At 61.4% G+C, this 53,682-nt stretch carries 64 protein-coding genes and 1 riboswitch (2 of these 65 only partly in view); of the genes, 34 read left to right on the top strand and 30 right to left on the bottom strand.

The window, feature by feature from the left end:
- Positions 1-1,560, top strand: the 3' portion of a protein-coding gene (locus tag CTR2_RS10300) for a ShlB/FhaC/HecB family hemolysin secretion/activation protein (protein WP_176391674.1). 150 nt of this gene lie to the left of the window's left edge; only the last 1,560 of its 1,710 coding nucleotides appear in the window; its start codon lies off the left edge, out of view; it ends in the stop codon at positions 1,558-1,560.
- 87 nt (positions 1,561-1,647) lie between these two features.
- Complete coding sequence (nth, locus tag CTR2_RS10295) at positions 1,648-2,304, top strand: endonuclease III (protein WP_087084168.1); 657 nt, start codon at positions 1,648-1,650, stop codon at positions 2,302-2,304.
- A gap of 55 nt (positions 2,305-2,359) precedes the next feature.
- Here the strand turns inward: nth and cobT are convergent, their stop codons facing one another.
- From cobT to CTR2_RS10220, 15 genes are all read right to left on the bottom strand, one after another.
- The gene (cobT, locus tag CTR2_RS10290) at positions 2,360-3,472 is read right to left on the bottom strand and encodes a nicotinate-nucleotide--dimethylbenzimidazole phosphoribosyltransferase (RefSeq protein WP_087084655.1); all 1,113 of its coding nucleotides are present in this window, start codon (positions 3,470-3,472) and stop codon (positions 2,360-2,362) included.
- A gap of 184 nt (positions 3,473-3,656) precedes the next feature.
- Entirely contained in the window at positions 3,657-4,085 is a 429-nt protein-coding gene (locus tag CTR2_RS10285) for a hypothetical protein (protein ID WP_087084656.1), read from the bottom strand.
- Between the two features lie 105 nt (positions 4,086-4,190).
- Entirely contained in the window at positions 4,191-5,657 is a 1,467-nt protein-coding gene (locus CTR2_RS10280; protein WP_087084169.1) for a cobyric acid synthase, read from the bottom strand.
- Between the two features lie 3 nt (positions 5,658-5,660).
- Positions 5,661-6,062, bottom strand: coding sequence for a DUF3037 domain-containing protein (locus CTR2_RS10275; RefSeq protein WP_034392377.1), 402 nt, complete (start codon positions 6,060-6,062; stop codon positions 5,661-5,663).
- The gene (locus CTR2_RS10270) at positions 6,049-6,834 is read right to left on the bottom strand and encodes a HipA family kinase (protein ID WP_087084657.1); all 786 of its coding nucleotides are present in this window, start codon (positions 6,832-6,834) and stop codon (positions 6,049-6,051) included. The genes CTR2_RS10275 and CTR2_RS10270 overlap by 14 nt, the downstream gene beginning before the upstream one ends.
- Positions 6,835-6,899: 65 nt before the next feature.
- Entirely contained in the window at positions 6,900-7,907 is a 1,008-nt protein-coding gene (locus CTR2_RS10265) for an aminotransferase class I/II-fold pyridoxal phosphate-dependent enzyme (RefSeq protein ID WP_087084170.1), read from the bottom strand.
- Positions 7,900-8,982 carry an adenosylcobinamide-phosphate synthase CbiB gene (cbiB, locus tag CTR2_RS10260; RefSeq protein WP_087084171.1) on the bottom strand — a complete coding sequence of 361 codons (1,083 nt, stop codon included), beginning with the start codon at positions 8,980-8,982 and terminating at the stop codon, positions 7,900-7,902. Before cbiB ends, CTR2_RS10265 begins: the two co-directional genes overlap by 8 nt.
- Positions 8,979-9,731: a 5,6-dimethylbenzimidazole synthase gene (bluB, locus tag CTR2_RS10255; protein WP_087084172.1), complete on the bottom strand. Its 753-nt coding sequence runs from the start codon at positions 9,729-9,731 to the stop codon at positions 8,979-8,981. Before bluB ends, cbiB begins: the two co-directional genes overlap by 4 nt.
- A gap of 36 nt (positions 9,732-9,767) precedes the next feature.
- Positions 9,768-10,337 carry a cob(I)yrinic acid a,c-diamide adenosyltransferase gene (gene cobO / locus CTR2_RS10250; RefSeq protein WP_087084173.1) on the bottom strand — a complete coding sequence of 190 codons (570 nt, stop codon included), beginning with the start codon at positions 10,335-10,337 and terminating at the stop codon, positions 9,768-9,770.
- A gap of 60 nt (positions 10,338-10,397) precedes the next feature.
- On the bottom strand, positions 10,398-11,195 hold the full coding sequence (locus CTR2_RS10245; protein ID WP_087084174.1) for an ABC transporter ATP-binding protein: 798 nt from the start codon (positions 11,193-11,195) through the stop codon (positions 10,398-10,400).
- Entirely contained in the window at positions 11,192-12,235 is a 1,044-nt protein-coding gene (locus CTR2_RS10240; protein ID WP_087084175.1) for a FecCD family ABC transporter permease, read from the bottom strand. Before CTR2_RS10240 ends, CTR2_RS10245 begins: the two co-directional genes overlap by 4 nt.
- A complete protein-coding gene (locus tag CTR2_RS10235; RefSeq protein ID WP_140401056.1) occupies positions 12,232-13,143 on the bottom strand; it encodes an ABC transporter substrate-binding protein in 912 nt (303 codons plus the stop codon). The genes CTR2_RS10240 and CTR2_RS10235 overlap by 4 nt, the downstream gene beginning before the upstream one ends.
- Complete coding sequence (locus CTR2_RS10230) at positions 13,140-13,721, bottom strand: bifunctional adenosylcobinamide kinase/adenosylcobinamide-phosphate guanylyltransferase (RefSeq protein WP_087084176.1); 582 nt, start codon at positions 13,719-13,721, stop codon at positions 13,140-13,142. The genes CTR2_RS10235 and CTR2_RS10230 overlap by 4 nt, the downstream gene beginning before the upstream one ends.
- 47 nt (positions 13,722-13,768) lie before the next feature.
- Positions 13,769-15,181, bottom strand: a complete 1,413-nt coding sequence (locus CTR2_RS10225; RefSeq protein ID WP_254913392.1) for a cobyrinic acid a,c-diamide synthase CobB — start codon at positions 15,179-15,181, stop codon at positions 13,769-13,771.
- A 6-nt stretch (positions 15,182-15,187) separates the two neighbouring features.
- Positions 15,188-17,098 (bottom strand): TonB-dependent receptor domain-containing protein, encoded by a 1,911-nt coding sequence (locus CTR2_RS10220; protein WP_087084178.1) that lies wholly within the window; start codon positions 17,096-17,098, stop codon positions 15,188-15,190.
- 68 nt (positions 17,099-17,166) lie between these two features.
- A riboswitch (cobalamin riboswitch) is annotated at positions 17,167-17,407 on the bottom strand.
- A gap of 241 nt (positions 17,408-17,648) precedes the next feature.
- Between CTR2_RS10220 and CTR2_RS10215 the strand changes: the two genes are divergently transcribed.
- The 3 genes from CTR2_RS10215 (at position 17,649) to CTR2_RS10205 (ending at position 19,176) form a co-directional block, all read left to right on the top strand.
- Complete coding sequence (locus CTR2_RS10215; RefSeq protein ID WP_003063053.1) at positions 17,649-17,858, top strand: hypothetical protein; 210 nt, start codon at positions 17,649-17,651, stop codon at positions 17,856-17,858.
- 40 nt (positions 17,859-17,898) lie between these two features.
- The gene (locus CTR2_RS10210) at positions 17,899-18,279 is read left to right on the top strand and encodes a cell division protein ZapA (RefSeq protein ID WP_087084179.1); all 381 of its coding nucleotides are present in this window, start codon (positions 17,899-17,901) and stop codon (positions 18,277-18,279) included.
- A 411-nt stretch (positions 18,280-18,690) separates the two neighbouring features.
- A complete protein-coding gene (locus CTR2_RS10205) occupies positions 18,691-19,176 on the top strand; it encodes a thermonuclease family protein (RefSeq protein WP_087084180.1) in 486 nt (161 codons plus the stop codon).
- Positions 19,177-19,424: 248 nt separating this feature from the next.
- On the opposite strand, the gene CTR2_RS10200 is transcribed toward CTR2_RS10205, so the two are convergent.
- The 15 genes from CTR2_RS10200 to CTR2_RS10130 form a co-directional block, all read right to left on the bottom strand.
- Positions 19,425-19,841, bottom strand: coding sequence for a hypothetical protein (locus CTR2_RS10200; RefSeq protein WP_087084181.1), 417 nt, complete (start codon positions 19,839-19,841; stop codon positions 19,425-19,427).
- A 225-nt stretch (positions 19,842-20,066) separates the two neighbouring features.
- The gene (locus tag CTR2_RS10195; RefSeq protein WP_254913393.1) at positions 20,067-21,416 is read right to left on the bottom strand and encodes an MFS transporter; all 1,350 of its coding nucleotides are present in this window, start codon (positions 21,414-21,416) and stop codon (positions 20,067-20,069) included.
- 46 nt (positions 21,417-21,462) lie between these two features.
- Positions 21,463-22,098: a phage virion morphogenesis protein gene (locus tag CTR2_RS10190; protein WP_087084182.1), complete on the bottom strand. Its 636-nt coding sequence runs from the start codon at positions 22,096-22,098 to the stop codon at positions 21,463-21,465.
- Positions 22,095-23,288: a phage head morphogenesis protein gene (locus CTR2_RS10185; RefSeq protein ID WP_087084183.1), complete on the bottom strand. Its 1,194-nt coding sequence runs from the start codon at positions 23,286-23,288 to the stop codon at positions 22,095-22,097. Before CTR2_RS10185 ends, CTR2_RS10190 begins: the two co-directional genes overlap by 4 nt.
- Positions 23,289-23,297: 9 nt before the next feature.
- Positions 23,298-24,827: a DUF935 domain-containing protein gene (locus CTR2_RS10180; RefSeq protein ID WP_254913394.1), complete on the bottom strand. Its 1,530-nt coding sequence runs from the start codon at positions 24,825-24,827 to the stop codon at positions 23,298-23,300.
- Positions 24,820-26,349: a hypothetical protein gene (locus CTR2_RS10175; RefSeq protein ID WP_217896244.1), complete on the bottom strand. Its 1,530-nt coding sequence runs from the start codon at positions 26,347-26,349 to the stop codon at positions 24,820-24,822. The genes CTR2_RS10180 and CTR2_RS10175 overlap by 8 nt, the downstream gene beginning before the upstream one ends.
- Positions 26,346-26,909, bottom strand: coding sequence for a DUF3486 family protein (locus tag CTR2_RS10170; RefSeq protein WP_087084184.1), 564 nt, complete (start codon positions 26,907-26,909; stop codon positions 26,346-26,348). The genes CTR2_RS10175 and CTR2_RS10170 overlap by 4 nt, the downstream gene beginning before the upstream one ends.
- A 3-nt stretch (positions 26,910-26,912) precedes the next feature.
- Entirely contained in the window at positions 26,913-27,221 is a 309-nt protein-coding gene (locus tag CTR2_RS10165; protein WP_087084185.1) for a hypothetical protein, read from the bottom strand.
- The gene (locus CTR2_RS10160; protein ID WP_087084186.1) at positions 27,211-27,561 is read right to left on the bottom strand and encodes a hypothetical protein; all 351 of its coding nucleotides are present in this window, start codon (positions 27,559-27,561) and stop codon (positions 27,211-27,213) included. The genes CTR2_RS10165 and CTR2_RS10160 overlap by 11 nt, the downstream gene beginning before the upstream one ends.
- Positions 27,551-28,123 (bottom strand): DUF2514 domain-containing protein, encoded by a 573-nt coding sequence (locus CTR2_RS10155; RefSeq protein ID WP_087084187.1) that lies wholly within the window; start codon positions 28,121-28,123, stop codon positions 27,551-27,553. Before CTR2_RS10155 ends, CTR2_RS10160 begins: the two co-directional genes overlap by 11 nt.
- Positions 28,120-28,662 (bottom strand): lysozyme, encoded by a 543-nt coding sequence (locus CTR2_RS10150; RefSeq protein WP_087084188.1) that lies wholly within the window; start codon positions 28,660-28,662, stop codon positions 28,120-28,122. Before CTR2_RS10150 ends, CTR2_RS10155 begins: the two co-directional genes overlap by 4 nt.
- A gap of 99 nt (positions 28,663-28,761) precedes the next feature.
- Entirely contained in the window at positions 28,762-29,292 is a 531-nt protein-coding gene (locus CTR2_RS10145; RefSeq protein ID WP_087084189.1) for a hypothetical protein, read from the bottom strand.
- Positions 29,293-29,330: 38 nt separating this feature from the next.
- Positions 29,331-29,717 carry a hypothetical protein gene (locus CTR2_RS10140; RefSeq protein WP_140401057.1) on the bottom strand — a complete coding sequence of 129 codons (387 nt, stop codon included), beginning with the start codon at positions 29,715-29,717 and terminating at the stop codon, positions 29,331-29,333.
- Between the two features lie 16 nt (positions 29,718-29,733).
- A complete protein-coding gene (locus tag CTR2_RS10135; RefSeq protein WP_140401058.1) occupies positions 29,734-30,213 on the bottom strand; it encodes a hypothetical protein in 480 nt (159 codons plus the stop codon).
- Positions 30,214-30,245: 32 nt separating this feature from the next.
- Positions 30,246-30,701 carry a helix-turn-helix domain-containing protein gene (locus tag CTR2_RS10130; RefSeq protein WP_140401059.1) on the bottom strand — a complete coding sequence of 152 codons (456 nt, stop codon included), beginning with the start codon at positions 30,699-30,701 and terminating at the stop codon, positions 30,246-30,248.
- 103 nt (positions 30,702-30,804) lie between these two features.
- Here CTR2_RS10130 and CTR2_RS10125 point away from each other — a divergent pair, with 103 nt between their 5' ends.
- The 29 genes from CTR2_RS10125 to CTR2_RS09985 all read left to right on the top strand — a co-directional run.
- Positions 30,805-31,008, top strand: coding sequence for a helix-turn-helix domain-containing protein (locus CTR2_RS10125; protein ID WP_087084191.1), 204 nt, complete (start codon positions 30,805-30,807; stop codon positions 31,006-31,008).
- 27 nt (positions 31,009-31,035) lie between these two features.
- Positions 31,036-31,344 carry an IclR family transcriptional regulator gene (locus CTR2_RS10120; RefSeq protein ID WP_140401060.1) on the top strand — a complete coding sequence of 103 codons (309 nt, stop codon included), beginning with the start codon at positions 31,036-31,038 and terminating at the stop codon, positions 31,342-31,344.
- Between the two features lie 26 nt (positions 31,345-31,370).
- Positions 31,371-32,360 carry a hypothetical protein gene (locus tag CTR2_RS10115; RefSeq protein WP_176391676.1) on the top strand — a complete coding sequence of 330 codons (990 nt, stop codon included), beginning with the start codon at positions 31,371-31,373 and terminating at the stop codon, positions 32,358-32,360.
- Positions 32,361-32,369: 9 nt separating this feature from the next.
- Positions 32,370-34,175: a DDE-type integrase/transposase/recombinase gene (locus CTR2_RS10110; RefSeq protein ID WP_087084192.1), complete on the top strand. Its 1,806-nt coding sequence runs from the start codon at positions 32,370-32,372 to the stop codon at positions 34,173-34,175.
- Positions 34,172-35,362: an ExeA family protein gene (locus tag CTR2_RS10105; RefSeq protein ID WP_087084193.1), complete on the top strand. Its 1,191-nt coding sequence runs from the start codon at positions 34,172-34,174 to the stop codon at positions 35,360-35,362. The genes CTR2_RS10110 and CTR2_RS10105 overlap by 4 nt, the downstream gene beginning before the upstream one ends.
- 12 nt (positions 35,363-35,374) lie before the next feature.
- Entirely contained in the window at positions 35,375-35,545 is a 171-nt protein-coding gene (locus CTR2_RS10100) for a hypothetical protein (RefSeq protein WP_176391677.1), read from the top strand.
- A complete protein-coding gene (locus tag CTR2_RS10095) occupies positions 35,545-35,712 on the top strand; it encodes a hypothetical protein (RefSeq protein WP_176391678.1) in 168 nt (55 codons plus the stop codon). The genes CTR2_RS10100 and CTR2_RS10095 overlap by 1 nt, the downstream gene beginning before the upstream one ends.
- 96 nt (positions 35,713-35,808) lie before the next feature.
- Positions 35,809-36,042 (top strand): hypothetical protein, encoded by a 234-nt coding sequence (locus CTR2_RS10090; protein ID WP_087084194.1) that lies wholly within the window; start codon positions 35,809-35,811, stop codon positions 36,040-36,042.
- Positions 36,043-36,056: 14 nt separating this feature from the next.
- On the top strand, positions 36,057-36,323 hold the full coding sequence (locus tag CTR2_RS10085) for a hypothetical protein (protein WP_087084195.1): 267 nt from the start codon (positions 36,057-36,059) through the stop codon (positions 36,321-36,323).
- A gap of 12 nt (positions 36,324-36,335) precedes the next feature.
- Positions 36,336-36,953 carry a DUF3164 family protein gene (locus CTR2_RS10080; RefSeq protein WP_087084660.1) on the top strand — a complete coding sequence of 206 codons (618 nt, stop codon included), beginning with the start codon at positions 36,336-36,338 and terminating at the stop codon, positions 36,951-36,953.
- Positions 36,950-37,384, top strand: a complete 435-nt coding sequence (locus CTR2_RS10075; protein ID WP_087084196.1) for a hypothetical protein — start codon at positions 36,950-36,952, stop codon at positions 37,382-37,384. The genes CTR2_RS10080 and CTR2_RS10075 overlap by 4 nt, the downstream gene beginning before the upstream one ends.
- Positions 37,381-37,773, top strand: coding sequence for a DUF2528 family protein (locus CTR2_RS10070; RefSeq protein WP_087084197.1), 393 nt, complete (start codon positions 37,381-37,383; stop codon positions 37,771-37,773). Before CTR2_RS10075 ends, CTR2_RS10070 begins: the two co-directional genes overlap by 4 nt.
- Positions 37,770-38,756 (top strand): recombination-associated protein RdgC, encoded by a 987-nt coding sequence (locus CTR2_RS10065; protein WP_087084198.1) that lies wholly within the window; start codon positions 37,770-37,772, stop codon positions 38,754-38,756. The genes CTR2_RS10070 and CTR2_RS10065 overlap by 4 nt, the downstream gene beginning before the upstream one ends.
- A 326-nt stretch (positions 38,757-39,082) precedes the next feature.
- Complete coding sequence (locus CTR2_RS10060) at positions 39,083-39,505, top strand: regulatory protein GemA (protein WP_087084199.1); 423 nt, start codon at positions 39,083-39,085, stop codon at positions 39,503-39,505.
- A gap of 2 nt (positions 39,506-39,507) precedes the next feature.
- Positions 39,508-39,936: a Mor transcription activator family protein gene (locus CTR2_RS10055; RefSeq protein WP_087084200.1), complete on the top strand. Its 429-nt coding sequence runs from the start codon at positions 39,508-39,510 to the stop codon at positions 39,934-39,936.
- A gap of 111 nt (positions 39,937-40,047) precedes the next feature.
- Positions 40,048-41,070 carry a hypothetical protein gene (locus CTR2_RS10050; RefSeq protein WP_087084201.1) on the top strand — a complete coding sequence of 341 codons (1,023 nt, stop codon included), beginning with the start codon at positions 40,048-40,050 and terminating at the stop codon, positions 41,068-41,070.
- Positions 41,071-41,101: 31 nt separating this feature from the next.
- On the top strand, positions 41,102-42,058 hold the full coding sequence (locus CTR2_RS10045) for a major capsid protein (protein ID WP_087084202.1): 957 nt from the start codon (positions 41,102-41,104) through the stop codon (positions 42,056-42,058).
- Between the two features lie 13 nt (positions 42,059-42,071).
- Positions 42,072-42,608: a hypothetical protein gene (locus CTR2_RS10040; protein WP_087084203.1), complete on the top strand. Its 537-nt coding sequence runs from the start codon at positions 42,072-42,074 to the stop codon at positions 42,606-42,608.
- A 99-nt stretch (positions 42,609-42,707) separates the two neighbouring features.
- Positions 42,708-43,100, top strand: coding sequence for a DUF2190 domain-containing protein (locus CTR2_RS10035; protein WP_087084204.1), 393 nt, complete (start codon positions 42,708-42,710; stop codon positions 43,098-43,100).
- Positions 43,101-43,120: 20 nt separating this feature from the next.
- The gene (locus CTR2_RS10030) at positions 43,121-43,615 is read left to right on the top strand and encodes a gp436 family protein (RefSeq protein WP_087084205.1); all 495 of its coding nucleotides are present in this window, start codon (positions 43,121-43,123) and stop codon (positions 43,613-43,615) included.
- Entirely contained in the window at positions 43,615-44,070 is a 456-nt protein-coding gene (locus CTR2_RS10025; RefSeq protein ID WP_087084206.1) for a phage tail terminator protein, read from the top strand. Before CTR2_RS10030 ends, CTR2_RS10025 begins: the two co-directional genes overlap by 1 nt.
- Positions 44,071-44,086: 16 nt before the next feature.
- A complete protein-coding gene (locus tag CTR2_RS10020) occupies positions 44,087-44,890 on the top strand; it encodes a phage tail tube protein (RefSeq protein WP_087084207.1) in 804 nt (267 codons plus the stop codon).
- Positions 44,891-44,902: 12 nt separating this feature from the next.
- Positions 44,903-45,676, top strand: a complete 774-nt coding sequence (locus tag CTR2_RS10015) for a hypothetical protein (RefSeq protein ID WP_087084208.1) — start codon at positions 44,903-44,905, stop codon at positions 45,674-45,676.
- A 10-nt stretch (positions 45,677-45,686) separates the two neighbouring features.
- Positions 45,687-48,890 carry a hypothetical protein gene (locus CTR2_RS10010; RefSeq protein WP_087084209.1) on the top strand — a complete coding sequence of 1,068 codons (3,204 nt, stop codon included), beginning with the start codon at positions 45,687-45,689 and terminating at the stop codon, positions 48,888-48,890.
- Between the two features lie 5 nt (positions 48,891-48,895).
- Entirely contained in the window at positions 48,896-49,357 is a 462-nt protein-coding gene (locus CTR2_RS10005) for a hypothetical protein (protein WP_087084210.1), read from the top strand.
- 168 nt (positions 49,358-49,525) lie between these two features.
- On the top strand, positions 49,526-52,801 hold the full coding sequence (locus tag CTR2_RS10000) for a phage tail length tape measure family protein (RefSeq protein ID WP_176391679.1): 3,276 nt from the start codon (positions 49,526-49,528) through the stop codon (positions 52,799-52,801).
- Positions 52,801-53,175, top strand: a complete 375-nt coding sequence (locus CTR2_RS09995; protein WP_087084212.1) for a hypothetical protein — start codon at positions 52,801-52,803, stop codon at positions 53,173-53,175. Before CTR2_RS10000 ends, CTR2_RS09995 begins: the two co-directional genes overlap by 1 nt.
- Positions 53,172-53,648, top strand: coding sequence for a DUF1833 family protein (locus tag CTR2_RS09990; RefSeq protein ID WP_059440638.1), 477 nt, complete (start codon positions 53,172-53,174; stop codon positions 53,646-53,648). Before CTR2_RS09995 ends, CTR2_RS09990 begins: the two co-directional genes overlap by 4 nt.
- Positions 53,648-53,682, top strand: partial view of a hypothetical protein gene (locus tag CTR2_RS09985; RefSeq protein ID WP_059440637.1) — the beginning only. The gene runs 343 nt beyond the window's last position; 35 of the gene's 378 nt are visible here — the first part of the coding sequence; the start codon lies at positions 53,648-53,650; its stop codon lies beyond the right edge, outside the window. The genes CTR2_RS09990 and CTR2_RS09985 overlap by 1 nt, the downstream gene beginning before the upstream one ends.

Raw genomic sequence — 53,682 nt, 5'->3', positions numbered from 1 at the left:
CAGCAGCCCAGGCAGGTTCCGGTGCAGATAGACAAGCCCCAGCCAAGTCTTCAGGATCTCATCAACCTCCGGGTCGCAGTACGTGGCGTCAACGTGCAGGGAAGCACGGCGATTCCTTTCGAAGAGGTCAGCGCGCTTTTCACGCCCTTCATCAACGGCACGCATACGGTGGGCGAGCTCAATGCCGCGACCCAGAAGGTCAGCGAGCTGTATCAACGCCATGGCTACGCCCTTTCTTTTGCCTACCTTCCTCCGCAGGACTTTGCCAATGGCGCGGTGCAGGTCATCGTGGTCGAAGGCTATGTGCAGAGCTTGAATCTGGAGGGAAATTTCGGTCGCTCCGAGGACCAGATACGCGAAATTGCCCAGCCGCTGCTCAATGAGAGGCCTTTGACCACCAAAACCTTTCAGCACCAGACCCAGCTGATGGCACGCCTTCCAGGAGTGCAGATCACCGCGTCGGCCAATCTGCCGACCACCACCGATGGTGCGGTGCCCCTGGTCATCAAATCCAAGCACAAGCCCATTGCCGTCACCGTCGGGGGCGAAGCGCGCAAGCCCACACCGCGCATCATTGCCTCCCTCACCCTGAACGACCCTCTGTGGTCAGGCAGCCAGCTTCAGGCTTCGGCGATGTTGCAAAACCCCGACAAGGAGCGTTTCGGCAGCATCGGTTTCACTCAGCAGCTGACACCCGAGGGCACGCAGGCACGTGTCAGCTATTCCGACTATCGCAGCTTCAACCCGCCGGCAACGCGCGTTCCCGGCATTGATGACCTGACACAGCAGCGCAAGCTGGACTTCAATATCAGCCACCCATGGATCTTGAGCAATACCACCCAGCTCAGCACCACGGCGGGTCTGTATGCCATCAACTACAGCCGTGAACTGGCCGATAGCCAGGCCTCCCTGCTGCGTGAGGAAAAGGTTCGCACGCTCTATGCGCAAATGGCCTGGGCGTCCTTTGGCAAGACCACTACCCGTTCGGCTTCGGTCCTGCTGGCCCACGGCCTGGACAGCCTGGGAGCCTACAAGAATCTGGACCTCTACTATCGGCAGGGCACTCTGCAAAAATATGAAAACCCGGCCAAGCTGGACTTCACACGCATCACCGCCGACTATGCACAGCGCCATCGCTTCGCGAACAAGATGGGCGCCGCTTTTGCCGTGGGCGGGCAATACAGTGCCGACATTCTTCCCGTCCCGGAGAAAATCTCCTTTGGCTCCACCCGCTTCGGCCGCGGCTATCAGGCTGGCGAGTTCTCAGGCGATTCCGGCGTAGGCGCCAGTGCCGAGCTCAACTACCAGTTCCTCATCAACCAGGCCTGGATCAAGTCGGCCGAACCCTATCTGCTCTATGAGTGGGCACGCACGCATCAGCAGACCAACGGCGTCAGCGGCAATACGCTGCGCTCTGCCAGCCTGGGGCTGCGCCTGTCCGACAGCCGCCATTACGCACTCGACCTTGCCATGAGCAAGCCGCTGGGCGACCGCTCCGTCAACAACCCCGAGCGGGAGCTGCGCTACAGCCTGGTGCTGAGCTACAACCTGGACCCCTGAGCCGCCCAGCCCATGGCATCCGAGCCGCTGTGCAACGCAGCGGCTTTTTTTGTTCGGTCCCACGAACCACAAGCCACAATATCGCCCATGAAGAAAAACGATATAGCGCCGTTTTTTGCTGCGCTCAAGGCCGCCAACCCCACGCCACAAACCGAGCTGGAATACACCACGGTGTTCGAGCTACTGACCGCCGTGCTGCTGTCTGCCCAGGCCACCGACGTAGGGGTGAACAAGGCCACGCGCAAGCTTTTTCCTGTTGCCAACACTCCGCAGGCCATTCTGGATCTGGGGGGCGAGGGATTGGAGAGCTATATCAAGACCATAGGCCTGTACCGCAGCAAGGCCAAGCATCTGATGGAGACCTGCCGCATGCTGGTTCAGCTGCATGGCGGCCAAGTACCCAGAACCCGCGAAGAGCTCGAAGCCCTTCCCGGTGTAGGCCGCAAGACCGCCAATGTGGTGCTCAACGTGGCTTTCGGTCAGCCCACCATGGCCGTGGACACGCACATCTTCCGCGTCAGCAACCGCACGGGGCTGGCACCCGGCAAGAATCCGCTGGAAGTCGAGAAGCAACTGCTCAAGCGCGTACCCGACGAATACGCAGTGGACTCCCATCACTGGCTGATCCTGCTGGGCCGCTATGTCTGCCAGGCGCGCAAGCCCCGCTGCTGGGAATGCGTGGCTTCTAGATACTGCGATTTCACGCCCAAAACCCCGGCACCGGCAACTGGAAAAAAGAGCTGAAAACGCCTCAAGCACATATACACAAGGCGCTTGCAGCTATATTTTTGCAAGTGCCTCAGCTCTTGCCGCTGACGCCGGCCGATTCAAAACTGGCCATTTCGTTGAGCATGGTGCAGGCCGAGCGCAGCAGCGGCCAGGCCAGTGCCGCGCCAGAACCCTCACCCAGACGCAACTGCCAGTCCAACATGGGTTGGGCCTGAAGGTGGGCCAGCAGGCGGGCATGACCCGGTTCACCCGATCGATGCGCATACACGCAGCGCTGCAGCACATGGGGCTGCAGGCGGCTGGCCACCAGCACGGCGGCCGTGGTGATAAAGCCGTCCACCACGATCAGGCGGCGTTCGGCAGCGGCCTGCAGAACGGCTCCCGTCATGGTGGCGATCTCCAGTCCGCCCATGGCTGCCAGCACGGCCAGGGGATCTTGCACGTCGACATGCAGATCCAGCACCTGACGGAGCACGGCGATCTTGCGCGCCAGGCCTTCGCTGCTCAAGCCCGTACCCGCCCCGGTCACCTCCTCTATCGGCTCGCCGCACAGACGCGCCTGCAGCAATGACGCGCTGGACGTATTGCCGATACCCATCTCGCCCAGCAACAGTGCATTGCCCGGCAGTTTCTTGACCAATTCCCCGCCATTGCGCAGCGCCATCGCACATTGCGCTTCGCTCATGGCCGGGCCCTGGCTGCAGTCCGCCGTGCCATAGGCCACCTTGCGCCGCCACAGGCGTGGCTCATGGGCCTTGGGAAGCTTGTGTGCAGGATCTTGCTCGCGCACCTCAAAGTCGCGGGCCACGCCGCAGTCGACCACATTCAGATCAATTCCATTCTGCAGAGACAGCACGCTCACGGCCGCGCCGCCAGCGAGGAAGTTCTCCACCATCTGCCAGGTCACATCGACCGGATAGGCCGACACACCCTGAGCAGCCAATCCGTGGTCCGCGGCAAATACCACCATCTGCGGTGCATACAGATTGGGAGTCTCGCAACCCACGATGCTGGCAATGCGCAAGGCCAGTTGTTCCAGCACGCCCAGCGATCCCTGGGGCTTGGTCTTGAAATCCAGGCGATGCTGGACACGGGCTTGAAGCGCCGCGTCATGGATGTCCTGCACCTGCGGGCAGGACCAGATGGCGGACGGTAGGAATTCGGAAAAGGAAGCGGAACTCATGCGTGCAGTCATTCCCGGTGCATCAGGCCTGAGTGCCATCCACCACCGGGATGCGGAAGGCACGTTTTTGGGATCCTGCAAGTATCGCGCTTTCATCGGCACCGCAACGCCAAGTTCGCCGATTGCTCAGGAGCAGCATGAAAAAAGGCCCCTAAGGGCCTTGGCTGAAGACGCGGTAAAAGCCTCAGCGAATGACTTCCTCAACCGTGATTTCGCGCAGGATGCCGCCATCCTTGACCGAGCCGCTGACAGCGCCGTCCTTGACACGCGCCATACAGGCCTGCTGGTCGATTTCGGTCTTGAACACCGCGCAGCGGGCGTAGGCATTGCGCTCGTACTGGCTGAGGCCTTGGCCGTCGTCGAGCTTGCCCTTCTTGGCTTCGGCACTTGCCGCCATCGCCTCGCGTGAAGACGAATTGCTCTCGCGCATGGGGCGCTGGCCCTTGTGATGATGGCGGTGGTGGTGCTTTTTCATCGCAGGCTTGGCCGCATCCATCGCAGCTGCCTCAGCCGCCGGCTTGGCTGCATCCACTTGTGCGCTGGCCATGCCTGCCAGCGACAGAAGCGCTGCACCCAAAGCCAGTTGAAGAGTCTGAACCTTTAAAAAAGCCATACGCAACTCCATTCCAAAAAGTGAATAGCTCGGTCAGCTTGCACGCACTCTCAGGCTGGGCTTATCGGTTCAGCGGCTATGCGTCCGCAGGAACAATCCTACAAATCAGGCCAACGCTTGGAGCGCGGTCGGCTCAAACCATTGCTCCACGCCCTGCGCCAGCCGCTCAAACACCTGCTCCAGACTGGGTGCATCGTGGCCGAACAGCGCATGGATCACCTCGGCGTTTTCAAACAGGCCGTGCAGATAGGTACCGATGACAGCGCTGTTGCCTCCCTGCCATAGCATGCCGGGCAACAACTCCTGAGCCGGTCGCACACTGGCTGCCTGCATGTCGGCTCGCAGCTGGGTCTGGCCGTGGTGGATCTCGTAGCCACGTGCCGGCACGCCGCTCAGGGCATTCCATGGGGCTTGCAGCGCAGGCAGTTGCAGGGTCGTGGGTTGCACGGTCTTGTCCTGCGCAAACAGGGTCGCCAGCGGCAGCAGGCCCAGGCCTGCGGCATTGCCGTCCACTCCATGCAGATCGATCAGCGCCTCGCCCAGCATCTGCAGACCGCCGCAAATACCCAGCACACGCTTGCCGAGTCCGACATGAGCAACGACGGCTGCATCCAGCCCTTGTCCACGCATCCAGGCCAGGTCGGCAGCCGTGGCCTTGCTGCCCGGCAAAATGACCCAGTCCGCCTCGGCGAGTTGCGCGGGAGAGCGAGCCCAGACCACGCGCACGCCCGGCACTTGCAGCAGGGGCTGAAATTCATCGAGATTGCTGATGCGCGGATAGGCGATGATGGCAATCGTGGTGTGTACGGCCCGCCCGGCCCCCGTGCTGCCGCGATCATCGAACACACCGTCCTCTTCGGGCAGACCGTGCTGGAACTGCATGGGAATGCAGGCCACCGTGGGCACCCCCGTCTTCTCTTCCAGCATCTGGGGCGCCGGTGCCAGCAGTGCTGCATCGCCCCGGAACTTGTTGAGCACAAAACCCTTGATGAGCTTTTGCTCATCCTCGGGCAGCAGTGCCCAGGTGCCGTAGAGATGGGCAAAGGCGCCGCCACGGTCTATGTCCGAGACCAGCAGGCAATGTGCGTTGCAATGTTTGGCCACGCGCATATTGACCACATCGCTCGCATGCAGATTGATTTCGGCCGGGGAGCCGGCGCCTTCGATCACCACCACATCGTTTTCGGCACGCAACTCGTCCAGCGCCTGCGCGATCTGCGGCCAGACCTTGAGGCTGCGCCCCCTCCAGGGCATGGCGCTCAGCTCGTCATTGACCTGTCCGAACAGCACGACCTGGCTGCGCGTGTCGGCCTCGGGCTTGAGCAACAGCGGGTTCATGCGTACATCGGGAACCGCACCCGCGGCCAGCGCCTGCAGATACTGGGCCGTGCCGATCTCACCCCAGCGGCCCTCGGGCGTGGCCACAACGCGCGCGTTGTTGCTCATGTTCTGCGCCTTGAACGGCGCAACCTTCAGGCCCTGGCTGCGGTAGTAGGCACACAGTGCCGTAGCCACCCAGCTCTTGCCCGCGCCACTGCTGGTGCCCAGCACCATGATGCAACGTGCTGTCATGTCTCAGGTCTCGGTTGGGATCGGCAGCACCACGCGCTGCAGGATTCGGGCCAGCGCCTCGCCGGGATGGGTGCACATGCCCATATGCGAGGGCGAGGTCTGGATGATGCTGCTGCGCTTGGCCGTGAGCCAGTGATAGCGTGCACGCATGGGCAGCTGCGCAATCGGCCCGCCATCGACCCGGCCTTCGCAGATGGCCACGATGGAGCCCAGGTGACGGTGCACGGCCTCCAGATCCACATTCGGGTCCAGCGCCAGCAGACGCTGTTCGTCAAGGGCCACGGCCGCCTGCAGATGGCCGGTGCGCTGGCAGGAGAGGATGACACCCGCGTTCACAAATTCCTCACGCTCCACGCGCGGCACTACCCGCACGATGGCGTAGTCGTAGACCTCATGCGCGTGCATCGATCACTCCTTGCAACCAGCGGCCACGCTCGGCGAGCCGGGCCACGAAATAATTCACGTAGGCCGCGCGATGGGCCTGCACATTCTTGAGCACATCGCCCTCTTTGTCGGCGGCGGCCTGCTCCAGAAAGCAGTCGGGCACCTCGTCCAGAATGCTCTTCAGCACCTCGGGCCCCAGCCTGGCGGCCAGCTGCGCATCCAGCTGCGCCAGCTGGCTGGCCTGCGGCAGCAGCACATGCTCGGCACTGGGCGCAAAAGGCTTGGCCGGATCGGTAACCACTCCATTCCAGGCATGGTGAAACGTCAGACTCGCGCCATGATCGATCAGCCAGGGCTGCTTCTGGTACATCAGCATATTGGTGTTGCGCGCCGTGCGGTCCACATTGCTGACCAGGGTGTCGAACCACACGAGGCGCGAGGCAAAGTCGTCGTCCACCGCGTCCACTGCCGGGTCAAAGTTGATGGAGCCCGGCAGATAGTCCAGCCCCACGTTCAGCCCGTCGCTGGCGCGAATCAGGTCCTGAATCTCGGGGTCGGACTCGGTGCGGGACAGGTCGCCGTTCAAGTGCAGCAGCACGATCTCGGGCACCGGCAGGCCCAGCGCGCGAGCCATGCCACCCGAGATGATCTCGGCCATCAGCGCGCGCACGCCCTGCCCGGCTCCCCGGAACTTGAGCACATAGGTGCCCAGATCGTCGGTCTCGACAATTGCCGGCATGGAGCCGCCTTCACGCAGCGGCGTGACATAGCGCTCCACCAGCACCGAGCGCAGCTTCAAGGTTTCAGTGTCCATGGGAAATGGTAGCGCCTTGCGCCCATCAGGTCTGATCGACAAGGTCATTGGATGCTTTTCCAGGCTTGCTCCAGCGCAGCCTGCGACACGGGCGGCAGCACACCCAGCCGCACATGGCCGGCCAGACCAAAGCTTGCACAGTCGCGCAGCTTGATGCCCTGGGCACGCAGGCCGGCCAGAGGCGCGGCAAGCTCCGCCAGCGGCAGACTTGCGACAAAGTAATTGGCCTGATGACCGGGAACGATCTGCCAGCCCAGTCTCTCGCACAGCGCCAGCTGCTGCGCCTTCCAGCGGCGCAAGGTCGTCAGGCTGTGGGCCAGCCATTGCTGAACCTCGTCCGTCACCCAGGCCTGCAGCATGGCCACGCCATGCGAGCCCACCACCCAGGATGCCGCCAGCGCGTTCAGCGCCTGCAGCTCTGCCGCTGCGGCCTGCAGGGGAGCAATCGCATAGGCCGCCCGCACGCCCGTCATGCCCAGAGCCTTATTCGGCGTCCACAGTTGCCAGACCGTGTCGAAATTGCGCACGGGTGGCTGCTCCTCCAGCCATAGCGGACGATAGGCGCAGTCCAGCACGCGCCATTCCTTCTGCGCCGGCGGCTGCTGCCAGGCAGGCCAGACGTCTTCCACCGCCCCCAGCGGGCTTGATGGCTCGCAGGCCCAGCTGAGCACCGGCGCCACGGCCGCTTCTGTGCGGCGGCACAACGCCAGCCGCCACACCCGCGCGGCCTGCAGATAGTCGCCATAGTGATGCTGGGGAAACTGCACGCTTTTGGCACCGCTGCGCACAGCGTGCAGCGTGAGGCGATGAATCAGCTCGCTGCTGCTGCCGCCGATCAGGATGCGCTCCACCGCCACGCCATGAAAAGCTGCCAGCTGCGCGCGCAATGCCCTGTATTGCGGATCGGGGTACTGCGCGACATGGGCAGCCTGCAGCGCCTTCACGGCCATGGGACAAGGCCCGCAGGCATTGCGATTGGTCGAAAAATCATGCGCCGGAACGCCCAGCGCATCGGTACCGCCATGCATGGCTGCCGCATTCACATCAAACATTGGCAAGCAGCCATCCTCTCCACACAACAATCAAAATCATAGCTGCTAACGCAATCAGGACATGCACTGCAATCACTTTTGATGCAAATCTTACAGACATCTCCAGATCAACCGCCTGCGGTGCCCGCCCCTGCGGGTTGAGTCGATAGACGCCGGGTTTGGAAAGCTGAACCCCTATTGCCTGCGCCATGGCGCCCATGGGCCAACCACCATTGGGCGATGGCGTCACGGCTGCATCGCGCCTCAAACCGGCCCAGGACAGGCCGCCAGCCAGCAGCGCCAGCCACATTGCGGTGATGCGCGCCGGAATCCAGTTGAGCACATCGTCGGCGCGGGCCGCCCATTTGCCCGCCCATTGCCAGTGGCGGCGGCGGTCGCCCTGGCCTCGCCAGCCGGGGTAGCCCCACATGGCATCGGCCGTATTGGCAAAACGATAGACGGCCGCCCCGGGCAAACCGGCCACGGCAAACCAGAACAGCGGAGCAATCACGGAGTCGCTGAGGTTCTCGGCCAGCGTCTCGATGGCGCTTTCGCGCACGGTGGCCTCGTCCAGCTGTGTCGTGTCGCGGCTCACCAGCCAGCTCAGGCGCTCCCGCCCGGCGGGCAGCGATTGCTGCAGAGCGGCTTCCACGGCCAGCACCTCATCCCTGAGCATGCGCCAGGACAGCAGCGGCTTGAGCAGCACCCCCATCACCAGACCCCAGAGCCACCAGGGGGCAAAACCCAGCATGAACTGGGCCAGGCCATAAACCATGAAAAACAGAGCTGCCAGTGCACACCAGACAAGCGCTGCCAGGCAAAACCGCAGATAGTCACTCTGCACTTCGGCACGCGGTGCAAGTACCTGCCCCGACCAGCCCAGCAATTTGCCCATCAGCACCACGGGGTGCAGCCACACCGGCGGCTCGCCCCAAAGCCGGTCCAGCAGCAGGGCCACCAACACGGCCAGCAAGCCAGCCTGCACATTGGCAGCCCAGTTGAGCGCTGCCAGATCACCGGCGGTAAATGTCTGATAAAGCCATGCCAGTGGACTGAGAGAAAGACCGATCAGCTCAGTCCAGCCAAAACTCGTCATGCGTCTGTTTTGCCCTTCGCGGCGCACGGCCCACTACCCTGCTTGCCCTTGGTGGCCGCAGCCACCACGCGCGAGTCATCCCAGACATCGTCCATCAGCATGTCTTCCAGAGGTGCCCGGCAGGCCCATTTCTCCTGCTGCAGCATGGGCTCGGCATAGTAGGCATCGACAGGGCCCAGGCAGAGCACGCCCAGCGGATGGGCGCCTTCAGGCATCTGCAGCAATCTGGCCAGCGCCAGCGGATCGAAAATCGAGACCCAGCCCATGCCCAGACCTTCGGCACGCGCGGCCAGCCAGAGGTTCTGGATGGCACAGGCGCTGCTGGCGATGTCCATCTCGGGCAGGGTGCGGCGGCCGAAGATATGTGCCTCGCGTCCCGGCGGCATGGCGACAACCAGCACCTCGGCCGCATCGAGCACACCCTGGACCTTGAGCTTCATGAAGTCTTCTTCACGTTCGCCCAGGGCATGGGCGGTGCGCACGCGCTCCTCCTCGATCAGACCGTGGATCTGCAGGCGCAATTCGGCGCTCCTGACCCGAATAAAGCGCCAGGGCTGCATGAACCCCACGCTGGGCGCGTGATGCGCTGCACGCAACAGGCGCAGCAAGACCTCGTCGGCCACCTTCCCGCCCGCAAAATGGCGCATGTCGCGGCGCTCATAGATGGCGCGGTAGACGGCATCCCGCTCGGCCTCGGTAAAAGGCGTTGCAGCAATCGTCGCGAAGGAGCTGGTCTTGGATTCGGTCATGGAACTATTGTCGCGCCACAGACATGGCAAAAGCCATCAGTCTTCGATACCTCTTTGAGCGGGAATACCCGCCTGGAAAGCATGTTTGATCAGCGTCATCTCGGTCACGGTGTCGGCGATGTCGATGATCTCCTGCGGGCAGCGGCGGCCCGTCAGGCAGACATGCACATCCTTGGGGCGTGCCTTGAGCGTGTCCAGCACCTCCTGCAGCGGCAGCCAGCCATAGATCAGCGGATAGGTGATCTCGTCGAGCACGACCAGAAACAGCTCGCCCGAGAGAATATCGGCCTTGGCCTTTTCCCAGCCGTCACGCGCCAGCTGGGCGGAGTGATCGAGGTCCCTGCTCTTCCAGCTGAAGCCATCGCCCAGCCCTTCGATGGGCAGACCGACCTGCTCGGCCAGGCGATGCTCGCCAAAGCGCGCCGTCGGCACCTTCATGAACTGGTAGACCTTGACGGCCTTGCCTCGGCCCGTGGCACGAAAGGCCAGACCAAAGGCGGCCGTGCTCTTGCCCTTGCCATTGCCGGTGTTGACGATGATCAGGCCGCGGCGCTCGCCCTCGGGCTTTTCGTAAGGCTTCTCGGTGGGAGGAGTTTCAATATTCATAGCTACTCTCGCTCGTCTATCAAGGGCTTAAGGGCAAAAATTCAAAAATTACGGCCGAGCTCAGCTCAGGCGCGGCAGGGCCAGCCACAGGCCGTCGAGTTCGCGCACCTGTATGCGCCGGTCAAACACGGCCTCCAGCGCGGCATGGGTGGCAGGATCGCCGCAAGCGCCCTGGTGGGTGATACGGCCGGCCTGCATGACGACCATCTCGTCGGCCAGCAGGGCAAAGGACAGCTCGTGCAGCACGCTGACCAGGGTCACGCCTTGCTGCACCAGACTGCGGGCCGTCAGCATCCAGTCGGTCTGGTGCGGCGGGTCAAGATTGGCCAGCGGCTCGTCCATCAGGAGGGTCCGGGCCTGCACGGCCAGGGCCCGCGCCAGCAGCACGCGCTGGCGTTCACCGCCCGATAGCTGGCCTATACTGCGCTGGCGCCAGTCCCAGGCATGGGTCTGGCGCAGCGCCTGCTCCACGGCCTGCCGGTCGGCGTTCGAGGCCGGTGCCAGCCAGCCCTGGTGGGGCAAGCGCCCCAGCATGACCAGGTCATAGACGGCCATATCGGCCGCAACGGGCTGATTCTGGCCCAGCCAGGCCAGTGCCTTGGCACGCTCTCTGCCATTCCAGTCGCCGAGCTTGCGGCCCTGCAAAAACACGGCACCGCTTTGCCGCTGGTTGGCGGCACGCATGCCAGCCATGGCGCGCAGCAGCGTGGACTTACCCGCGCCATTGGGGCCGACGATGGCCGTCCAGCGGCCTTTGGGAATCTGCAGACTGAGCTGACACAGCACCTCGCGCTCGCCCAGTTGCACGCTCAGAGCCTCGGTCGCCAAAGCGATTCCGGTCTCGGCATTGCCGCTCATGCGCCCTCTCCAGACGGCATGGCGCCACGTTTGTGCATCAGCCAGAGCAGATAGCTGCCTCCCAGCACGGCGGTGAGCACCCCCACGGGCAGCTCCTGAGGTGCGATCAGCCAGCGCGCCAGCAGGTCGGCAGCCAGCAGCAGCACCGCTCCCATCAGACTGCTGAGTGCCAGCAGCCAGCGGTACAGCGCACGCACCATGGAACGCACCAGATGAGGTGCAGCCAGGCCTACAAAAGCGATCAGGCCGGTCTGCGCCACGGCGGTGCCCGTGGCCAGAGCCAGCAGCACGATCAGCAACAGACGCAGCGGCGCCAGCGGCAGGCCCAGACTATGGGCCGTGGCCTCGCCGAGTGCCAGCCCGTCGAGCACGCGGCTCAGGCAGCAGGCCAGCAGCAGCGCGGGCAGCAGCACCCACAGCATGAGTGCGCAGGCATTCCAGCCCGCAAAGGCCGTGCTGCCCAGCATGAAGGATTGCATGGCCTGCATGATGTCGGGGTTCATCAACAATACCAGCGATGCGGCGGCGCCTAGCACCACGCCCACCACCACACCGGCCAGCAGCAGGCGCATGGTGTTCTGCACGCCCTTGGCCAGCACCAGGGTCAGCACCACGGCAAGCACGGCACCGGCAAAAGCCGCACCCGTCACGCCCCAGCGGGCCAGGCCGGCCAGAGCGAAGGGCGAGACACCCAGGGCAGCCATGGCCAGCGCCACGCCCAGCGACGCGCCCGAGGCACTGCCCAACAGATAAGGGTCCGCCAGGGGATTGCGAAACACACCCTGAGCAATCGCTCCCGCCAACCCCAGCAGGCCGCCAGCCAGCAACGCGGCAGCCGTGCGCGGCAGACGAATGTCCATCACGATCTGCCAGGCCAGTGGGTCATGCCGGGCATGCAGCACGCTCTCGAACCCGGTGCTGCCGATACCCGCGCCCAGCAGCGCCAGCAAAGCCGCAGCCAGCGTCAGCCACAGCAGCAGCCAGGCAGTGGCCAGCCCGCGCTGCCCCCTGCGGTGATGACTGGAGATGCTGGCTTTCATGGGCTCTTGCCCTGCCTCGCCGCCAGACGCTGCAGACACTGGACGATGATCTGCGCCCCCTCCGCCATGCGCGGGCCGGGGCGCACCAGAATGTCGGATTGCTCGGGCGTGAAGGCGCAGATCGCGCCCTGCTTCACCGCCCGCATCTGGGCCCAGCCCGGGTATTCCGGCACACCGGTTTTCCAGGACCGCTCGCCGGCCATCAGAATGTCCGGGTCCAGCTTGACCACATATTCGGGGTTCAGGCGCGGAAACGGTCCTTGCCTGGCATCGATCACATTGCGCAGCTGCAGCCGCGCCAGTGTCTGGCCGATAAAGGACTTTTCACCGGCGGCGTAGGGGCCACGGCTGGCTTCAAAGTAAACACGCTGACCGCGCATGGCATCGGGCACGCTGGCTGCGGCCTTGTTCAGGTCGGCTTCGATTCCGGCCCAGACGCGGTCTGCGCCCTGGGCTGGCGGCAAGGCCAGCAGCTGGCCCAGCTTCTGCATCACAGTGCGCGCTTCCTCGTGGGTGCGCGGCTCCAGCGCCACCACCTTGAGACCCAGCGCCTCCATTCGTGCAATGGCCCGTGATGCCATGGAAACCAGCACCAGATCGGGCTTGAGCGCCACAATGCTCTCGATGTTCGGATCCAGCCCACCACCCACCACGGGCAAGGTCTTCACATGGGCTGGCCAGTTGGAATAGCGATCCACCCCCACCAGACGCTCGCAGCCGCCCAGCGCGCACAGGCTCTCGGTCAGCGAGGGCAGCAGGCTGACGATGCGCTGCGGCGGCTTGGCCAGCTGCACCTGGACGCCACGCGCATCGGAAATCTGCACGGGTTGCGCCGCCACCGACAAAGCCCCGGCCAGGCCGCAAACAAGCAGCGCAGCAGCGGCAAACCGTTTTACGGTGGCCCTCATGCCTGCGGCCCTTTCAGCGCCAGCGGCAAGCCGGCGCACATCAGCGTGACGCTTTCGCAATGCGCAGCCGCCTGCTGATTGAGCAAGCCCAGCGCATCGACAAAGGCGCGCACTTCGCGGCCCATGGGAATCACGCCCAAGCCAATCTCGTTCCCCACCAGAATGACGGGGCCGGCGGCTTCATCCAGCGCTTTCAAAAAGAGAACTAGCTGCTCTTTCCAGTCAATGGATTGAGGCTGATTTCCTTTCAAATTCTCAGCCTGCACCGGCATCAACCAGTTCGTCAGCCACAAGGTCAGGCAATCAATCACCAGCAGCCGCTGCGGGCTGCTGTGCAGGGCCAGCACCTGGGCCAGCTCGCGCGGCTCCTCTATGGTCTGCATGCCGGGCACGCGCTCGGCACGGTCACGCTGGTGGCGTGCAATGCGCTCGCTCATTTCCGCATCCCAGGCCTGGCCGGTGGCCACCAGCGCTGCCTGATGCCCGGCATCCGCCTGCAGCCACTGGTGCGCCAGCAACTCTGCGCGACGGGATTTGCCACTTTTCTGCCCGCCGAGAATCAGCTGGGTACGCGGCATGACGAAGGAGACTGTGCTTGCAGGGCTCATGGTGATGGACTAAAGGCTCAGCCTTCGATTGTTGCGCCAAAAAGCGCCGCCACAGCCGACGGGCAGGACGGAAACCAGGCATGAAAGTAACTGGCCCGCACACTGCCATGCTGATACAGCGCCTCGCCACGGTCGGCCTGCACGGCCGCCCCGGGGCGGCTGCTGCGCGTGAGCACCGGCATGGCTGTCTCCAGCCTTGTGTAGTGAAAGGTATGACCGCGCAGCAAGCCCGCATCCAGTGCCAGCTGCTGCATGCCCAGACCGCCAAGCCGGCTTTGCATGACGACCTGACCGGGCAGCAGCCCCCACATGGGCTGGGTACTGCCGTCCAGGGCGGTCACTCCGTCACACAGGGCCAGCATGCCGCCGCACTCGGCCCAGACCGGCTTGCCCTGCGCCATATGCTCGGCAATGCCGTCGCGCAACTGCCGACTCTCATGCAGGGCCCGCGCATGCAGTTCCGGATAACCGCCGGGCAGCCAGATCGCATCGCAGGGCGGCAGCGCCTCGCCAGCCAGCGGCGAGAAAAAGCACAGCTCTGCCCCCATGGCACGCAGACAGTCCAGATTGGCGGGATAGATAAACGAAAACGCCGCATCACGCGCAATGGCAATGTGACGGCCACTCAGCCAGGGCTCCAGCCGAGGCTGAGCCGCGTCAGTGTCGGGCGCGGTAAAGTCCACGCACCAGTCCTGCCAGCTGGGCTGACCGTCGTCCGAGCTCCAGGCCCGTTGCCCCAGCGGCGTCTGGGCCAGGGCATCGGCTGCGGCATCCAGGCGCTGCAGGGCATCGCTAAGCTCGTGGGCGGCGATCAGGCCCAGATGGCGCTCGGGCAGCAGCGCCGCAGACCTTGCCTTGACTGCCGCATCGCCCAGTTGCACCCCGGGCATGGCCCCCAGCCACAGTGACTGGTCGCGCAGGCCTTGCCTGAGCAGATCGGCATGGTGAGCCGTAGCCACCCGGTTGGCCAGCATGCCGGCCCAGCGCAGGCCGGCCTGGTAATGCTGCAAGCCGTAGGCCAGCGCCCCGAAAGTGCCCGCCATGGCCGAGGCATCAACCACGGCCAGCACGGGCAGCCCCAGCAACTGCGCCAGATCGCCCGCGCTGAAGTTGCCGTCGAACAGGCCCATCACGCCTTCGACAAGAATCAGGTCGGCCTCCTGGGCCGCCTCATGCAGGCGCTGGCGCACATCCGCCTCGCCCGTCATCCACAAATCTACCGAATGCACGGGCGAACCACTTGCCAGCTCATGCCAGTAAGGGTCCAGAAAATCCGGCCCGCACTTGAACACGCGCACCTTGCGTCCCTGGCGCGCATGCAGGCGAGCCAGGGCTGCCGTGATGGTGGTCTTTCCCTGGCCGGAGGCCGGAGCACTGATCAAGAGCGCAGGACAGCGCAGCCCTGCTTCATGCATTGCGGTGACTGTCATGGCCTCTTACCTGGCTTCCCACTTCACCCCGATATAGCCGCTGCGGCCTTCGGTGGCATAGGTTCGGGCCAGCTCATAGCGCTTGTCAGCCAGATTGTTGATGCGCGCCACCAGGCTCCATTCACGTGTCAGCTGCTTTTGTGCACTCAGATTCCAGAGCGTGTAACCGCCCAGCACGGTCTTGTTGGCAGCATCGTCAAAGCGCTTTCCGGCGGCCTGCATTTCGGCGCCCAGCCTCCAGCCGGCCAGTGTGGTGTCGGCAGACAGATTGGCGTAACGCTTGGAGCGGCGAGCCAGTTGCAGATCCTTATCGGTATCGCGCGGATCCTGGAAGTCCACCGAACCTTGCAGATTCACCATGCCCAAGCGGGTGGTGGCGGCCAGGGTGATGCCTTCGTAACGGGCCTTGGCCACGTTGGCATAGCAGCCGCCGTATTGGCCGGTATTGCCCGCACAGGTGCCCGTCCCACCCACATAGTTGATGAGATTGGAGACATTGTTGCGATAAAGCGTGGCCGAGAAGCTGTCGCTGCCCTTGCCCCATTTCAGGCCCAGTTCCACATTGCGGCCTTTTTCGGGCGACAGGCTGGCATCGCCATATTGGCTGAAGCGCTGATAGAGCGTAGGTGCGCGAAAGGCAGTGCCGGCCGATGCGGTTGCGCGCCAGTTGGGCATGAACTCATAGCCATACGCAGCGCTGCCCGTGGTGTGGCCGCCGAACTCGCTGTCACGGTCATGACGGGCGTTGAGCTGCAGCGTGTGCTTGCCAGCATGCAGGCCATAGCCCAGTGCCAGTGCGTTCTGGGAGCGATTGCGGCTGCCGATATCCAGGCCGTTGTTGACCAGCTTGTCCTCACGGCGTTCCAGCGCGGCCGTCACAGTCTGCGCTCCCAACCGCCACTCGTTCTGGAACAGATAGCTGTGCAAGCGTGTGTCGGTTTCATAGACGCTGGGCTTGGTCTGGTAGAAATCGCGTGACTGCGTGTACTGAAGGCGCGTGCTGTACACATCGCTCCACTTGGCCAGCCAGTTCAGGCCGACCGCATTCATCTTGTAGATGCTGCGGTCGTCAGCCATGGGGCTGGTCTTGGAGACGGTGGCGTCATAACCCGCATTCATGTAGCTGGTCAGAGCCGTGGCTTCAACACGTTGATTGTTGTTGATCTGGTAGCCCACACGCCCGTTGAAGGCATTGTTGCGATAACCATCGGCATCGGGATTGAAGCCCGCAGAGGTCTTGGCATTGAAGCCGTTGCTGCTGGCATGCGAAACACCCAGGCTATAGTCCCAGCCCGCGACGCCGCCGCTGACGCCGGCCTGAGCCTTCACCGTGCCACGACTGCCCCAGCCCAGGCCCACATAGGGCTTGGCTTTGCCCTCGCCTTTTTTGGTGAAAATCTGCACCACGCCGCCGATGGCGTCAGAGCCGTAGACAGCCGCCGCCGGGCCTCGCAACACTTCAATTCGGTCGATCGCTTCCAGCGGAATATCCTGCCAGGAGGCCCCGCCCGTGGACTGAGAGTCCACGCGCACGCCATCGATATAGACGGCAGTGAAGCGCGTGTCGGCACCGCGCAGATAGACGCTGGTGGTCGAGCCAGCGCCGCCGTTGCGCACCATTTGCACACCCGGCAGACGCGAAAGCACATCGGCCACACCCACGGCACCCGCCGTTTCAATCGTTTCACGGCCCACCACCGACATATCGGCCACCAGATCGGACAAAGGCTGCTCGATGCGATTGGCGGTGACCACGGTTTCTTTCATCTGCACCGCATCGGCCTGTGCAGCTGACTGAGCCTGTGCGGCAAACGCCACTGCCAACGCAGATGCCAGAAGAGTGGGACGGAGAACAAACGATGCGCGTGCGCGCGAAGCCACCTGCGCCATGCGCAGGGACGAAGATTGCGGACTCATGGAAAGCACACTTGAATACGCCCACATCAGCCTACCCGCCGACATTGAGCAAACATACCTGCACAGAATGCAGGCAACCCATGTTGGCCGGTATCCGGGCTAGGCGAATCATCCTCTTGCCGGCCTTCCCAGCGCGCAGCGCCAGTGGCCATGGGGAAAAAGGCGGAATGCCACAGCATTCCATTCGCCGACCGTTGCGGGGGCAGCGCAGGTTCGGAGTGCCAGTGCGTCTGACCAGCCCCTCCCTGCTTCCCGTTGAACTGAGACCACAGAAAAGCAGTCTCGAGCACCAACAGGCGCCCATTGTAATGAGCGCCACGCGACGCGAATCCTTCATTCGAAGTAGCCTCGCGCGGTTCAGGTGACGATTTTTTACCTTAAACATGCGTTTGAGGCACACAGAACTTGTGCAGCACGCTACGATTTTGAGAGAAATATTGCAGTTTTACGATTGCGATAGTCAAGCAGCCTGTGCTCTGGCGCAAACTGCTGAATTTGCCTGCACATTTATACTCACCCACGGACTGCAAGACCTACAATGGCAGAGTCTATGACCACCCAGCCCTCTCTTGATCTCATTGCCGAGCGCGTAGAGCGTCTGCTGGTGCGCCACGAGGAACTGCAGCGCACCAACACCCTGCTCACCGATCAGGTCATCGCTCTGACGCAAGAGCGCGATTTGCTGCGTCTGCGCCTGCAGGCCGCACGTGCGCGCGTCGATGCATTGATCGAACGCCTGCCCGCCAACCAGGGAGAGTGACAGCCGTCACCCTCCATCACCAGACCCGCCACTGACGCCCATGAAGCAGATCGATGTGCAAATCATGCAGCAAAGCTATGTGCTGACCTGCCCCGATGGTCAAGAAGAACGTGTGCAGGAAGCCGTTCGCCGCGTGGACGACGCCATGACCCGCATCCGTGACAGCGGCAAAGTCCGCTCGCGCGAGCGTGTGGCAGTGCTGGCAGCCCTCAATATGGCTTTCGACGTGCTTGACCGCGATGCCCAGCAAGCCCTTATGGCCAACGCCCAGGCAGAAATGCAGACGCTTGCTCAGGAACAGTTCACGCCCCCCGAGGTCAATGAGGCTGCCCAGGCTGAGCTGCAGCGCCAGCAGGAGCTTGCCGAACAACTGGTGCTCAAGCTCGATCAGGCACTGGATGCTGACGCCAGGCTGCTCTGATCAGGTAACCTCAGCAGCAAAGCAGTCATGACCTCCGCGCGACTGCCAATACCCGTTAGAATAAAACCGTCTGCAAATCTGCCGGTTTTTATATTTCCTTGAACCAATGCTCAACGAGCATGGGCTTGATAAATCACCTATTGAGCGTGATCGTCTCGCGTCAGATGAACCCAACGATAGGTTGCTCTTGCCCACCTGAACCCCCGGTTCAGGATGACGAACCGGTGGCATTTGCAGACACCTTTACACACACAAGCTGTTGATTTGCTTGCTTTCCAGCCACGAAGACGGCCTGAAGAATCAAACAAAGCCGAGCAATCGCAGGCAATTGAAATCAACAACTTGTGCATCTATCTGGATTGATGATTGGCCCGCATTGCGGGCCTTTTTCTTGCCCAATAGACTGAAGCCATGCTTGCCGCTCCCCTTCTCTGCCTCGTCATCGGCATCTCCGACGGCCACACCCTGACCGTCCGCTGTGGTGAGCCTGGCGCTTATGAGCAGGTCACGGTCAGGCTGCAGAGCATCGATGCACCCGAGCGCAAGCAGCCATTCGGCGAGAGCGCCCGACAAGCATTGGCTGAGCTGACATTTCGTAAGGAAGCCGAACTGCGCTGCACCAAGACAGATCGGTACCAGCGACAGGTCTGCTCTGTTTGGGTAACGCCCGCATCAGCACCCAACGGGCCGCGCACGCTCGATGCTGGCCTGGCCATGATCACCCAAGGCATGGCCTGGTGGTACCGCGCCTGTGACCACGTGCAGTCTCCTCAGGCGCGTGGACAGTATGAGTTTGCCGAGCAAGAGGCCATAGCACGCAAAGTCGGGCTGTGGCGCGATCCTGATCCGGCTGCGCCTTGCAATCAGCGTACTCGCGCGGGTCTTTGCAAACCCTAAGTCGGTTGTCGCCCTGTCGGAGCAGATTGAGCTTTTCATGCCATTACCCGCTGAGCAGCGATGGTTGCTACTCATGACTACATTGCAACCTCTCGATCACAGGTCCAGTGCAGTCACCCGAGCCCTCGCACTGGGGTTGCTCCACTGACAGGTTTCACTGTGGCAATCAGTTGACGCCCTATGCACTCCCGAAAGTCCGCTATCACGTCGCTCAAACAAGAACTTGCGGCCTAAGCAGGCATGCGGTTTCACTCAAGGCCCGTTTTATTCTGGGTAAGAGAGAACAGCTTTCCGAGTGTCAGTTTTTCACTCCAAACATCAGCAAGACTGATGCCATACGTTTTCTTGAGCATCGATGCAAAAGTCTCAAGCTCTAAAGCATCCGGCATCCACTTGTATGGATACAGGCTGCGATAGATCCCCAAAAAAGTGTCTGCGGGCTCGAAAGACAGTTGTTTCTTTTCCGGGAATCCAAATGCACGAGTAAACATGCTTAGAAATGAGCGTATGTCATTCTTCGCTGCATGAGGAAATGCCCAATGCCACTTAACGCCCTGGCATCTACGACTCTGAAACGGCTCAGGCAATCTGCTTAGATTGCGTATCAGCCAAGCTGCCGCCACGCCAGTGCAGATCAAACCGATAGCCTTGGCTGAGACGAGCATGAGCAATGAACTCCCTTCAATTCAGAATTTCGGAGGGTTGTGCATCAGTATGCATACGGTACTCACTGAATCACATGCCTACTTCTGGCCGATAGTGTGAGCGCAAGCATGAACAAGGAAGCAAACACACCGATAGGTGAGCCAGATCGGACAGCTTAGCTTTCTTTTTCAGCCAGGTCCACGAAATAGTGCTACCGGCCAGGAGCAGTCGGTCAGAAATTCATATCAATCGACTGTTTCAGGGGCATCATGCATCACCAATGGCTGAGGCGCAGTTGAAGCCGTATTCCTGCGCTGTAGTTGATAAACGGCTAATGCTGCACCCAAGAAGACAAGACCATAGAGCGAAAAGAGCTGGTCCGGCTTCCAGCTGGCGTCAATGAGCTTGCCCGCTACCAGCGGCGAGACAATAGCGCCGATGCGTCCAACGCCGATTGCCCACCCGAGCCCTGTAACGCGCTGCGTCGCTGTGTAGATGTTTGGTGTCAACGCATAGAGGCCAGCCACGCATCCGTTGACAAACACGCCAATGGCCAAGGCCGTAGCGAATGCCATACCCAAGCTGCCAAGCAAGCTCACAAACGCGCACATCAATGCTGCGTTTATGACGAGGTAGAGCATGAGCACGCGGGACAGGCGGTACTTTGCTGCAAGAAAACCAATTAGCGAGGTACCGACAATGCCTCCTACATTGAGCAAAACACCACCAGTGATCCCTTGCTGATTGGACAATCCTGCTGTCACCAGCAACTTGGGCGTCCAGCTCATTACAAAGTAAAAGCCGAACATAACGATAAAAAAGGCGGCCCAGATCAGCAAGGTAGAGGTGACAAGTCCTGGTGCAAGCAAGCTGGCAACACGGCTCGTTCCTGCTGTTGCTGCCGACTGATTGAAAGCGGGCATTTGCGCCAGCGGCTCCAGCCCTACTTTCAATCGAATGATGTTCATTTTCCCAAGCGCATTGGAGGGACGCTTCGCAATCAGAAAATCCAACGATTCAGGCAACCACAAGAACATGACCGGCAGGGTTACCAGGGTCGCCACCCCGCCATACAGGAATACCGATCGCCAGCCAAGGCTAGGGATGAGTTGAGTTGCAATCAGTCCCCCAATCGTGGCCCCCAAGGCATAAGCCGTGGCTTGCAAACTGATGGCCAGGCCACGCCAGCGACTAGATGCATACTCACCAGCGATCACATAGCTGCTGGCAAGAATGCCTCCGATCCCCAGACCGGTGAACAGCCGCAGCGCGCCCAGTTGGACTGCGGACTGTGCATACGCAGATGCCAGCATGCCAGCGCCAGCGATCGCAATACATAACATGATGAGCGGCCGTCGGCCTATCCTGTCAGCCCAAGGCGCGATAACCAGGGAACCCAGGGCCATACCAACAAGGCCTGCACTGAGCAAATAGCCCAGCTGTACGCCACTTAACTTCCATTGGCTGGCGACCGACGCAGCGGTGAACGCCATCACCAGCACGTCAAACCCATCAAGCATATTGTGAATGGGAGTGAGATAAAGAAAGAGGGAGAGATGAGATAAATCGGGATGTGGTGGGACTTGCCGGGCCATGGTGGGATAAGAACCTGCAATTAGCTTTCGCCACAGAAAACACCGACTACTGACCGAACGCACCTCGTAGAAATCGGTCCACCACATCCATGATGGAGGTCTCGGCCTCGGGTTGCAGTATAGGAGCCTCGGGCGGGCCGCTAAATGGCAAATATGGCCGCGCCGGGATCTTGATGGTGAACTCGCCGACCTCATGCCAACTCTCACGCGCCCGCTTGTGGCTATCGCGGGCAAACACAGCCAGGTTGGGGTTGCCGGCCTGGCGCAGCAGATTGCCCTTGGCATCCGTGCGCAGCCGTACCTTGGTCGAGTAGGCCGCGCGCTTGATCTCGCCACCAAACTGCTGGATGGCCGCATAGTCTGAGGCCGCGCCGCCGGCTGCAATCAAGGCAAAGTCGGCGCCAAAGTCGGACGTGACGCTGGCGGCCAAAATACCGCTGTCCTGCAGCATCATCAGCGTGGAGCTGCCTTTGTTACGGCGCGTGCGCTCCTGGATAGTGGACTTGGCCAGAGGAGCCCAGTGCGGCCGCCCTTGGGCTTCAAAGTTGCCCTCTGTCACGCTCTCCAGGCTCTGCGCAATGCCCCGGTAAAGATCCGTCGGGTTGTCGAGGATCGCTGCAGCACGATCCAACCGGCGAACGGCATCGCCGATGTCAATGATGATGTCGATCAGGCCGCTCATAGCGCTGCAGCGATATCGGCGTCAGCCATGGCCTGCTCCAAGGTGAGCCGCTCCACGCTGACCACCGCCAGGCTGTCGCCAGAAGCCTGGGCCCGAACTACCGAAACCGTCTCACCCTGGCGCAGCACGTAGATCAACTGGCCAGCGCTGCGCACCAGAATGCCTTGCTCGATCACCAGCTGCGCACCCGCATAGTCAACAGAGGCAGATCCTGCAGCCCGCACCACGGTGCCGGCTAGAGTGCCAATGCGTGAGGCGGCGCCAATGGACTGTGCATCTGCCGGTGGGACCGATACAAGCGGCCAGGCCCCCGTGGGCGCCTGCAACCATTGACCAAACTGCGGCTGGCCCGCCATATCACGCACTGCAGCCTGGCTGATGGCAGGCGCTGCCTGTTCCAGCTTGCCGGCCATGACGCGGTCCAGGTTGGCCTGAGATGCCACGCCAGGGTTGTAGTCCCAGCCCGGATCTGGCCGGAACGTGCGTGGCTGGCCGCGTTCGTCCATATAGCGCACGACTTGCACATCCATCGTGTCGCCGTCCTTGTTGACCGGCACTCGGATCGTGCTAATGGCCTCGCTGCCATTTTCCAAAGGCACGCCAAGTGCCTGGAATTCAGCCTCTGTGAGCGCCTGAACGCGGCACCGGCATCCCCAGCCATTGGGCGGCCAGATCACCTGCCAGATCGGGTCATCCCAGCGCCACACCTTGCCGTGCAGGGCGCGATGGGCGGGCCGCGTGCGGCCGTCCAGGATGGCCACATAGCGCCAATACGGCCGGTTATCCACGTCGGCCAGATAGCGCTTGTAGCGCCCAGCCATATAAGCAGTCTGCACGTTGGTCTGGAAGATGGTGCGCAGGCGCCGATTGCTGCCCAGCTGGGCCGTAGTCAGCTCGCCAGTCTCGCCATCTAGCACTTCCTGGCGTCCCCACCAGCCCAGGTCCTGCAGCTTCGGGCGCAGAGCCTTCTTGAAAGCCTCGAAGGTCTGCCCCTCACCGATGGCCTTGTCCACCTCGGTGCGTATCGCGGACAGCACATCCAGCGTCGTGGCCTTGGCCACGGTGAACGCAGCAGCATGGGCCTCCCGCGTCATATCCGTCCACGACCAGGTCACCTGCAACCCCTTGGCGCGGAAGTACTCGGTTGCGTCGGCCGGCTGCAGCTTCAGATTGGCAGCGATGGTCGCCATGGCGTCTCCCTATGCCTCGACGGCGCGGCCGTAGGCCTGCCCGCCAAAGATCGCCGAGGCGACCAGCGATTGCAGCTTGGCGCTGTCCATCTTCGGAAAGGCCTTCTGCACCACGGCCAGGGCATCCTCAAAGTTATCAGTCGCCTCGATGGCCTCAAAAAGCGGCTCCAGCAGGCCGCGCATGGCGTCCTGCAGCTCGGCATCGCCGATGGATGCCAGCGCCTGGTCGATGGCGTCCTGGCCCTGCACGCCGCTGGCTTCGGCAAAGCTGGGGCCCACGGGGCTGACGTTGGGCGCTGCCGGACCTGAAGCAGGCACGCTTTGCTTCTTGGTCCAGCCATCGCCATAGCGTTCCTTGATGTATGCCTCGGAGGGCTCGAAACCAAGATCCGCCACATTCTTATCGGTTTCCGACTGCGCCTTTGTGTCCTCATCGGCTTTGATCTGGCGATACACCTTGCAGGGCTCCAGCCCATTGAAATAGCAGATGTGGTCGAGCAGCTGCTCCTTCAGCGTTTCTGTCAGCAGATCGCTGTCGCCCTTGGTCAGGCCCAGGCGCACTGTCTCGCGTTCCTTCGCAGCAGCGGCTACTGCGCCACCAGCCTTGCCGCGCGGGGACTCGCCGGTCCAGACGGCCGCAATCCAGTCGTCCATGTACTCGGCCAGCTCACGTTCGGAGCTGATGCTGCCACTGCCTGCCATCTTGCTTTCCAGCAGCGAGATATCCATGCCCTGTGGCGTCATCAGCACGCCGTCGTTGCTCATGGCACGCAGCGCCCGAAACAGTGTGTCCTTTTCCTTGGGACCGGCACCGTTGGGATATTTGCCCCAAGGCATCGGTGAGCCAGTGCGGGCCAGGCGCTTGTTCCAGGCCACGATGCCGGCGCGCTTGAAGAACACCGGCCAGTAGGTTTGCAGGCCCAGGCCCATGCCATATGGGTTGTCGTCCTGCGGATTGACCCGATGCACGATGAATTTGCGCTCTGGCAGCGCACGGCCGCGCAGCATGTCCTCGCGTGTCAGCATGCGCAGTTCAGGGGGGCGATCAGCGGTGTCCTGGATAAAGGTAAAGCGCCGCTGGGCCCGCTGGGCAAAGCGCTTGGGTACCCACATACCATCCGACACCGTCCAGATGATCTCGACAACTTCCATACCGGTGAGCAACGCATCCATCAATTGCTTGCACAAGTTGTCGAAGCCGCAGCCATCCAGGATGTCATGCATCGTCTTGGCATCTTCATCCGCCTTTGTGGACGACGTGATGGGCGTCACGGTCCAGTCATAGCCGACAAGGGCCAACTGCCGCTTTTGCAGCGAAGAGAACACCTTGCCGTCGCGTTTTAGGTCGCGGTAGATCTCGATACTGCCCTGGCCACGCTCCAGCAACAGCGGGTCATTGGTGCGCAGCACGCCCATGTAGCTGGACTCAAAGGGATCAACCAGGCGGCTGGCAATTTCTGTCTCCAGCTCCTGGCGCGTCACATAGTTGCTCAGGTCCGGCGCTGGCCGGCTCGGCTGAGTACGGCGGTTTTTAGCCATAGAGGAATCCATTCATTTCATAGGCATCCTGAATAGGTCCACTGCTGGTGAACTCCATCGGGGCGCCTGCGTTGCGAGATGCGTGCCAAGCCAAAGCAGCAGCCACGGCTACGTCACCATGTCGCTTGCCCTTGTCAGTGCCGGTGCTGCGGACATCGGGAATCCGCGGCACACCACGGATCACCTGGACCAGGCGCAAGTCCGCCAGGGTGTCTGCATCCATGGGCAGCCCATCGAGCGTGCCGTCTTCAAGCGCAGCCTTCAGAGGGGGCATGTTCTCCCGGTACCAAGTCTCGGAAAGCATGACCTGGTGGATGCGATCCACGCCGTAGCGCTGCATTGCAACTTCGGCCAGGTACTGGCCATTGCCTCGGGCATCGAATGAGCCGCCGCTGAAGCGTGGCAGTCGATCCAGCAGATAGAAAGCCACCTGCTCCTGCTGCTTGAATGGCACGTTGCGCAGCTCCACCGTGAATGGCGGGCGACGCACCAGGTTGGGGTATTGGATGAGTGGCACATGCACCGACAAGTCGCCCGTGCGCCCGAAGTCCTCACCGTCGAAGCTGAGCACATCCTGCGGCAAGGCCTCCAGAATGGGCGCCATCTGCGCCTGCAGCCAATCACGGCAATCGGCTATGCGAATGTGCTCTGGCAGCACCTCGAAGCCGGGCTTGCACTCCCAGCGCAGCACCTGCGTGTCCTTGGACATGCGCGATTCGATCAAAGCGCGCGTCAGCCATGAGCCGCTGCTGTTAGCGGGGATGCAATCCAGCTCTTCCGAGGCGCCATCGCCGTAGAAGGCATAGACCCCCGCCATCCATTCGGCTTCGTCCTCGGCCTTCCAGACCTTGCCCAAGCGCATGCACACGCGCTTGTACAGCCCTTCGGCCACGGCCTCCTGGAACGTGATGCGATGCACCGTTCCCTTGCGACGGCCCGCGCGGATATCGGTCACCAGTTCGTTGAACGGGTTGTCCGTGCCGTTGTGCGTGCTGATCACGCGAACCTTGCCGCCCCAGATCAGCATGGCCAGAGCTGCCTTGAGCAACTCGGCCAACTGGTCGTGGAACGCTGCCTCGTCAATCACGATGGTGCCTTGACGCCCGCGCAGGTTGGACGGCCGGCTGGACAAGGCAACGATGCGAAAGCCGGATGCGGGGAACTTGATGGTGTAGGTCTTGATATTGCGGTCGGCTTCGTCCTCGCCATCCCACATGCCTTCCTCAATCTCCCCGGCCGCGTAGTTGAACACCCGAGCCCACATCGCGCAGGCCTGGATGTACTCGATGGTCATGTCCTGGTTGTAGGCGATGTAGTAGACGTTCTGGCCGCCCGCGCTGCGCGCTGATGCGGCCGATAGCACGTTGTCCGAAGCCTCACCCCAGGTCAAACCTGTTCGGCGGGACTTCTCGATCACCTTCAAGGGCGATGGATCAGCCACCCATCGCTGCTGGTAGCCCATCAGGGCCGCAGGCACCGCGCTGGTGGCCGTGTTGGGCGTCACAAAGGGAACGGAGGTCATGCGGCGATCCCCAGGATCTCGCGGCGCAGCTGCTCCACCGATTCGGCCGAGAGGCCGCCTTTCTTGGCGATCTTCTCGACGTTGGCTGCAGCTGCTTCGGCACGATCACGCACCTCGCTCTGAAACTTCTTCAGGCTCACACTGGAGCGCGTGAGCGTGGCAATGTTCTTGGCCGCTTTGGAGAGTAGCTCGACTCGCTTGACCGGGTCCACATCCTGTTCGCTGGCATCCTGCAACTGCATGATGTACTCAAACAGCTCGGTTTGAACCAATGCAGTGAGCGCACCGCTGCGAGCATCTTCATCGTCGCCGGCATGCTCTTGAATCAGTCGTGCGGCTTCGGTGCTGGCTCGGATGGCTTCCAGACGGCGCTCCAGCTTCTGGCCGAAGCGACCAACAGCCGAGCGGCTGGGCAATTCACCAGCACCTGCTGCAGCTGGGAAGCGCCCCTGCAGATCCTTGATCAGCTCGTCCAGCGTCATGCTGCCGGTTGCCAGCATTGCCGTGATGTATGCCTTGATCTCCGGGTCTAGCCGGTCGATGCTGCTTTTGCGGGCCATGGCTTACCAGTACTTCTGAGGGCGAGCGATGCCAGGCTCGCAGTCCACGGTGTACTCGGCCACATCGACACCGTACCGGGTCAGCTCAGCATGCCAAACACCATTGGGCGCACGGTCCACCTTGACCAGCTCGCGGTCATGCAGGTAGTCCAACTCGCGGCGCAGCTCCAGCGGGCTGGCATCGGGATACAGGGACTGGGCCACCGACAAGATCGGACCTTCCTGTGCACCCATCGGCCGGGCATTGTTGAGCGTGAGCAAAATCAGCCAGCGCATGGATTCGCGGCGTACCTTTGCGTGATCAATCTGCATGATTCTGGTTTCCTCTCTTTGGCGCGGTACCGAGCATGGATGCCATCGCGTCCAGCTTGGCTTCAATCACTGTCTGGTTGCGGATGTAGTCATCGCGCCGCACGTACTGCAGCGGTAGATCCGCCTTCCACTTCATCAGCTCTCTCTCCAGCTCCTGCGTGGCACTGGCGTTGTTCTCCTGGGCTTTGACGATGGTTTGCATCGACCGGCCCAGCTCATCGAACCGATCCGAAAGCCGGCGCTCCTGTTGACCGCTGATCACCTTCACCAGTGCCCACAACGATGCAATAAACAAGGCCGCAACTGTGATCACGTTGGCCAGCGTCATCTCAATAACCATCGGCCAGCTCCTTTTGCGTGGACACGAAACGGATGTAGTCCTGCAGGCCAGTTACCTGGCCGGAGAGCTTGTCAGCGATGCCTCCCAGCGCTGTGTATCTGCTGCTGCACTCCCCGAGTGCATTGCGGGCGGCGGTGGCTCCATCAACGTCGGCGGTGGAGCAGGATTGCGAGCCGGGGCCGGACAGCTTTGCAGCGGCTGCATTTGCGTTGAGCTGGGCGATAGTGGTGAGCAAGCTGCGATTGCGAGAAGTGGCAGTGTCAAGAGCAGCGCGCGAAGCCTGCTCACGTTGAGCCTGTTCATGGGCGATCCTTTCCGTTTCCTTCTGCTTGGATTGCTCAGCGACACGGGCCGCTGTTTCGTCTGCAGCCCGTTGGAGTGCAGCCTTTGCGCTGGCCGCCGACTCAGCGACTTGGCGCTTGGCTTCGGCCTGGTCCCAGGCCTGCTGCACACGCTTGGCGCCTTGGGCGTCGCCTTGTGCAACCAGGTGGGAGTTCCACGCACGCGCACCGAACACGGCAGCCAACGTGATGAGGATGGCGAGCAGAATGCGGCCCTTCATGGCATGGGCTCCCCAAGGCACATCGCACGCAGCGCCTTGCGGTCTGTCCAGACGCCCCTGCAGGTGCGGTTGTCAGGATGGCTACACCGGTCGCTCGGCTTGTTGACGGGGCCGGCGCGGTCGTAAAGCAAGATGGCTTCACAGGCCCCGGCATAGTTCTCGGCCTGCAGGCGCTGCTTGATGGTGCTGGGGCCCGTGCGGTCGTTGTTGAAGCAGACCGGCGTGACGCCTGTGTTGTAGGCCAGGCCCACGTAAGCATCCCATTCGCGCTGGAGCAGCTTGATGTCGCCGAGGCAGCGCCGAAGAGCTATCTCTTTTTCATTGGCATCAGCACGAAGCCGAACCAGTGCGCGGTCGGGCGTTATCTTGTCGCCCATCTTGACGCCTCCAGTTGTCCCATAGCCGATGGTCGGCACCTTGGTGCCAAGGGCCGGATCTGGATACGCGTCTTCTCGGTAGCCCTCACGCTGGGCTATGTAGACCAGGCCGGACGCTGAAAGCACAAGGCCAACAATGCCGACTCGAATATCAAGTGCCATACAGCCCCCCTTGCGCCAGAGGGACTGTGGTGTGTGGTGTTGGGGATTTCATGCACGGCAGAATGCCGCGCAGGCCGCTTTTGAGTTGAGTAAAGCGCTTTACTTATTGAGAGTTGGAGCTGATTCCTCAGTACTTTTTCGAGCGATATGAGCTGCCTCCTGGATCACGGCTGCTTCCACCAGGTCATAGGCTCGTCGCCACTCAAGTACCACTTTCTCGCTGGCGTGCTTCTGGTCATCATGAATTGCGTTGTCGACGGTTGCGCAGGCCACGCAGTAATCGTGGGAGAGTTCTCGCAAGTTCGGAATCAGCACGAGTGCAATTGCATATGCCCGCGTCGCAGCAGTCGATATTGACCCCTCAGAAAACTTGTCAAAGTTGGGCTTGGAATTTATGCCGTCCAGTAGGCGATCTTGAGTTTCAACAATCGCTCGCCAGAAATCCTGGAGGTTTTTCTCGGCCTCCTTCTGCAATCTGATGGCCTCATTTCGCTGCCATTGCAGTGCCTCCTGCTGCATTGCACGCTCAGCCTGCTTTGCAGCGTTTCTCATCACCAATAGCTGTGTCATAAGAGAAGCCACAATCACGCCGCCAGCACTGATAAGCGCAACCCAGACAACATCACTCATGCAGTTTGTCTCCCTAATAAATCCATATGGGCTTGCGACTACTTCAAGCAATAGGCATTCCAATAGACCTTCTCAAAAGTCGTAGGTTTGCTTTCTGTGGGGTCATCCAATTCCATGATGGAGATGTCGAGTAGGCCATTACCTTGCAGCCCTCTGACTACAAAGCGAGTGCCGCCTGTATAGGCCCCAAAGCTATTTTTTCCGTCGATAGTTCCGCACGCGGCGACCTCAGAAATGCCACTGGAATCGGCAGGCTTACGCACAATAAAAGTCTTCCCGAACTTTGCGGAATCTGGGTCTTTCAGTTTTCGTGCGATGTTCTTTTCAGCTGTCCAGATGAAATTTTCATCGGAAGACCCGCAAGCAGTTAAGGCAACAGCTGCAAACACAGCAGAAATAGCAGACTGCATCGAATTAATTGTCATTGTTTCCCCGCTCCCTTTAGGCCCGCTTCTTAGTTTGACGCTCGCTCTTGATTGCCTCTGGATTGCGCATGACGGCATCCAGGTAGAGATGAACTCGATTGAGTTGGTCCGGCCTAAGGTGAATCACCATTCTTGTACCGAACTCTCGCTCCATGAAATTGAGCACGGTAATCCTGCTGCGTAGTTGATCCATCCGGCGCAGAACAGCAGATTGCTCTGACGATGTTGGCTTGATTGGATCTACGGGGGACGGAGGGCCTGAAGGGGCCTGGATGATTGTGATGTGGCTGATGTGCTGGGTGTGGTGATTGACATGGCTCACCACATCTCCATGCGCAATGCCTACTTGTAGGTTCCCTGATCCTGCGTCTATGGACTGATTTGGTACCTCTGGACCCAATTCGCTGTCATTGGTCGAAATTGTTGTCTGCCCAACGTCAGGCTTACGACCTACCAGCCCCCAACGGCGTAGCAGGCTCAAAATCACCTTCCACATCTGTCTTGTCCCCTCAATTCATCGCGCTTCGTTCAGGATTTTTTTACGCGGACATTGCCACCTGCATAGCCCACTTGAACCGATCCATCGTGTGTGCTTGTTTGATCGCCAACACGCACATTGCTTGCTGTGTGTGAGGCCTTCGTTGGCTTGCTCGCGCCCAGGCCAGCAGATAGCAGTGCAGCTGTCTGGATGAGATTGACGCGCGCTTCTGGTGTGCAGCTGCGATAGCTATTCAAGAGCACTTGCTCTGCTGGGTCTGGTGTGTCGTCCTGCTCTGGCGGCTTTGGTGTGCGTTGTCCCGTGACGATGTACAGGACGTCAGCACCTGCTGAAGCTACCCCAGCCAGGAAGCTCGCATCGGGGACTCTCTCCCCTGTTTCATAGCGAATCAGTGCCCGTTTGAGCACGCCTCCAACGCCACCAAATACCTCCTGGGTCATCCCCAGGCGCTCCCGCTCTTCGCGCAATCTATTTCCAATGTCCATATGAGCACATTTCTTGTTGCTGGGTGTCCAAATGGACACTAGAATCACCTACATCAACAGCGACACACACGGAATAACTGCGAAATGAGAAAGGGACGAGCTGATGACTCAATCCACCACGCAACCAACCGCTAACCAGATCAAACACCGTCTGCGTACAGAGCAAGGCTTAACGCTCAAGGCCTTCGCCTCCATGCATGGTTTCAGCTACCGCACTGTTTCTGACGTTGTGCGAGGCCTGCGCCACGGCAATTTCGGTGAGGGCCGAGAGGTCCGCATCAAGCTGGGCCTGCCCGTAAACGATTAACGCATTTTCACACTATTTCGCGTGAATATGACACGAACTACTGATTACACAAACGCTGCCCAGCAGCGCCTGCTGCAGCTCATTGACCTGCTTGCTGGGCATGAACTGCAAGGCCTAGCCCCTACAGCAATCGCCCGCGCCCTGAACTGTTCGGGGACGGTGATCACCCGAGACCTAGACAACCTGCGCACAGCAGGCTGGGCTGAGCGCACACCCGACCAGGAACGCTGGCGCCTGAGCCCCCACGTCGTGCAGATCTCCCTAAAGCACGCGGCAGGCATCCAGGCAGGCCAGCAAAACATCAATGACGTCGTGCAGCGCTTCAGCCGCACCTGACCCGAAACCCATCTCAAGGAGTCGAAATGACACAAGCAGGACGCAAAACCCTCGCAGCAGCAGCCCCCGTGGCTGCAAACGCCGATCACGAAGCCATTAGCAGCGCGGTGGCGGCGGCCGACCAGATGGCCGCTCTGCAGAAGAACTACGGACAGGGCCGGGACCTGCTCAATCAGCTCTTGGGTCAAGCCCAAGCCTTCCAAGCTGCAGGCAACCTGCTCCAAACGTTTGGAGTCTCAAAGCTGGCCTATGTGAAGGAGAACAAGCTATATCAACAACTTAGCGGAATGGTGGCTCCAAACGGTTTGGAGTTGAAGGGCACCTGGGTCGAATTCTGCGGGCTACTCGGCATCTCCGACGAAAAGGCCAACCAAGATATTGCCAACTTGCATTCGTTTGGCGAGGAAGCCCTGGATTCCATGCAGCGCATGGGCATCGGCTACCGCGAGCTGCGCCAGTACCGCAAGCTGCCCGAAGACCAGAAGCTGGCCCTGATTGAAGTGGCCCAGGCCGGCGACAAGGAGAGCTTTGTCGAGCTGGCCGAGGAAATCATCGCCAAGCATGCCAAGGAAAAAGAAGCCTTGAGCGCCCAGGTGCAGGAGCAGCAGGAAACCATCGAAGCCAAGGACCGCGTCCTGGCTAGCAACAGCGAGCGCATCACCAGCCTCGAAGAGAAGACCGCCCGGGCTTTCAAGCCACGCCCAGGCAGCGAGGCGCGCACAGCTGACGAAGAACTGCTACTGGATGAAATCCAAGAAGCCACTGCTGCATCCCAGCACGGTTTGCGCCGTCTCTTCAAGGCTGCAGATGCCGCAATCATTGGCAGCGAGCGCGATGCCATCCAGTTGGCCGCTCGTCAGGGCGTGGAATACCTTTGCCAGCAACTGGTCGATATCGCTGCCGAGTTCAACATCTCGGTTGACTTGGAAGAGCGCCTGCAACCGTCCTGGATGTCGCCCGAGGCCTTGGCCGCTATGGAACAGCGCCAGGCCGAACGTGACGCGGCAGAGCAATAAGGCCACGCCATGGATGCCATCCGCATGGAAGTCATCAACCAGGCAGCGCGCGAATGCGCCGAGGCTCCATGGGGCCAGACCGGCCCCATCGTGCAACGAGCTGCCAATGTGCTGAACCTCTCGGTGCAGCGTACTACCACCTTGATCTCCAAGGCCTCGCGCGATCTGGGCCTGAGTGAGAGCCGCAAGCGCCGCAGCGATGCGGGCCAGTCTGCGATCAGCGACTCCGATCTGCTGCTCATCAGCGGCACGATGACGCATGACCGTCGCGCAGGCAAATGGATGCTGTCCTGCCAGGACGCCATCGACATGCTGTTCGATGGGGGCAAACTCGACACACGCCTGACCGCCAGTCATGTGAACCGTCTGCTGCGTGAGCGCGGCATGCATCCCGAGCAGATCAGCCGCCCGGCGCCGTCCACCCGCATGCGCACCGAGCACATCAATGCGATGTGGCAGATCGACGCCTCGGTGTGCGTGCTCTACAAGACGCCCAAGGGCGAGCTGGTGCTGCTGGAAGAGGACGGCGTGCACTACAAGAACAAGCTGCACAACTACACACGGGTCATGAACGACCTGCTGGTGCGCTATGTGGGCGCTGAGCACGCGAGCGGCGCTATTGGAACGCGCTTTTACCTGGGCGGCGAAACCACCGAGAACGCGCTCGACTTCCTGATGTGGCTGATGACACAGCGCCAGGATGTCGGAGGGCAGCCCATGCCTTTCCACGGCGTGCCCTACATGCTCTATACCGACCAGGGCAGCGCGTTCAAGTCAGGCCCGTTCGCCAACTTCTGCCGCGCCATGGAGATCGACCTGCAGCACCACAAGCCTCGCAACAGCCGGGCGACGGGTCTGGTTGAGAACGCGCAGAACCTGGTTGAACGGGGCCTGGAATCCCGCCTGCGCTTCCTCGACCCCGAAAGCATCACCGTGGCACGGCTGAATGCCCTGGCCGAACTGTGGATGCATGCGTACAACGGCACGCGAAAGCACAGCCGCCACGGTATGACGCGGTATGCGGCCTGGGCCACCATCGGCTCCCAGCATCTGCGCTTGGCTCCATCCATGGAGATCATGCGCGCGCTGCCCGCCAGCATGGCGAAGACTCGCACGGTCACCAGTGACATGCGTGTCACATACGCCCTCAAAGGCCAGGGCAGCCAGGACTATGACCTGCGCTATGTGCCTGGCCTGTCGGCAGGCGACAAGGTGTTCGTGACGGTCAACCCCTTTGACGCACCCAATGTGCGCGTGGGTGTGACAGACCGCGAAACCGGCGAGATCGTCTGGCACCAGGTGGAGCCCACAGCCAAGGGCTTTATGGGCTATGACGCATCGGCCCCCGTGGCTGGCAAGGAGTTCAAGTCCATGCCTACGACCCCGGCGCAGCAGCTGCGCCAGGCGGTCGATGCGCAGGCCTACGCCAAGGACGGCAAGGCCGCAACAGCCGCCGAGGTGGAAGCAGCCCAGCGCGACAAGGTTGCTCCCTATCTGGGCCAGTTCGACCCCCTGGCAGATATCAAGGCCAAGGCAGCCAGCCTGCCCACCTACATGCAGCGCCCTGGCACTGCCCATGAAGCTGCTGCGCCCAGCGTGGAGGCCGCACGCCTGTCCGTGGCCGAGGCCTGCAAACGCATCAAGCAGGCCTTGGGCGAGCTGTACGACGCTGGCACCTATGCCTGGCTCACCGAGCGCTATGGCGCTGCAGGCGTGCCCGAAGACGTTGTCAAACAGATGATCTCGGCCCGCCGCGATCAGCAGAACACCGCACCAGGCACCACCGGCCTGCGTGCTGTGGGAGGCACCCGATGAGCACTCAAACCATCTTTGCAGAGCTGTCCCAGACCCTGGGTCTGAGCCAGCGGGCCATCAGCCGCGAGTGCCGCATCAGCGCGGCCGGCCTGAATCGCATCGTGAACCAGGGCATCTGGCCCAAGTTCGACGCACGCGCACTGCGCAACCGTATTTGGGCATTCCTGGTCAGGCGTGGCGCCACACAAGACCAGGCCGAGGCGGCGCTGCCGCCCTTGTCCAAAAAGTTGGCCCCGGTCGTTGGAGCGACCGAGGCCGTCCCCGAAGAACCGAAACCACTCAAGAACCCCGAGGAGGATGTAATGCTACTACCCAAGCAATCCCTGACTGAAAACGCCCGCAAGGCCTTTAGCCTGTTCACTGACCCCTTTGCCTCCGAAGTCACCCGCGACGAAGAAATGTTCGTCAACGGCGAGATTCGCTTTGTGCAGGAGGCTGCTTGGCAGGCAGCGCTGGGCGGCCGCATGGTGGCCGTCATTGGCGAATCCGGCGCGGGCAAGTCCACGCTGCTGGGCGATCTGAAGGAAAAGATCACCCGCCAGCACAAGCCTGTGGTGCTCGTCGAGCCCAGCGTCGAGGGTATGGAGGACACCGACAACAAGGGCGAGACGATGCGCTCGGCGGATATCCACGCCGCCATCATCTACACCCTGAACGCCAAGGCCACGGTGGCGCGCGGCAAAGAAAAGCGCTCGCGCCAGGTGCAGTCATTGCTGGAAGAGTCCACCACCTCGGGCCGCAGCCATCTGCTGGTGATCGAGGAGGCCCACGCGCTGCCCATCCCCACGCTCAACCATCTGAAGCGCCTGCACGAAAAGATGCGCCTGGGCCGCCGCCCCATGCTGGGCATCCTGCTCATGGGCCACCCCGAGCTGGAAGACAAGCTCAATCGCCACGACGTGCGCGAAGTGATGCAGCGCACCGAGATCGTTCGCCTGCGCCCCCTGGGCTCCGACCTGGCTGGTTATCTCAAGGTTCGCGCCGAGGCCTGCAACCGCAAGCTGGACGAGCTGATCACCGTGGATGGCGTCGACGAGCTGCGCAGCCGCCTCACGGTGAACGCAGGCAAGGACCACGTCAGCCTGCTGTACCCGCTCAACGTCAACAACTGGATGGTGGCTGCACTCAACGCAGCTGCAGAGATCGGCGCCCCCGTGGTCAATCGTGACGTCATTGCCGCAATGTGATGGAGGTTCGACATGCACACCTACTGCATCACGGTCACCCAATGCGCTGGGCGCAAGCCCAGCGTGGTGATCCTGGATTTTCTCAACATGACGGATGCCTTCGCATACGCGAACCAGAAATGGCCGACGGCCAGCAGCATCCACATCACGCCCATGCAGGCCTGCAAGAAGGAACCCGTCTGATGCGCCGCCATATCCCCATCGAAATGGAGTGCCATCAACGCGCGCCCAGCCGCTTCGAGCGCTTCGCCCTGGTACTGCTGGTCGCTTGCTGCATCTTCGGAATCGGTGCAGCAGGTGCCATGGCCCTGGGCTACATCAAATACAACTTTGGAGTCTGGCCGCTATGAGCATCGGAATTGGAATTCTGATTTTTCTGACGGGCGTGCTGATCGGTGGCGTCCTGGCCACTGTCGGAGCCATAACCGCTATGGAGGGCTACTGAGATGCAAAAGCTCAACCTCACCCCTCGCCAGTACCCCGGCATGCCCGGCGATAGCCGCCGCACCAAGGCTCGCAAGCGTGCGGTCGCCACTGCGCCCCAACGCGCCGAGGGCGTGGTGGAGCCCGCCCGCTATGACCGCATGCGCGCCCCCGTTTGGGAGCCCGCCGCATCCACACCCACACGCCCTGGCGCACATGACTTCCAGAGCGTCGAGAGCCGTGGCCTGCGCTGCTGATAGGAGACCCGGACATGAGCACAGCACACACAGCACCCGAGATGGCACGCCAGGAATTCGAGCTGGAATCCCTGGCACTGGCCCGCGAGTTCCTGGCGCTCCTTCATGGGCGACGAGTTTCTACGGGTGTCGTCCTGCAGGCCGCGATGGAAGTGCATCGCTATGTGGCCAAGCAGCTGCCCCTGGATGCGCAGGGCGACCTCTCCATCGGCATGGCCGCATACGCCGGAGAGCTTCTGCAAGGTATCCCAGGCTCCTCGCAATTTCAAACCACCCACTGACAGGTGCCCATCATGACCACTGAAAACACCATCCCCCCCGGCTACTGGAAAAACGCCCGCGGCGACCTCGTGCCCGAATCCCGCGTGACCGATATCGACAAGCTGCGCGACCAGGTCGTGCGTGATCTCTGCAAGATGGCCGAAGAGCACTCCCAAGGCCTGAGCAAGTTCAAGCTGGACTCCATGCAGGACGTGGCTGCACTGGTCACGACCAGCATGGAGAAATACGGCGTCAAAACCGGAGGCGACAAGGGGAACGTCACGTTGCCCACCTATGACGGCGAATACAAGATCGTGCGCCAAATGGCCGATCACCTTACCTTCGGCGAGCAGCTGCAGGCCGCGAAGGAGCTGATCGACCGCTGCGTTATCCGTTGGGCCAAGAACTCCGATGACAACATCAAGGCTCTGGTCACCCATGCGTTTCAGACCGACAAGGAAGGAAAAATCAACACCGGCCGTGTGTTGGGCCTGCGCAAGATCGACATCAAGGACGAAGACTGGCTCCTGGCCATGCAGGCCATCAGCGACAGCATCACCGTGGCCAGCACCAAGCCCTATATCCGCTTCTACAAACGCAACGCTTCGGGCAGCTATGACGCCATCAACCTGGATATGGCGGCCTTATGAACATCCTCAACACTCCAATGAAATGCTGCCGCTGCCGCAATCAGCACACGAAGGCTGATCGCGTGGATGTGCCCAGCAAGCGATTTGCCGATGCCACTGAGTCCACTTGCCCCAAATGTGGCGCTCGCAGCTTCTACGACATGACGCCGCAAGTTGCCTGGTGCTGGGCATCAGGCCTCATTGAAATCGGCAATGAGCTGCCCAGCTCAGACGCCATCGAGATAGCACGCGGGCCACAGTACGCCATCAAAGGTGAAGTAGGCGTGCATGCGCGTCACGGATACGGCGAAAACAGAGGAAAGCTGCTGGTTCCGGGTGTGCCAGAAGCCGCCAATCAGCTCGCGGGACTTGAGGCTCTTGACCGTTGGCTGAAGCAGATCAACAAGCGCAAACCGCGCGACGGCGTGACGTTCTCCAAGGAGGTCAAATGAGCAATCTCAAAACGTACACAGTGAAGGCGTCCTGGTTTAACGATGCTGAGGTCACCCTGCAGGTTGACCATGACCTCTTGACGCCCGAGCTGGCAAAGGAGATCAATGATTTCTGGAGCGATGCCAGCTACCGCCTTCGGAAAGAGGACGAGGACGTGGTGCGCGTCGTCATCCGTATGTTCGGTGCACGGACTATTTCCCTCGCAATGGAACAAGGCGGCTGGGACTTTTCCAAACAATCCGTTGTGGCTGGCCTTCGCACTGCCCAGGAAGTCATTGATAGCTATGGCGAAGGCTGGCCCAAAGCCGAGGAGCTTGGGATCTATGTCATCCAGGTTGCTGCCGATAGCGTCGGCTTTGACGATGTTGAGCTGGAGGCCGTGGAATGATCAAAAACGCCATCGCTTACCGCATCTCCCCCACCTGGGTGCCCGATCTGCAGGTGCTTGAGGCTGCTCTGCAAAAGACCCCGTTTGCCGAGTGTGGCGCAACCCAGGAGCGCTCGGTCGGCTGGGTGCCACCTCGGGGCGAGCAGCATGGTCTACTGGCCGAGTCCGTCGCTGGTCAGTGGATGCTGCGCTTCATGACTGAAGCCAAGCTGATTCCCGCCAGCGTGCTCAACCGCAAGGTCAACGAGAAGGCCGAGCACATCGAAAAGACCGCGGGCCGCAAGCCCGGCAAGAAGGAAAAGCGCGAACTCAAGGACGAGGCCAAGCTGGATCTGCTGCCCATGGCATTCACCAAACAGGGCGCGATGTGGGTCTGGATCGACCCCCAGGCCCGCTTGCTGTTGCTCGATACCAGCGCGCAAGGCCGTGCCGATGAAGTCGTGTCGCTCCTGGTTGAGGGCCTGCCAGGCTTTGCGCTGGCCTTGGTGGACACGCAAACCAGTCCACAGGCAGCCATGGCCCACTGGCTGGTCACGCAGGAACCACCTGCGGGCTTTTCGATTGACCGCCAGTGCGAGCTGGTCGCTGCTGACGAGTCCAAGGCCGTGGTGCGCTATGCACGCCATCCCCTGGATATCGACGAGGTACGCGAGCACATCGAGCACGGCAAGCTGCCGACCAAGTTGGCCATGACCTGGGACGACCGCGTGAGCTTTGTGCTCAACGACAACCTGCAGCTGCATGGCGTCACGCTGCTGGATGCGGTTATGGACGGACAGTCCCAAGACGACGGGGGCTTCGATACCGATGTGGCCATCTCCACGGGCGAGTTGTCTCGCATGCTCCCGGACCTGATCGAGGCCCTGGGCGGCGAAGGCCGCACCGGCCTCGGCGAGCTGCCCGCCTCACTGACCAAACAGGCGACGACAACCGGCCCCGCCGCTGCTCCTGCAGATACAGAACCGGATGCCGCTCCGTTTTAGCGCCACGAGGCCCGGAAACCCGTTCAAAAACGTTCCAAAAGAAAAATCCAGGGGGATGCCGCAGCAAAGGCTGCGAGCCCCCCAAAAGCCCGGAAATCAAAACATGCCGTCAGAACAGGAAAAGCACTGCAACCACTGCGACGAAGACTGGCCCGCAGACCTGGAGTTTTTCTACAGCGATTCACGCGGGAAGTACGGGCTGACCTGCTACTGCAAAGCCTGTTACGCAGAACTAATACGCCCACCAGCGTCCCGCCGTAAAACTCCACTCCCGCCGCAAGTCCGCCCCTCCGACTCCTTCGCCCACCTCCTGCTCAATCCTCCCTATGACCAACAACATTGCCGCAATCCACACACTCAAGAGCAAGCTGCAGCTCTCGGATGACGACTATCGCGCGTTACTGATGAACCTGACGGGCAAGTCCAGCAGCAAAGACATGACGCCTGTTCAGCAGGAGGCTGTGCGTGACCACATGCAGCAGCTGGCGGTCAAGCTCGGTCTGGCCAAACCCACACGCAGCCGCCGCAACACGTTCGCACAGTCCAAGCAGTCCGCCAGTCCCAAGGAGCGCAAAGTCTGGGCACTGTGGAACCAGCTGTACCGCGACGGGAAGCTGCGCGACAACAGCGCTGCATCGCTCAATGCCTGGGTGCAGCGCACGGTAGGTACCGCAGCGCTGCGCTTTGCCAATGGCGCCCAGCTCGACACGTTGATCGAAGGTCTGAAATCCTGGGGAGAAAGGGAATAACCATGGCTCGCACTTTTCTGACCGCCGCCGAGGCCGTTGTGCTCACCACTGTCCTGCCGCCTGGTATGACCGACGAAATGCGCGATGTTGCTCACTGTCTGTTTGAGGCGCTCGCACTGATGGACGGGCGCGTCGGTCAGGCCAAGCCAGACCAGGCCTGGACGCAGAAGCTGCAGGCCTTTGCCAATATGTCGGTGGTGCAACTGCAGCACTTGGCGCGTGAAAAAGGTGGCCGTACCATCTACCTGTCGCGCGGCCTGGCAATGCAGCTCAGCGCCCGCGACCGAGAGATGTGCGCAAAGTTTCGAGGCAACTACGACGAGCTGGCCGATGAGTACGACCTCACTCCAATGCGTGTTCGCCAGATCGTGGACACCTACCAGCGAGAGATGTTTTTAAGCCGCCAGCAGCAACTGCCCGGTTTGGACTGACCCCAAGGGCGGCGCGCAACGCGCTAGCCCATCGCCCGGTGCAATGCCTGGCGAAATTTAGTAAAGCGCTTTACTTATAGCGCAAGCCCCGTCCGCAAGACCATGCGGGACATGGGCAACAAAACCACCCCCTCGCAATTTCCTGATGGCCTGGAGATCTTCCAAGCCGGGGCCCGCACGGCCACCAACGGCCAGGTCTATGTGATCACCGAGGCCGATGTCACGGCCACGGCCGCTGCCTACGACCCCGCCGTCCACGAAGCGCCCCTGGTCATTGGCCATCCCGAAGACGACCACCCCGCCTGGGGTTGGGTCACCAAGCTGTCGGCCGAAGGCGGGACGCTCAAGTCCAGCCATCAGCAGATCGACCCCTCGTTCGCCGAGTACTACGGCGCAGGTCGCGTCAAGAAGCGCAGCGCAGCCTTCTACCACCCCGAAGACCCAGCCAACCCAAAGCCCGGCGTCTATTACCTGCGTCACGTTGGCTTCCTGGGCGCCCAGCCCCCAGCCGTCAAAGGCCTGCGTGATCCCAAATTCGCCGAAGGCGGAAACGACACCGAATTCGGACTCATCTTTTTTTCCGAGCAACCCACCCCCAACCAGGAGCACCCATCCATGACCGAAGCCGAACGAATCGAAGCCGAGCGCAAAGCCAAGGAAGAAGCCGAGCGCAAGGCTGCCGAGGAAGCGCAGAAGACCGCCACGGCTGTCGCTGAACGCGACCAGGCGCGCGCCCAGCTGGCCCAGTTTGCAGAGCAGCAAAAGCGTGATCGCCACACCGCCAACGTCTCGTTCGCGGAAAGCCAAGTCAAAGCCGGCCGCTTGATGCCCAAGGACAAAGACATGGCTGTGGCCACGTTGGACCGCCTGGCCGAGGTCGAGCCGGTGGAGTTTTCCGAAGGCGACACCAAACGCAAGGTCAGCCCCTCTGCCTGGCTGCAGGAGCTGATCGCCGGCAGCAAGCCATCGGTCGATTTCAGCGAGCACGGCGGTGGCCAAGTGCCCGAAGGCGAGCAAGGCAGCGCCAAGGGCAAGAGCGACTCCGAGATCGACAAGGCCGCCAAGGCCTACGCCAACAAGCACAACGTGAGCTACGCCGAGGCGGTGAGCAAGGTTGTGTCGTTCGAGGGCTGATTCCCCCAACTTCCCAGAAGGAAACCACAACATGATGACGCTCGACGAAATCCGTCTCAAGGCCAATCCGGTCCTCACCAACCTGCTGCTCGGCCGTGGCCAGGGCACGATGGTGGCCGACCGCCTGTTCCCCCGCCTGCCTCAATCGCTGAGCACGGTGACTATTGCCAAGATGGGCGATGCCGCTCGCCGCCGCTACAACCTGCGCCGCGCGCCTGGTACTGCTACCAAGCAAATCACCATCAACTTCGAGGGCAAGCTCTACACCGTCAAGCAGCACGCGGTGGAAGTGCCTATCCCGCGTGAGCTGATCCGCGAATCCGACGAAGCCAAAAAGCTCAATCTCGCGCCCAACATCGGCATCTCCACCGTGGCCATGACCACAGCGCGCGATGTCCTGAACCTGGACTACGAGATCGAGGCGGCCGAGTTTGCTACCGACCCCAGCAGCTTTGCGCCCGGTCACTCCAAGGCCCTGGCCGGTGCTGAGAAGTGGTCGGCCCCCACAGGCACGCCTGTGACAGACATCCTGGCGGCCTCCAATGTGATCCGCAAGAAAGTCGGTCGCCGCCCGAACAAGCTGATTCTCTCGGCTGATGCAGAGACCGCTCTGATCTCCAATGCTGAGGTCAAGAGCTACCTGCCCTCCACGCAGATGGGCCCGGCGACACTGGAGCAGCTCAAGACGATCCTGAAGGTCAAGGAAATCGTCGTGGGCGATGCCTCCTATACGGATGAAGACGACGAAGGTCATGACGTGTGGGGCAATGCGGCCGTTCTGGCTTACGCGCCCGACATCCCGGCCTCCGGCGAATTCAGCCTGGCAGAGCCCGCTTTCGGCTTTACCAACGTCATCGAAGGCCACCCCTTCAGCGAGACGCCCCTATACCGGGAATCGCAAAAGAGCTGGATCTATGGCGGCACCTTCGAGCGCGCGCCCAACATCGCTTACCCCGATGCCGGCTTCCTGTTCCTGAACCCGAACTAAGGGAGCAGCCACCATGACTTTGATCGCAAAGATCCTCATCGTGGCCAGCACCGTGGGTGCTGACGGCAAAACGGTGCGTAAAGAGTTCAAGCCCGGTGCAGAAGTGACGGGCCTGAGCGACCACGACGAGCGCGAGCTGCTGAAGATGAAGGCGCTGCTCGACACGGACCGTGAAGAAGCCAGCGACCAGTACGAGGCCATGCGTGCTGAGCACGCGCAACGCGAATTTGAGCGCGAGCGCCAGGCTGTCCTGCAAAAGCGTGGATCCACCGAGCCCCCAGCCGGTCTCGTCGCCAGCACAGATGGCACGGGCCAGACCGCTGCCTTGATTGATGGGGCCGGTGGCAATGGTGCTGCTGACGGTGGCCAAGGTGATCAGGGCAGCAGCAATGCTGGCGATGGTCAGGGAGCCCAGGACAGCAGCAACGCTGGCGAGTCCGCAGCACCCGCGCCAGACGCATCTACCGCTTCCGCTCCTACACCGGCACCCGCAGCTGCTCCCTCCGAGCAGTCCAAGGGTACGGGCAAGGGCGCCCCGAAGCGCAACTGACAACCACCCCGAGAGAGAAGCTGCCCCCGGTCCAGGTCATGAGCACCTGGCCGGGTTGGGCCAGTAGGAAACCCTTTCACATCGACCTGGAGCGAAACCATGGCATCTCAGAACAACCCCGGCCGCCAGTTTGACAAGCAGCACGCGGTCACCATCGTGGCCACGGCCATCATCGAGAAATACCGCTTTGTCGGCTACAACGGCCAGCACGCGACCAGCGCAGGCGGCGTGCATGACTCTCAAGGCACCAGCGAGTACGGCGCCGCTGTGGGCGGCGCCTTCTCGGCCATCACCAGCTATTCCGGCTTGGTGGAGGTCGCAGCAGGCCAGACCATCGCCTTCGGTGATCCGGTCAAACCTGCGGCCGACGGCAGCGGCAAGGCAGCGCTGGGTGACTCCGATGACAACTGCGGTCGCGCCCTGGGCGCCGGTACCGAAGGCCACATCATCGAGGTCCAGATCCAGCGCCACGTTCACCCCGCAACGCCTTGATCTGACGGCAGGCCAATCGCATGAGCTACGCCACCGTCGCCGACATGGTTGCCCGCTTTGGTGCCCTGGAGCTGATCCAACTCACCGATGTGGACAACATACCGCCCAGCACCATCGACGAAGCCCGTGTCGGGCTGAAGCTGGAAGACGCCTCGTCTTTCATCGATGGCTATGTGGGCCAGGTCTACCGCCTGCCGCTGCAGGGCTGCCGCAAACCCCCGATCCCCGGCCAGCCCGTGGAATACGCCATGCCGCCCGTCCTGGTGCGCATGGCCTGCGATGTAGCGCGCTACTACCTGCACGACGACCTGGCCCCTGAAAACGAGGTGTACCGGCGCTACAAGGCGGTCATTGCCGAGCTGGATGCCATCGCCATGGGCAAGTCCATGCTGTCCTGCCCCTGGGGCGGATCGCCTGGCGCGCTGGTGGCGGCCGACGCCCAGCAAGGTACTGACGTCCATTTCGACTTCAGCCCGCGCGCTGTGACAGACGACACCCTGCGGGGGTTCGGCTGATGCAAACGACCTGGAATTTTCTCGACGCTCAGACCGGCATCGTCGACCGCCTCAAGGCAAAGACGCAGCCGGCCGATGGCAGCGGCTGGGCCCGCCTAGTGGGCACCCGCAAGGAGCTGGCGGCCGTGGCCGAGGAAATGCAGGTCACGCCTGCTGTCTATGTCGTTTACGACGGCTTTGCCGTCCTGCCTGGCTCGGACGAGTACTCGCTGCAGCTGAGCCATCGCTGGTTGGTCGTCCTGGCCATCGGCAATGCGGCCAGCCAACGCGAGGCTGCTGCCCTCGACCAGGAAGCAGGCCCGCATCTGGGCGAACTCATCAAGGCCTTGCATGGCTACACACCACCGCAATGCAACAGCCCCCTGGTGATGTCCACGCCGCCGAGGCCTTTCTATAGCCCGGCCAAGTTTGCCTATTACCCGCTGCTGTTCACCGTCAGCAGCATCCATTGCTAGTTTTTAGGAGAGAAAAATGGCTGAACGCAAATTCTGCTGCTTCAAGGGCCGGGGTGAAATCAGCCTGGTCGATTACCTGGCCCGCCTGGCGCGCACCGCAGGCTTCATTCCAGTCGGCAACGCGCCCAGCTTTGTGCTCAACGCGACCGAGACCACGGAAAACATCAAGGACTTCACCACGCCAGGCGGTGGAACTGCTTGCGCGTTCCGTGAAATCGACGCCGTCAACGTCTCCCTGCAGCTGCGCTGCCACTCGCCGCGCAACTGGTCTATCGCAACGGGCGGTAGCGGCGATGACGTCGAGGTGGCAACAGCCGCCGTCGCCAGCGAGGAGCATGTGCTGTGGCCTGGCACCGTGGAGCCACTCGACCACCTGGCCGACGACACCGTGGCCATCGTGGTCAAGAGCGCCGACGGTCAAACGACCTATGACGTTGGCACCGACTATGAGATCACGCCGGCAGGCTCTATCAAGCTGGTCGAAGGCACCACCATCCCCGCACCGACAGTGGCGCAGGGCAAGGGTCAGCCCAACATCACGGTCAGCTACACACGACGCGAGCAGCGCCTGATTCAGCTGTACTCGCAGCCTCCCAAGCCTGTGGCGCTCCACTTCGATGGCTACAACGTGGCCGAAAGCCCCGTCCAGCCTATCCACTTTGACCTCTTCAAGGTGGTCTTTGGCCCGGCTGCATCCGTGAACATCATCAGCGACAACCTGGCCCAGCTCGAACTGACAGGTACCGTCGAGCGTGATTCCTCGCGTCCCCTGGGCACCTTGGCCAACCCCTTCAGCCAGTACGGCACGCTGAAGATCTGACGGGCGCGAGCGATGTATCTGGGTCAGTACGAGCAGGAGCACAACCCGCATTACCTGGGCCGAGGCATGTTGTATGCCGGCCCGGCCATGCGGGACTGGGCTACAGGACTGCCACCAGGCCGCCGCCTGGGCAATGCCTTCGGCCTGGTCGTGACTCCCAACGTGCGCCGGCTTCGTACCAGCCCCTGGGACGGACGTAGCAATGCCGTGATTGACGGCGTGTCCGTGTCTGTCCAGCTCTACGGCCATGGCGCGGCCAATCTGGCCATGGCCCTCAACGCTCAGCGCCTGGCAACGGCCAGTACCCGGATCACCACCACAGTCGATGTCTCTGGTCTGCTGCTTCCTGCAGGCGCAATGCTGTGGACGCCTCACAAGGTCGACTGCGAGCAAGCCGTGCAAGTGGCGCCGTCATGGGCTGCATGGAGCGAGGGTGTGGAGTGGCGCCGCTCCGACTGGGGCATTGAGCTGCTGCAAGGCATTGCTGGTCCACCAGGCGCGACCGTGCGCATTACTAGCACCTCCGAGGGGAGGTCGGAGCAGCTTGATGCAGCAACAGGCGGCGACATCGAACTGGGCCTGGCCTACGCCGGAACCAACCTCATCGACGGCAAGCCCGTACGCCTGCAGTGCTATCGCTGCAGGCCATTGCTGGATGGCGGTCTGACGCTGTTGGACCAGTCCACAAGCAGCATCAGGTTGAACCTGCAGTTGCGCCCTGTGCCCCGCACCAATGGGCCGGCAGCTTGGTACAGCCTGGACCGCGCCGCATATCCCACGAAGTAAGGAGCCAGACATGGCAAAAGAACAATTGGCAGGGGGTATCTGGGCCAGTTTCGGCACAACGGAAGATCCGTTTGCCGTCCCCAACGGCATGGAAGAAAATCTGCGCCGCATCGACGATCACATGGCGCTGAGCACACTGTCCGGGCCCATCTTGTCGACCAGTGCGCTACCCGCAAACCCTGCACCCGGATCTGGGCAGGTCTTCACCAATGGCTCTTATGCCGTTTTCAATGGTGGCGTCTGGAAGCGCTATCCCGCTCTGGTTGGCCTTATCGCCATGGAGATGGCCACCCGCACGTTGTATCTCAACATCGGCACTGCCTGGCTGATCGTTGCGAACAAGCTGGAGCGCTCCTATCTCACTCGCGCGGCCATGGTGGCCGACACAACGCAGCCAGCGGGTACTCAGGGCATCGTGACCGATGACCCAGCTCACACCGAAGCCAGTCCCATCAACGGCTATTACACATGGACCGGCGCTCAGTGGACGCGCAACGCGTATCAGCCAGCAATGCGGGCAGACGTAGACCGCCTTATGGCTCTGGCGAGACAGTTCACTGTCTTTCAGGGCAATGGACGTGTGGTCATTGATGTGGAACGCGCTGTAGTTCGGTATCCAATTTTGGCGATATGCCGAAATGGAGAGACCTCACGCATATTGACGCCGGCAGCTGGCGCTTCTGAATTTTTCGAGTTACCGATGTCGTTGGCTGTGAGCGGCTCTAAAGCTGTTTACCACTACATCGATATGTCGCAGTACGGCATCGCGGCGACCCATGAGGAGCTATTCAAGTTCACCGAGAGCGGATTCATGCCGCCACGCAGCGAGAACATCGTGCCTTTGGGCGTGTGCTGGTGGGGCCAGTACCAGTCCTTTACAGGGCAGGAAGTGCTATGGATGGACCGTGCGCTGAACGGAGATCTGGACGGTTTCTCGCCTCGCTTCAAGCTGATCTATGACCGAATCAACGCTTTGGGAGGTGGACGAGGGGTTCTGTATGCACCTCGCCAGTTTTTTTACCGTTCTTTCCATGCCCGAAATGCGTCAACCGTCAACGTTTCAAACCCGGAAAGTCTTGAGCTAGCCAACTATGTGAAGCTGCCGATGACGGTCTCGCCCGATAGCATTGAAACGGCCTACATTGACCTGGCTAGTGGCGAGCTGAAGGTCGCAAAGTACCCCACCGCTCCCCAGGCGACGAATGGTCGCTATCCATTTATTGCCTTGATGAGCCTATGGGGTGACAGCATTGTTTCGCATGCCGGTTGCGTGATTGAAGACACCGGCCGCATCACTGCTTCCAATATGTTTCCCTATGCGATGGGAGACGACCCGGACTACATCCCGTGGAAATTTGGTACAGCAGCCCAAACAAGCATCGTCACACTCACGAACCCTGATCTGATCTCGAAGGGGTTCAAAAAAGGGGTTGGAGGGACGCGGCCGTACATTGGTGGCAACCTGCCTTTTTATGCGCCAGGCGCCATGGCCTTCGCCCGTGTCTATGTGGAGCGGCCTGAAGGATCGACGTGGGTTTCAGCTCAGGTCTATATTTGGAACGCATCAACCTACATTCAAGCTGTCACGCTGCGGCTGGTGAGTACCATCAGCCCGACGCTTCGGGTCTATGAAGGCGCATTCTTGCTATCTGATGATGCAAGTTCCTCTCGCTTCTTGATTGGAGCGGACGCAGCCGCAGGACAAACGGCCACTATTGCAGGCTTTCAGTTTGCTGTGGCTCGCTCCAATTGCGCTTACATCGCCCGCAGCGATTACCCCCGCATGCCTTCCTTGGCTCCCAATGACGGAACCTCGGCCGATGCCACAGCCGTTGCCATGTCCGCAATCCGACAGCAACAGCCCGTGGTCAATCTGCAGCGGCCCACTGCAAAGTACAACGTCAAGGTGCTATACGGTCAGTCTTTGGGCCGGGGCCAAGAGACCTGGCCAGCTCTTTCCCGCACTGGCCGATATGGCAACCTCCAACTGGGCGGCAATGTCCTGCCAGCGGCGAGCGATGGTGATACCTACCCTACATTTGGGTCGGCAGCCCTCCAGCCATTGATCGCGCAAAGCGCAGATGGCTCCACGCTGCTGTCGCCTCAGCAGGAGGCCGCTCTGGCGCCTGGCGCTGCAGCTTTCGGCGAGCCGCCAAATCACGCCTGGCTGAATTTTGCAAAGCACCTACACAACCAGGCTGTGCTGGTGAGCAATGATGAGACCCGGCTCTTTGTGACTCTCAACCCCTCGGTGTCGGGCCGCACCATCGAGCAACTGTCCAAGGTCAACAGCCAAGACGCTGTGAATCGTTATGCACGCTTTGTCGACGGCATCACCAAGATCAAGGCGGCAGCCGCAGCAGATACCTGCGTTGTCGATGGCATTTGCTGGATGCAAGGCGAGTACAACTACTACTCGAACGGCGGCAGCTGGGACAAAGCAACGTACAAGACCCTGCTTGCCCAGCTCATCAGCGATATGCAAGCTGATGCAATGGCCACGACAGGGCAGTCTGCAAAACCTGCGTTTCTCATGTATCAGACGGGCGCGGCGTACACCCGCGATATCGACAGCGCGGGTACGCCCGGCCTGCATGTCGGTATGGCCCAGCTGGAGACAGCCCTGGAGCGCACCGACGTGGCCATGGTCGGTCCGATCTACCCGTACACAGACAAAGGTGGACACCTCGACAGCAATGGCAGTCGCTGGTTCGGCCACATGATCGGCAAAGTCTGGGACCGCGTTGTCCGTCAGGGACGGCGCTGGCTTCCCCTGATGCCAACAAAGATCTCAGGCAGCGGCCGTGAAATTCTCATCGAGTTCCACGTCCCCGTTCCACCTCTGAAGTTTGATCTGCCGTACGTCGTCAATGCTGCTACCGACTATGCAGCAAAGGGATTCAAGGTCACCGACAGCTCTGGAACGCCTGGCATCTCTAGCGTGCAGATCGTGGGCGCGGCAACGATAAAGATCACATTGGCGCGTGACCTGGCTGCGGATGCCTTTGTTTGGTATGCAGACAAGACTGTCCATAACGGCAACGGCTGCTTGCGAGACAGCGACTCTACGGTCGCTCTCGATAACTACGTGTACGAGCCTGAGCGCGGCATGTATGCATCGGCCAATATTCCTGCACTGGTCGGCAAGCCTTACCCGCTGCAAAACTGGTGTGTGGCTTTCCATCGGCCGCTGGGCTGGTCCTTCAACGGATAAGAACAATGAGCAAACTCTTCAATACACCCATTCATAAAACCATTGCCGGCCATGACTTCGAGGTCAGCCAGGTTCCATTCGAGGTATTCACCGAAGCATTCGAGTTCGGCGACTGGCTGATCAGCATGCAGGGTGGCCAGTTCGATCTGGCCAGCCTCAAGGTGCTGCAAGGCGAATCGACCTTGCGCCTGGCGCTGGAGAAGCTGCTGGTAGCTTGCCTGGCACCTGTGCAGGATGGCCAAGCCAAGACCATGTCGGTGGCTGACGTGCGTGCGATGCCGATAGCCATGGTGCTCGAAGCGGTCTATGTGGTGCTGGAGGAAAACCTCAGTTTTTTTACCCAGCGCCTGCAGGCGATCAAGGTGATCCAGGCGAAGCTGATGTCGATTGGTTCGCCGTTGCTCAGCAGCTCATCGCCGCAGGCCACGACCGACAGCAGCTTCGGCGCTACAGCATCGACGAGCTGAAAGGCTATCTGCAGGCCATCGGCGACCAGGCCGAACGCCACGCACAACACCAGGCGGCCCACACGGCCGTCGCACTTGCAGGGGGCTCAATCTGAGCCCTTTTTTTATGGGCAAACTCTAAAGCGTTTTACTTATTGCTGATGGCCGTGGCGGGAGACCATGCGGCCCATGGCAAACAACCTCGAAATCGGACTGCGGGTCCAGGCTGCACTGGACGAAGCGCGCAAAGAAGTCCGCGCGTTCACTGCCGAAGTCCAAGAGCTGGGCGCAGCCGGCAAAAAAGCTTCGTCAGAAATGTCGACCGTGCCGGCGCCCGCGTCTGGCTCGGCTCCGTCGGCACCCAGCTCCGACCAGGCCGCTACAGCCAGGCAGGCGGCCACGGCCACTCAAGAGCAAGCCACAGCCACGGCCGCGCTGTCAGCAGCCCAGAAGGAACAGGCCGAAACCTCTGACCGTGCAACCAAGTCTGAGCAGGAGCTGACCAAGCAGCGCGAATCCCAGGGGCAGCAAAGCAGGAAGAACGAGGAGCAGCAACAGCGCCAGGCTAAAGGCTCCGACGAAGCCGCCAAGGCAACCGACCGTGAAAAGCTGGCCATTGACCGCCTGATTGCCAGCCTGGACCCAGCTGCCAGCGAGGCCTTCCGCTTGGCACAGGCTCAAAACGAGCTGAATACGGCACTGGCCCGTGGTCTCATTACCCAGGACCAGCACACGCGTCTCATGGGCCTAGCCCAGCAACGCTTTGCCGGCCTTGGTGTTTCTGCAGGGCAAACAGCAGCGGCAATGCGCATGCTGCCTGCGCAGATCACTGATATCACCACCAGCATTGCCAGCGGCATGCCCATCTGGCTTGTGGCCATCCAACAGGGCGGACAAATTAAAGACTCTTTTGGAGGTGTCGGGCCCGCTTTCAATGCCATCACCTCTGCAATCACACCTGCGAGGGCTGCCGTCGGTGGCCTGGCGCTGGGTGTGGGTGCCTTGGCCTTGCTGTTCCTTGAGGCCGAGAAAAAGGCCTATGCCTTCAATGTGGCGGTGCAGACCACCGGGAATGCGGCCGGCGCGACGCAGGGGCGCATCGAAGCACTGGCCGAGGCTGCCAACAAAGTCAGCGGCATCAGCAAGAGCGCAGCCGAGTCCGCGGCCGTCGCCATGGTGCAGTCCGGTCGCCTTGGCATCGACGTCATCGGCAACCTGACCAAGGCCATCAACGGTTATGCGGCCGCCACCGGCCAGTCCACCGATGCGGCGGCAAGCTCCCTGGCCAAGCTGTTTGCGGAGCCTGCCAAGGCCGCCAAGCAGCTGGATGATCAGTTCAACTTCCTCTCGGCAACGCAGCGCCGGCACATCGCCGACCTGGTAGAGCAAGGCCGGGTCGAGGAAGCCCAGCTCGAACTGAGCCGACAGGCCGCTGACCACTTCGGCCGCGTGGTGCCTGAGAACCTCGGCGTTCTCATGCGGGCACTGAATGCAGCGGCAGAGGTCGCGCGCAAGTTTTGGGGTGCAATTCTCAATATTGACAAGCAGAAGACGCTTGAAGAGCAGATCAAAGAGCAAGAGAGCCGTGTTACCCAAATGGCGGCTGATCTGCAACGCCGTGGGACGAACCTCGCCGGTAATCAACAAATGCCGCAACTGCTCAACAACGCTATAGGCGAACTGAGCACTCTTTATGCCCAACGGGATAAGCAAGAAAAAGAAGCCGACGATAAGGCAGCTGCAGCTCGCAAGGACCGCCGCAAAAAGGCCGTCCAGGAGGAATATGCGGCGGCCATGAAGGCCACTGAAACTGAAGAAAAGCGCCTGGCCGACAACAAGAAAAAATGGCAAGGATGGCGCGATGCTGGGGATATCACTCAGGCTGAACTGGACGAACTGGTCAAGCAGGCCGACGAGAAAGCCAAGAAAAATCCGCGCACTCCCAAGGGCAACACCCCAGAGCAAGAGGCCATCCAACAGATCCGCTCGAATTTGCGCGCTCTGCAAGCATCAATCAAGAGCAGCGATGCCTTCCTGGTCAACCAGTTGGAAGAAGGCCGTGTCAGCATCGATGAGGCCTACAAGAAGCGCTTGGCCGGCATTAATCAGGATATTGACGCGCAGCGTGAGGCCTTGGAGCGCGAGCTTAATGCCAAGGGCACAACCAGGGCTCGTGCCGTCGAACTGCGTGCATCGCTCAAGGTGCTGGATCAGTCCAAGGAAGATGCGACGCGTGAGCTGGGTAAATGGCGGCGTGCTGAAGAGCTGAAGCTGGCCAACATCGTGGTGCGGCTGCGCGTGGATACAGCAGCCCTGACCGGCCAGTTTGACAGGGAAGCCATCCGTAGGCAGCTGGAGCTGCAATATGCGGAGGACCTGCGTGCTGCTGGTCGCCAGGCAGATCCGGCCGAGGCCGAGGCATCCCGCCAGCGCATTCAGTTGCTGATCGATGCCGGCGCGGCTCAGGCCGAGTTCAACAATAAGCTGGCAGAGGCACAGCGCCTTCAGAGCCAGCTCGGCATCATCGAGCAGGCCGTACAGACCCAGGCCACCCAGGGAACGATCAGCCAGATCGAGGCCGAGGCACGCATCAGACAGGCCCGCGCGGCCCAGGTGCCGGTGCTGCAATCCATCGTCCAGGAGCTGGAGCGCGTGCGCGACAGCCTGCCGCCAGAGGCCCAGGTCGCCATAGACAACATGAGCACCAGCATCGGCCAGCTCAAAAATGAAGTGGCCGGCGCTACGCCTGTAGTCGTGAACCTTGGAACGCGCCTGCGCAATACAGTCATCGACGGAGTGGCAGATGCGGCGGCCAATGCAGTGACCAACTTCAAGAGCCTGAGTGAGGTCGCCAGCGCGACCTTGCGCCAGATTGCTGGTGACATCGTGCGCAGTGATATCAAGCGGCTGCTCACCAATATGTTTACGCCTGATGTGAGCGGCGGCGGAACCATCATCGGCGGCATTTTTGGGAGCATCGGCAAGGTTTTCGGGTTTGCCGAAGGCGGATCTCCCTCGACGGGCGGCGGCCGCATCGTGGGCCCGGGCACAGGTACCAGCGACAGCATCGCCGCATTGGTCGACGGGAAACGGCCCATTGCCGTGAGCAATAACGAGTTCATCCAGCCCGAAAAGGCCGTCAACCACTATGGCCTGCCGTTCATGGAAGCAGTGCGCACCCTGCGCTTGCCAAAGCCTCGCTTCGCCTTGGGCGGCCTGGTGTCAGCCAGCCAGCGCGTGAGCTTTGCCACGGGGGGCTCTGTGTCGTCTGCCGGTGGCGCCATGCCAGGCCAGACTCAGCCTGTGGAGGTCCGCTTCAACAACCAGGGCACTCCCAAACAGCAAGTCGGACAGCCGATAACCAAACAGGAATTGGGCCGCCTGGTCGTCGAAATCATGATCGCAGATGCAAGCAATGGCGGGAAAGCCTCAAGCGCAATCAACGCGGCAGGGAGGCGCAACTGATGGCATACACCCGATTCCCCGATTACGCCCAGCTCGTTTTCGAGACTGATTACACCCTGCGCCCCATGGGTGGTGTGGAGCGCACAGAGATGGAGGACGGCTTTATCGAGCAGGCTCCTGTGCAGTCTCTGGCCCGCTATGAGGTGCCGCTGACCTACCGCCTGGATAGCCTGGCGCACAAGCAGCAGTTCGAGGTCTGGCGCAAGACCGAACTGGCCCTGGGCGCCAGGTTCTTCGCCTGGCCAGATGTTGAAGACCCCAGCGGCGCCACACTGCGCCGGGCACGGATCGTGGGTGGTGCGGTCGATTACAAGGCGATCACCGACCGCCTGGATGAGTTCATGGTCTCTTTCACCCTGGAGTACTGGGCATGAGCACGCGCAAGTCTTCCCGATACCGCCGTGCTGCCCAGCAACTGGCCCCAGCCGAGCGACCCCTGGTGCTGCTGGAGCTGGCCCATGCGCTGCTGCCCGAGCCCATGCGATTCGTCAATGACAACCAGGACGTGGTCTCTCGCACTCATCTATACGTGGCCACGACTTTCGAGTTCACCTGGCCAGACGATCAGGAAGGCCGCACGCCGGCAGCGGCACTGAGCATCGGCAACGTATCTGGCGGTGTGGGCGTCTTCTTCGAGCGCACCCATGGCGGCCGTGGTGCCGTCATCACGGCTCTGCAGATCATGCGCAGCGCCCCCGATTTCATCGAAGACGAGCTGACGCTGGATCTGCGCAACGTCGAAGTCACCACCAAGGCCGTGACTGGACAGCTCGGCTATGACGACATCCTTAACAAAGCGGCCGTGGCGTACACCTACCGGCCAGAAACCGCTCCGGGGCTTTTCTGATGCACTGGTCTGACTCTTATATAGACATCCCGCA

The sequence above is a fragment of the Comamonas thiooxydans genome (assembly GCF_002157685.2).
Taxonomy (GTDB): Bacteria; Pseudomonadota; Gammaproteobacteria; order Burkholderiales; family Burkholderiaceae_C; genus Comamonas; species Comamonas testosteroni_H.
The sequence above is the reverse complement of the archived record's forward strand: the minus strand, read 5'-3'. Positions and strand labels throughout refer to the sequence as shown.

Excerpts from the sequence above, each read along its gene's own strand:
- CTR2_RS10085 (WP_087084195.1), top strand. The coding sequence starts at position 36,057 with ATGAGCACAGCACACACAGCACCCGAGATGGCACGCCAGGAATTCGAG.
- CTR2_RS10145 (WP_087084189.1), bottom strand. The coding sequence starts at position 29,292 with ATGAGTGATGTTGTCTGGGTTGCGCTTATCAGTGCTGGCGGCGTGATT.
- CTR2_RS10125 (WP_087084191.1), top strand. The coding sequence starts at position 30,805 with ATGACTCAATCCACCACGCAACCAACCGCTAACCAGATCAAACACCGT.
- bluB (WP_087084172.1), bottom strand. The coding sequence starts at position 9,731 with ATGACCGAATCCAAGACCAGCTCCTTCGCGACGATTGCTGCAACGCCT.
- CTR2_RS10025 (WP_087084206.1), top strand. The coding sequence starts at position 43,615 with ATGCAAACGACCTGGAATTTTCTCGACGCTCAGACCGGCATCGTCGAC.
- CTR2_RS10275 (WP_034392377.1), bottom strand. The coding sequence starts at position 6,062 with ATGCACGCGCATGAGGTCTACGACTACGCCATCGTGCGGGTAGTGCCG.
- CTR2_RS10195 (WP_254913393.1), bottom strand. The coding sequence starts at position 21,416 with ATGGCCCGGCAAGTCCCACCACATCCCGATTTATCTCATCTCTCCCTC.
- CTR2_RS10040 (WP_087084203.1), top strand. The coding sequence starts at position 42,072 with ATGACTTTGATCGCAAAGATCCTCATCGTGGCCAGCACCGTGGGTGCT.
- CTR2_RS10230 (WP_087084176.1), bottom strand. The coding sequence starts at position 13,721 with ATGCCGCGTACCCAGCTGATTCTCGGCGGGCAGAAAAGTGGCAAATCC.
- CTR2_RS10170 (WP_087084184.1), bottom strand. The coding sequence starts at position 26,909 with ATGGCCCGCAAAAGCAGCATCGACCGGCTAGACCCGGAGATCAAGGCA.
- CTR2_RS10210 (WP_087084179.1), top strand. The coding sequence starts at position 17,899 with ATGAAGCAGATCGATGTGCAAATCATGCAGCAAAGCTATGTGCTGACC.
- CTR2_RS10080 (WP_087084660.1), top strand. The coding sequence starts at position 36,336 with ATGACCACTGAAAACACCATCCCCCCCGGCTACTGGAAAAACGCCCGC.
- CTR2_RS10075 (WP_087084196.1), top strand. The coding sequence starts at position 36,950 with ATGAACATCCTCAACACTCCAATGAAATGCTGCCGCTGCCGCAATCAG.
- CTR2_RS09990 (WP_059440638.1), top strand. The coding sequence starts at position 53,172 with ATGAGCACGCGCAAGTCTTCCCGATACCGCCGTGCTGCCCAGCAACTG.
- CTR2_RS10140 (WP_140401057.1), bottom strand. The coding sequence starts at position 29,717 with ATGACAATTAATTCGATGCAGTCTGCTATTTCTGCTGTGTTTGCAGCT.
- CTR2_RS10070 (WP_087084197.1), top strand. The coding sequence starts at position 37,381 with ATGAGCAATCTCAAAACGTACACAGTGAAGGCGTCCTGGTTTAACGAT.
- CTR2_RS10240 (WP_087084175.1), bottom strand. The coding sequence starts at position 12,235 with ATGAAAGCCAGCATCTCCAGTCATCACCGCAGGGGGCAGCGCGGGCTG.
- CTR2_RS10060 (WP_087084199.1), top strand. The coding sequence starts at position 39,083 with ATGACCAACAACATTGCCGCAATCCACACACTCAAGAGCAAGCTGCAG.
- CTR2_RS10035 (WP_087084204.1), top strand. The coding sequence starts at position 42,708 with ATGGCATCTCAGAACAACCCCGGCCGCCAGTTTGACAAGCAGCACGCG.
- CTR2_RS10055 (WP_087084200.1), top strand. The coding sequence starts at position 39,508 with ATGGCTCGCACTTTTCTGACCGCCGCCGAGGCCGTTGTGCTCACCACT.
- CTR2_RS10130 (WP_140401059.1), bottom strand. The coding sequence starts at position 30,701 with ATGGACATTGGAAATAGATTGCGCGAAGAGCGGGAGCGCCTGGGGATG.
- CTR2_RS10220 (WP_087084178.1), bottom strand. The coding sequence starts at position 17,098 with ATGAGTCCGCAATCTTCGTCCCTGCGCATGGCGCAGGTGGCTTCGCGC.
- CTR2_RS10200 (WP_087084181.1), bottom strand. The coding sequence starts at position 19,841 with ATGCTCGTCTCAGCCAAGGCTATCGGTTTGATCTGCACTGGCGTGGCG.
- CTR2_RS10150 (WP_087084188.1), bottom strand. The coding sequence starts at position 28,662 with ATGGCACTTGATATTCGAGTCGGCATTGTTGGCCTTGTGCTTTCAGCG.
- CTR2_RS10185 (WP_087084183.1), bottom strand. The coding sequence starts at position 23,288 with ATGGCGACCATCGCTGCCAATCTGAAGCTGCAGCCGGCCGACGCAACC.
- CTR2_RS10030 (WP_087084205.1), top strand. The coding sequence starts at position 43,121 with ATGAGCTACGCCACCGTCGCCGACATGGTTGCCCGCTTTGGTGCCCTG.
- CTR2_RS10225 (WP_254913392.1), bottom strand. The coding sequence starts at position 15,181 with ATGACAGTCACCGCAATGCATGAAGCAGGGCTGCGCTGTCCTGCGCTC.
- CTR2_RS10045 (WP_087084202.1), top strand. The coding sequence starts at position 41,102 with ATGATGACGCTCGACGAAATCCGTCTCAAGGCCAATCCGGTCCTCACC.
- CTR2_RS10110 (WP_087084192.1), top strand. The coding sequence starts at position 32,370 with ATGGATGCCATCCGCATGGAAGTCATCAACCAGGCAGCGCGCGAATGC.
- CTR2_RS10105 (WP_087084193.1), top strand. The coding sequence starts at position 34,172 with ATGAGCACTCAAACCATCTTTGCAGAGCTGTCCCAGACCCTGGGTCTG.
- CTR2_RS10020 (WP_087084207.1), top strand. The coding sequence starts at position 44,087 with ATGGCTGAACGCAAATTCTGCTGCTTCAAGGGCCGGGGTGAAATCAGC.
- CTR2_RS10115 (WP_176391676.1), top strand. The coding sequence starts at position 31,371 with ATGACACAAGCAGGACGCAAAACCCTCGCAGCAGCAGCCCCCGTGGCT.
- CTR2_RS10245 (WP_087084174.1), bottom strand. The coding sequence starts at position 11,195 with ATGAGCGGCAATGCCGAGACCGGAATCGCTTTGGCGACCGAGGCTCTG.
- CTR2_RS10120 (WP_140401060.1), top strand. The coding sequence starts at position 31,036 with ATGACACGAACTACTGATTACACAAACGCTGCCCAGCAGCGCCTGCTG.
- CTR2_RS10000 (WP_176391679.1), top strand. The coding sequence starts at position 49,526 with ATGGCAAACAACCTCGAAATCGGACTGCGGGTCCAGGCTGCACTGGAC.
- nth (WP_087084168.1), top strand. The coding sequence starts at position 1,648 with ATGAAGAAAAACGATATAGCGCCGTTTTTTGCTGCGCTCAAGGCCGCC.
- CTR2_RS10235 (WP_140401056.1), bottom strand. The coding sequence starts at position 13,143 with ATGAGGGCCACCGTAAAACGGTTTGCCGCTGCTGCGCTGCTTGTTTGC.
- CTR2_RS10050 (WP_087084201.1), top strand. The coding sequence starts at position 40,048 with ATGGGCAACAAAACCACCCCCTCGCAATTTCCTGATGGCCTGGAGATC.
- CTR2_RS10215 (WP_003063053.1), top strand. The coding sequence starts at position 17,649 with ATGACCACCCAGCCCTCTCTTGATCTCATTGCCGAGCGCGTAGAGCGT.
- CTR2_RS10180 (WP_254913394.1), bottom strand. The coding sequence starts at position 24,827 with ATGGCTAAAAACCGCCGTACTCAGCCGAGCCGGCCAGCGCCGGACCTG.
- CTR2_RS10155 (WP_087084187.1), bottom strand. The coding sequence starts at position 28,123 with ATGAAGGGCCGCATTCTGCTCGCCATCCTCATCACGTTGGCTGCCGTG.
- CTR2_RS10190 (WP_087084182.1), bottom strand. The coding sequence starts at position 22,098 with ATGAGCGGCCTGATCGACATCATCATTGACATCGGCGATGCCGTTCGC.
- CTR2_RS10010 (WP_087084209.1), top strand. The coding sequence starts at position 45,687 with ATGGCAAAAGAACAATTGGCAGGGGGTATCTGGGCCAGTTTCGGCACA.
- CTR2_RS10095 (WP_176391678.1), top strand. The coding sequence starts at position 35,545 with ATGCGCCGCCATATCCCCATCGAAATGGAGTGCCATCAACGCGCGCCC.
- CTR2_RS10090 (WP_087084194.1), top strand. The coding sequence starts at position 35,809 with ATGCAAAAGCTCAACCTCACCCCTCGCCAGTACCCCGGCATGCCCGGC.
- CTR2_RS09995 (WP_087084212.1), top strand. The coding sequence starts at position 52,801 with ATGGCATACACCCGATTCCCCGATTACGCCCAGCTCGTTTTCGAGACT.
- CTR2_RS10280 (WP_087084169.1), bottom strand. The coding sequence starts at position 5,657 with ATGACAGCACGTTGCATCATGGTGCTGGGCACCAGCAGTGGCGCGGGC.
- CTR2_RS10265 (WP_087084170.1), bottom strand. The coding sequence starts at position 7,907 with ATGTTTGATGTGAATGCGGCAGCCATGCATGGCGGTACCGATGCGCTG.
- cbiB (WP_087084171.1), bottom strand. The coding sequence starts at position 8,982 with ATGACGAGTTTTGGCTGGACTGAGCTGATCGGTCTTTCTCTCAGTCCA.
- cobO (WP_087084173.1), bottom strand. The coding sequence starts at position 10,337 with ATGAATATTGAAACTCCTCCCACCGAGAAGCCTTACGAAAAGCCCGAG.
- CTR2_RS10065 (WP_087084198.1), top strand. The coding sequence starts at position 37,770 with ATGATCAAAAACGCCATCGCTTACCGCATCTCCCCCACCTGGGTGCCC.
- CTR2_RS10165 (WP_087084185.1), bottom strand. The coding sequence starts at position 27,221 with ATGCAGATTGATCACGCAAAGGTACGCCGCGAATCCATGCGCTGGCTG.
- CTR2_RS10175 (WP_217896244.1), bottom strand. The coding sequence starts at position 26,349 with ATGACCTCCGTTCCCTTTGTGACGCCCAACACGGCCACCAGCGCGGTG.
- CTR2_RS10100 (WP_176391677.1), top strand. The coding sequence starts at position 35,375 with ATGCACACCTACTGCATCACGGTCACCCAATGCGCTGGGCGCAAGCCC.
- CTR2_RS10015 (WP_087084208.1), top strand. The coding sequence starts at position 44,903 with ATGTATCTGGGTCAGTACGAGCAGGAGCACAACCCGCATTACCTGGGC.
- CTR2_RS10135 (WP_140401058.1), bottom strand. The coding sequence starts at position 30,213 with ATGTGGAAGGTGATTTTGAGCCTGCTACGCCGTTGGGGGCTGGTAGGT.
- CTR2_RS10005 (WP_087084210.1), top strand. The coding sequence starts at position 48,896 with ATGAGCAAACTCTTCAATACACCCATTCATAAAACCATTGCCGGCCAT.
- cobT (WP_087084655.1), bottom strand. The coding sequence starts at position 3,472 with ATGAGTTCCGCTTCCTTTTCCGAATTCCTACCGTCCGCCATCTGGTCC.
- CTR2_RS10285 (WP_087084656.1), bottom strand. The coding sequence starts at position 4,085 with ATGGCTTTTTTAAAGGTTCAGACTCTTCAACTGGCTTTGGGTGCAGCG.
- CTR2_RS10205 (WP_087084180.1), top strand. The coding sequence starts at position 18,691 with ATGCTTGCCGCTCCCCTTCTCTGCCTCGTCATCGGCATCTCCGACGGC.
- CTR2_RS10160 (WP_087084186.1), bottom strand. The coding sequence starts at position 27,561 with ATGGTTATTGAGATGACGCTGGCCAACGTGATCACAGTTGCGGCCTTG.